General features: G+C 70.9%; 53 protein-coding genes (2 of these 53 cut by a window edge). 30 read left to right on the forward strand and 23 right to left on the reverse strand.

What is annotated here, in order from left to right; all coding sequences use genetic code 11:
* The 3 genes in view from MKK50_RS23990 to MKK50_RS24000 are tightly spaced (at most 4 nt apart) and all read left to right on the forward strand, a layout consistent with a single transcriptional unit that may run on beyond the window.
* Window positions 1-897 carry the 3' portion of a PepSY-associated TM helix domain-containing protein gene (locus MKK50_RS23990; RefSeq protein WP_499025683.1) on the forward strand. The gene continues 696 nt to the left of window position 1, outside the view, so the window shows 897 of its 1593 coding nt (coding positions 697-1593); the start codon falls outside the window, past its left edge; the stop codon is at window positions 895-897.
* The gene (locus MKK50_RS23995; protein WP_499025685.1) at window positions 894-1241 is read left to right on the forward strand and encodes a DUF3325 domain-containing protein; all 348 of its coding nucleotides are present in this window, start codon (window positions 894-896) and stop codon (window positions 1239-1241) included. Before MKK50_RS23990 ends, MKK50_RS23995 begins: the two co-directional genes overlap by 4 nt.
* Window positions 1242-1245: 4 nt before the next feature.
* Window positions 1246-1539 (forward strand): hypothetical protein, encoded by a 294-nt coding sequence (locus MKK50_RS24000; protein WP_499025686.1) that lies wholly within the window; start codon window positions 1246-1248, stop codon window positions 1537-1539.
* A gap of 146 nt (window positions 1540-1685) precedes the next feature.
* Here MKK50_RS24000 and MKK50_RS24005 read toward each other — a convergent pair whose 3' ends face one another.
* On the reverse strand, window positions 1686-2312 hold the full coding sequence (locus MKK50_RS24005; RefSeq protein ID WP_499025688.1) for a thermonuclease family protein: 627 nt from the start codon (window positions 2310-2312) through the stop codon (window positions 1686-1688).
* Window positions 2313-2478: 166 nt separating this feature from the next.
* Here MKK50_RS24005 and MKK50_RS24010 point away from each other — a divergent pair, with 166 nt between their 5' ends.
* The 3 genes from MKK50_RS24010 to MKK50_RS24020 all read left to right on the forward strand — a co-directional run bounded on the left by MKK50_RS24010 (window position 2479) and on the right by MKK50_RS24020 (window position 4975).
* Entirely contained in the window at window positions 2479-2811 is a 333-nt protein-coding gene (locus MKK50_RS24010; RefSeq protein WP_499025689.1) for a PepSY domain-containing protein, read from the forward strand.
* A 24-nt stretch (window positions 2812-2835) separates the two neighbouring features.
* Window positions 2836-3519 carry a response regulator transcription factor gene (locus MKK50_RS24015; protein ID WP_499025691.1) on the forward strand — a complete coding sequence of 228 codons (684 nt, stop codon included), beginning with the start codon at window positions 2836-2838 and terminating at the stop codon, window positions 3517-3519.
* Window positions 3520-3604: 85 nt separating this feature from the next.
* Window positions 3605-4975 (forward strand): ATP-binding protein, encoded by a 1371-nt coding sequence (locus MKK50_RS24020; RefSeq protein WP_499025776.1) that lies wholly within the window; start codon window positions 3605-3607, stop codon window positions 4973-4975.
* Between the two features lie 24 nt (window positions 4976-4999).
* On the opposite strand, the gene MKK50_RS24025 is transcribed toward MKK50_RS24020, so the two are convergent.
* The gene (locus MKK50_RS24025) at window positions 5000-5386 is read right to left on the reverse strand and encodes a response regulator (RefSeq protein ID WP_499025692.1); all 387 of its coding nucleotides are present in this window, start codon (window positions 5384-5386) and stop codon (window positions 5000-5002) included.
* 194 nt (window positions 5387-5580) lie between these two features.
* Here MKK50_RS24025 and MKK50_RS24030 point away from each other — a divergent pair, with 194 nt between their 5' ends.
* The 5 genes from MKK50_RS24030 to MKK50_RS24050 are packed head-to-tail and all read left to right on the forward strand — an operon-like array spanning window position 5581 to window position 9990.
* Window positions 5581-5811: a hypothetical protein gene (locus tag MKK50_RS24030; RefSeq protein ID WP_499025694.1), complete on the forward strand. Its 231-nt coding sequence runs from the start codon at window positions 5581-5583 to the stop codon at window positions 5809-5811.
* On the forward strand, window positions 5801-7528 hold the full coding sequence (gene kaiC / locus MKK50_RS24035) for a circadian clock protein KaiC (protein WP_499025695.1): 1728 nt from the start codon (window positions 5801-5803) through the stop codon (window positions 7526-7528). The genes MKK50_RS24030 and kaiC overlap by 11 nt, the downstream gene beginning before the upstream one ends.
* Window positions 7525-7902, forward strand: a complete 378-nt coding sequence (locus MKK50_RS24040) for a circadian clock KaiB family protein (RefSeq protein ID WP_499025697.1) — start codon at window positions 7525-7527, stop codon at window positions 7900-7902. Before kaiC ends, MKK50_RS24040 begins: the two co-directional genes overlap by 4 nt.
* Window positions 7899-8237 carry a circadian clock KaiB family protein gene (locus tag MKK50_RS24045; protein ID WP_253369807.1) on the forward strand — a complete coding sequence of 113 codons (339 nt, stop codon included), beginning with the start codon at window positions 7899-7901 and terminating at the stop codon, window positions 8235-8237. Before MKK50_RS24040 ends, MKK50_RS24045 begins: the two co-directional genes overlap by 4 nt.
* Complete coding sequence (locus tag MKK50_RS24050) at window positions 8227-9990, forward strand: ATP-binding protein (protein ID WP_499025698.1); 1764 nt, start codon at window positions 8227-8229, stop codon at window positions 9988-9990. The genes MKK50_RS24045 and MKK50_RS24050 overlap by 11 nt, the downstream gene beginning before the upstream one ends.
* 181 nt (window positions 9991-10171) lie before the next feature.
* Here MKK50_RS24050 and MKK50_RS24055 read toward each other — a convergent pair whose 3' ends face one another.
* On the reverse strand, window positions 10172-11161 hold the full coding sequence (locus tag MKK50_RS24055) for an L-threonylcarbamoyladenylate synthase (protein ID WP_499025778.1): 990 nt from the start codon (window positions 11159-11161) through the stop codon (window positions 10172-10174).
* A 109-nt stretch (window positions 11162-11270) separates the two neighbouring features.
* Here MKK50_RS24055 and MKK50_RS24060 point away from each other — a divergent pair, with 109 nt between their 5' ends.
* The gene (locus MKK50_RS24060; RefSeq protein ID WP_499025699.1) at window positions 11271-13034 is read left to right on the forward strand and encodes an acyl-CoA dehydrogenase family protein; all 1764 of its coding nucleotides are present in this window, start codon (window positions 11271-11273) and stop codon (window positions 13032-13034) included.
* Window positions 13035-13038: 4 nt separating this feature from the next.
* Here MKK50_RS24060 and MKK50_RS24065 read toward each other — a convergent pair whose 3' ends face one another.
* On the reverse strand, window positions 13039-13701 hold the full coding sequence (locus MKK50_RS24065) for a TetR/AcrR family transcriptional regulator (protein ID WP_499025700.1): 663 nt from the start codon (window positions 13699-13701) through the stop codon (window positions 13039-13041).
* Window positions 13702-13842: 141 nt separating this feature from the next.
* On the opposite strand from MKK50_RS24065, the gene MKK50_RS24070 reads away from it, so the two are divergent.
* Both MKK50_RS24070 and MKK50_RS24075 read left to right on the forward strand, forming a co-directional pair.
* A complete protein-coding gene (locus MKK50_RS24070; protein WP_499025702.1) occupies window positions 13843-15048 on the forward strand; it encodes an HlyD family secretion protein in 1206 nt (401 codons plus the stop codon).
* 145 nt (window positions 15049-15193) lie between these two features.
* Window positions 15194-16771: a DHA2 family efflux MFS transporter permease subunit gene (locus MKK50_RS24075; protein WP_499025704.1), complete on the forward strand. Its 1578-nt coding sequence runs from the start codon at window positions 15194-15196 to the stop codon at window positions 16769-16771.
* A 40-nt stretch (window positions 16772-16811) separates the two neighbouring features.
* Here MKK50_RS24075 and MKK50_RS24080 read toward each other — a convergent pair whose 3' ends face one another.
* The 4 genes from MKK50_RS24080 to mnmA form a co-directional block, all read right to left on the reverse strand.
* Window positions 16812-18320 (reverse strand): sensor histidine kinase, encoded by a 1509-nt coding sequence (locus MKK50_RS24080; protein ID WP_499025706.1) that lies wholly within the window; start codon window positions 18318-18320, stop codon window positions 16812-16814.
* A 169-nt stretch (window positions 18321-18489) separates the two neighbouring features.
* Window positions 18490-19320: a TVP38/TMEM64 family protein gene (locus MKK50_RS24085; RefSeq protein ID WP_499025707.1), complete on the reverse strand. Its 831-nt coding sequence runs from the start codon at window positions 19318-19320 to the stop codon at window positions 18490-18492.
* A 38-nt stretch (window positions 19321-19358) separates the two neighbouring features.
* Window positions 19359-20015: a class I SAM-dependent methyltransferase gene (locus MKK50_RS24090; RefSeq protein ID WP_253369821.1), complete on the reverse strand. Its 657-nt coding sequence runs from the start codon at window positions 20013-20015 to the stop codon at window positions 19359-19361.
* A 133-nt stretch (window positions 20016-20148) separates the two neighbouring features.
* Window positions 20149-21306 carry a tRNA 2-thiouridine(34) synthase MnmA gene (mnmA, locus tag MKK50_RS24095; protein WP_499025779.1) on the reverse strand — a complete coding sequence of 386 codons (1158 nt, stop codon included), beginning with the start codon at window positions 21304-21306 and terminating at the stop codon, window positions 20149-20151.
* Window positions 21307-21640: 334 nt separating this feature from the next.
* Between mnmA and MKK50_RS24100 the strand changes: the two genes are divergently transcribed.
* The 8 genes from MKK50_RS24100 (at window position 21641) to flbD (ending at window position 29614) form a co-directional block, all read left to right on the forward strand.
* Complete coding sequence (locus tag MKK50_RS24100) at window positions 21641-23026, forward strand: flagellar hook-length control protein FliK (protein ID WP_499025708.1); 1386 nt, start codon at window positions 21641-21643, stop codon at window positions 23024-23026.
* A gap of 9 nt (window positions 23027-23035) precedes the next feature.
* Complete coding sequence (locus MKK50_RS24105) at window positions 23036-23716, forward strand: flagellar hook assembly protein FlgD (RefSeq protein WP_253369824.1); 681 nt, start codon at window positions 23036-23038, stop codon at window positions 23714-23716.
* A 141-nt stretch (window positions 23717-23857) separates the two neighbouring features.
* Window positions 23858-24133: a CtrA inhibitor SciP gene (gene sciP, locus MKK50_RS24110; protein WP_056238806.1), complete on the forward strand. Its 276-nt coding sequence runs from the start codon at window positions 23858-23860 to the stop codon at window positions 24131-24133.
* A 256-nt stretch (window positions 24134-24389) separates the two neighbouring features.
* Window positions 24390-26012: a flagellar basal-body MS-ring/collar protein FliF gene (gene fliF / locus MKK50_RS24115; RefSeq protein ID WP_499025710.1), complete on the forward strand. Its 1623-nt coding sequence runs from the start codon at window positions 24390-24392 to the stop codon at window positions 26010-26012.
* 73 nt (window positions 26013-26085) lie between these two features.
* On the forward strand, window positions 26086-27111 hold the full coding sequence (fliG, locus tag MKK50_RS24120) for a flagellar motor switch protein FliG (protein WP_301288758.1): 1026 nt from the start codon (window positions 26086-26088) through the stop codon (window positions 27109-27111).
* Complete coding sequence (locus MKK50_RS24125; protein WP_499025711.1) at window positions 27108-27734, forward strand: FliH/SctL family protein; 627 nt, start codon at window positions 27108-27110, stop codon at window positions 27732-27734. The genes fliG and MKK50_RS24125 overlap by 4 nt, the downstream gene beginning before the upstream one ends.
* Window positions 27735-27739: 5 nt before the next feature.
* On the forward strand, window positions 27740-28087 hold the full coding sequence (fliN, locus tag MKK50_RS24130) for a flagellar motor switch protein FliN (RefSeq protein WP_253369830.1): 348 nt from the start codon (window positions 27740-27742) through the stop codon (window positions 28085-28087).
* A 153-nt stretch (window positions 28088-28240) separates the two neighbouring features.
* Window positions 28241-29614 (forward strand): sigma-54-dependent transcriptional regulator FlbD, encoded by a 1374-nt coding sequence (flbD, locus tag MKK50_RS24135; protein WP_499025712.1) that lies wholly within the window; start codon window positions 28241-28243, stop codon window positions 29612-29614.
* A gap of 46 nt (window positions 29615-29660) precedes the next feature.
* Here flbD and MKK50_RS24140 read toward each other — a convergent pair whose 3' ends face one another.
* The 3 genes from MKK50_RS24140 to MKK50_RS24150 all read right to left on the reverse strand — a co-directional run bounded on the left by MKK50_RS24140 (window position 29661) and on the right by MKK50_RS24150 (window position 32497).
* Window positions 29661-30638 (reverse strand): phosphatase PAP2 family protein, encoded by a 978-nt coding sequence (locus MKK50_RS24140; RefSeq protein ID WP_499025714.1) that lies wholly within the window; start codon window positions 30636-30638, stop codon window positions 29661-29663.
* 130 nt (window positions 30639-30768) lie between these two features.
* Window positions 30769-31053: a hypothetical protein gene (locus MKK50_RS24145; protein ID WP_499025715.1), complete on the reverse strand. Its 285-nt coding sequence runs from the start codon at window positions 31051-31053 to the stop codon at window positions 30769-30771.
* A gap of 97 nt (window positions 31054-31150) precedes the next feature.
* Window positions 31151-32497: a KpsE/RkpR family capsule polysaccharide export protein gene (locus MKK50_RS24150; protein ID WP_253369836.1), complete on the reverse strand. Its 1347-nt coding sequence runs from the start codon at window positions 32495-32497 to the stop codon at window positions 31151-31153.
* A gap of 255 nt (window positions 32498-32752) precedes the next feature.
* Here MKK50_RS24150 and MKK50_RS24155 point away from each other — a divergent pair, with 255 nt between their 5' ends.
* Together MKK50_RS24155 and MKK50_RS24160 are read left to right on the forward strand one after the other, a co-directional pair.
* The gene (locus MKK50_RS24155; RefSeq protein WP_499025717.1) at window positions 32753-33205 is read left to right on the forward strand and encodes a hypothetical protein; all 453 of its coding nucleotides are present in this window, start codon (window positions 32753-32755) and stop codon (window positions 33203-33205) included.
* The gene (locus MKK50_RS24160) at window positions 33198-34358 is read left to right on the forward strand and encodes a lysylphosphatidylglycerol synthase domain-containing protein (RefSeq protein ID WP_499025718.1); all 1161 of its coding nucleotides are present in this window, start codon (window positions 33198-33200) and stop codon (window positions 34356-34358) included. Before MKK50_RS24155 ends, MKK50_RS24160 begins: the two co-directional genes overlap by 8 nt.
* A 67-nt stretch (window positions 34359-34425) precedes the next feature.
* On the opposite strand, the gene MKK50_RS24165 is transcribed toward MKK50_RS24160, so the two are convergent.
* The 4 genes from MKK50_RS24165 to MKK50_RS24180 form a co-directional block, all read right to left on the reverse strand.
* Window positions 34426-34983: a biliverdin-producing heme oxygenase gene (locus MKK50_RS24165; protein ID WP_499025720.1), complete on the reverse strand. Its 558-nt coding sequence runs from the start codon at window positions 34981-34983 to the stop codon at window positions 34426-34428.
* Between the two features lie 8 nt (window positions 34984-34991).
* On the reverse strand, window positions 34992-37619 hold the full coding sequence (locus tag MKK50_RS24170) for a histidine kinase dimerization/phosphoacceptor domain -containing protein (RefSeq protein ID WP_253369844.1): 2628 nt from the start codon (window positions 37617-37619) through the stop codon (window positions 34992-34994).
* Between the two features lie 228 nt (window positions 37620-37847).
* Window positions 37848-39224 (reverse strand): dihydrolipoyl dehydrogenase, encoded by a 1377-nt coding sequence (locus MKK50_RS24175; RefSeq protein WP_499025721.1) that lies wholly within the window; start codon window positions 39222-39224, stop codon window positions 37848-37850.
* A gap of 3 nt (window positions 39225-39227) precedes the next feature.
* A complete protein-coding gene (locus MKK50_RS24180) occupies window positions 39228-40034 on the reverse strand; it encodes an SDR family NAD(P)-dependent oxidoreductase (protein ID WP_499025723.1) in 807 nt (268 codons plus the stop codon).
* A 366-nt stretch (window positions 40035-40400) separates the two neighbouring features.
* On the opposite strand from MKK50_RS24180, the gene MKK50_RS24185 reads away from it, so the two are divergent.
* Window positions 40401-40823, forward strand: coding sequence for a VOC family protein (locus tag MKK50_RS24185; RefSeq protein WP_499025724.1), 423 nt, complete (start codon window positions 40401-40403; stop codon window positions 40821-40823).
* A 17-nt stretch (window positions 40824-40840) separates the two neighbouring features.
* Entirely contained in the window at window positions 40841-41311 is a 471-nt protein-coding gene (locus tag MKK50_RS24190) for an SRPBCC family protein (RefSeq protein ID WP_499025725.1), read from the forward strand.
* A 55-nt stretch (window positions 41312-41366) separates the two neighbouring features.
* Here the strand turns inward: MKK50_RS24190 and argF are convergent, their stop codons facing one another.
* The 4 genes from argF to MKK50_RS24210 all read right to left on the reverse strand — a co-directional run bounded on the left by argF (window position 41367) and on the right by MKK50_RS24210 (window position 45166).
* Window positions 41367-42317, reverse strand: a complete 951-nt coding sequence (gene argF, locus MKK50_RS24195) for an ornithine carbamoyltransferase (RefSeq protein ID WP_499025727.1) — start codon at window positions 42315-42317, stop codon at window positions 41367-41369.
* 28 nt (window positions 42318-42345) lie between these two features.
* The gene (locus tag MKK50_RS24200) at window positions 42346-43536 is read right to left on the reverse strand and encodes an aspartate aminotransferase family protein (RefSeq protein ID WP_499025728.1); all 1191 of its coding nucleotides are present in this window, start codon (window positions 43534-43536) and stop codon (window positions 42346-42348) included.
* Window positions 43537-43735: 199 nt separating this feature from the next.
* The gene (locus MKK50_RS24205; protein WP_499025730.1) at window positions 43736-44641 is read right to left on the reverse strand and encodes a helix-turn-helix domain-containing protein; all 906 of its coding nucleotides are present in this window, start codon (window positions 44639-44641) and stop codon (window positions 43736-43738) included.
* A gap of 312 nt (window positions 44642-44953) precedes the next feature.
* A complete protein-coding gene (locus tag MKK50_RS24210; RefSeq protein WP_253369859.1) occupies window positions 44954-45166 on the reverse strand; it encodes a hypothetical protein in 213 nt (70 codons plus the stop codon).
* 499 nt (window positions 45167-45665) lie between these two features.
* Here MKK50_RS24210 and MKK50_RS24215 point away from each other — a divergent pair, with 499 nt between their 5' ends.
* From MKK50_RS24215 to MKK50_RS24230, 4 genes are all read left to right on the forward strand, one after another.
* The gene (locus MKK50_RS24215; protein WP_499025731.1) at window positions 45666-46955 is read left to right on the forward strand and encodes an HlyD family secretion protein; all 1290 of its coding nucleotides are present in this window, start codon (window positions 45666-45668) and stop codon (window positions 46953-46955) included.
* Entirely contained in the window at window positions 46952-49108 is a 2157-nt protein-coding gene (locus MKK50_RS24220; RefSeq protein WP_499025732.1) for a peptidase domain-containing ABC transporter, read from the forward strand. Before MKK50_RS24215 ends, MKK50_RS24220 begins: the two co-directional genes overlap by 4 nt.
* Before the next feature lie 79 nt (window positions 49109-49187).
* Entirely contained in the window at window positions 49188-49661 is a 474-nt protein-coding gene (locus MKK50_RS24225) for a RidA family protein (RefSeq protein ID WP_253369864.1), read from the forward strand.
* Window positions 49658-50419, forward strand: coding sequence for a glycerophosphodiester phosphodiesterase family protein (locus MKK50_RS24230; protein WP_499025734.1), 762 nt, complete (start codon window positions 49658-49660; stop codon window positions 50417-50419). The genes MKK50_RS24225 and MKK50_RS24230 overlap by 4 nt, the downstream gene beginning before the upstream one ends.
* Window positions 50420-50472: 53 nt before the next feature.
* On the opposite strand, the gene MKK50_RS24235 is transcribed toward MKK50_RS24230, so the two are convergent.
* From MKK50_RS24235 to MKK50_RS24250, 4 genes are all read right to left on the reverse strand, one after another.
* On the reverse strand, window positions 50473-52158 hold the full coding sequence (locus MKK50_RS24235) for a methyl-accepting chemotaxis protein (RefSeq protein ID WP_499025735.1): 1686 nt from the start codon (window positions 52156-52158) through the stop codon (window positions 50473-50475).
* A 401-nt stretch (window positions 52159-52559) separates the two neighbouring features.
* Window positions 52560-53723: an alpha/beta fold hydrolase gene (locus tag MKK50_RS24240; protein WP_499025736.1), complete on the reverse strand. Its 1164-nt coding sequence runs from the start codon at window positions 53721-53723 to the stop codon at window positions 52560-52562.
* Window positions 53723-55228, reverse strand: coding sequence for a glycerol kinase GlpK (glpK, locus tag MKK50_RS24245; protein ID WP_499025737.1), 1506 nt, complete (start codon window positions 55226-55228; stop codon window positions 53723-53725). The genes MKK50_RS24240 and glpK overlap by 1 nt, the downstream gene beginning before the upstream one ends.
* Before the next feature lie 88 nt (window positions 55229-55316).
* Window positions 55317-55841: the 3' portion of an ankyrin repeat domain-containing protein gene (locus tag MKK50_RS24250; protein ID WP_499025738.1), read on the reverse strand. Its footprint extends 6 nt past the window's final position; 525 of the gene's 531 nt are visible here — the last part of the coding sequence; its start codon lies beyond the right edge, outside the window; the stop codon is at window positions 55317-55319.

Consider the following 55841-nt stretch of genomic DNA (forward strand, 5'->3'; position numbering starts at 1 on the left):
GAGGCCAACTGGACCACCACCCCGCGCCCGCCGGCGAAGCAGGCCGCCGCGCTAGCGCCGCTCGGGCCGATCGTGGAGCGGGCGCTCGCGTCCCGGGCGGAGCCGCTGGAGCGGCTGATGATCGTCAATCCGGGCGACGCCAACGCCACCGTGGTCGCGGTGTTCGAGGAGCCGCACGGCCTCTCGCACGAGCATCCGCAGATCGCCTTCGACGGGGTGAGCGGCGAAATCCTCGAAGTCCGCGACGGTGGCCTCAAGCCCGCGGCCAAGACCTTCACGGTGATGACCGGCCTGCACGAGGCGCACTTCGCCGGCACCCTGCTGCGGCTGGTGTTCTTCCTGTGCGGGGTCATGGGCTGCGCCATGGTCGCCACCGGCGTCGTGCTCTGGTCGCTGGCGCGCCTGCCGAAGGCGGGGGAGCGGCCCTTCTTCGGCCTGCGGCTGGTCCAGGCGCTGAACGTCGGCAGCATCGCCGGCCTGCCGGCGGCCATCGCCTGCTTCTTCCTCGCCAACCGGCTCCTGCCCGTCGGTCTCGCCGGGCGCGAGGAGTGGGAGATCCGCGTCTTCTTCGGCGCCTGGATCGTCGCGGCCCTGGTGCCGCTCGTCCGTCCGCAGCGCCGGGCGTGGTGCGAGGGTCTGGCCGCCGTGTCGGTTCTGGGCCTCGCCGTGGTCGCGGCCGACATCGCGACGATCCCCGACCATCCCTTGCGGCTGGGGGGCGGCGATCCGCTCTTCGCGTGGTTCGACGGGGCGATGCTGCTGCTGGCGGGCCTGTTCGCGCTCGCCGCCCGCAAGATCCTGCGCTACGAGGCGCCGAAGCGGGCCGCAAGGCCTGCCCCGGTTCCCGCCTCCCCCGCCCGCCAGACCGCGCGGCGCTCGGAGCCGACCCACGCATGACGCCCCTCGTCCTCGCCGTGAACCTTGGCTTGAGCTTCGCCGCGCTCGCCGCCCTCTGCCTCAGCCTGAACCGGCACCACACCGAGGTGTTCGACCGCAAGGCGGAGCGGGCGGCGGTGCTACGCCTGCGCCTCTTCGGCTGGGGCGCCATCGCGCTCTCCTTCGTCGTCGCCGGGCTGTGGGAGGGCTGGGCGTTCGGTCCCGTCCAGTGGATCGGCGCGCTGACCGGCGCGGCGCTCGGGCTGGTGCTGCTCCTGTCCTACCGGCCGCGCTACGTCGCCCCCGCCGCGCTCGCCGCCCTCGTCGCGACCGCGCTGCCGCTCGCGATTCTCGCCGTCGCCTGAATCTGTGGCCCCGCTCCCGCCCCGCGAGGCGCTCGCCCTCGCAAGCCGCCTGCTCGCCGCGCACGGCTTTCGCGAGACCGCCCGCAACGAGCGCGGTGACAGCCTTTATCTCGCCCACGGCGAGGGGCCGGAGCGGCTGCGCCTGTCGAACCATGCCCGCACGCCGAAGCAGCGGCGGGTCCACCCGGAGGTGATGGCAAGCCTCGTGATCCGCGCGCCGAAGACGGACGCGCAGGTCGCCGCCCTGGTCGAGGCAGCCCTACGCGACTTTGCGGGCGGGCTCGCCCGGCGAGGGTGACACCTCATACCCAATCCGGTTGATCCCTTCGGGATGGCGGATTTGGGCTTCGGCGGGATCCCATCGCGCTCGCGCGATGGGATCCCGCCTTAGGCGCCGCGCGGGCTGGCCGATACGGTCCCCGCTTGGATCAAGCGGAAACCGGATCAGAGCGAGGCGCTGGCGCGGCGCATCCGGCGCCGGTCGGCGGGGATCTCGAACACACCCGACCACAGCCCGACACGGCGGCCCCAGGCGCGCCGGTCCTGGGCCTCGTAGGCGGCCGGCGTGCTCCGGTCGGCAATGGCGTAGCCGTTGGCCACCATCCAGGCGGCGAGGTCCTCGCCGTCGCGCCGGCACAGCGCGGTGCCGTCCGACCCGCGCGGCTCGCAGGTCACGCTCTCCCTGCCGATCCGCGCCGTCAGGGCCTCGGCGGCGGCGTGGCCGCAGGCGTAGTCGCGCTCATGCCCGTCGGAACAGGTCTGGTCGAGGTCGGGCGCGTCGATGCCGTAGAGCCGCAGGCGCCGCCCGCCGAGGTCGAGGGTCGCGCCGTCGACGACTGTGGCGGGGCCGCTCACGGTCCGGGGCGCCGCCTCGCCCGCGCGGGCCGGCGGGGCCTGGAGGCCGGCGAACAGCGCCAGCGCGGGAACGGCGAGCGCGGCGAGCAGGCGCCGGGCACTTGGCTCTGCACTTGGGGCCCCCGAGGGGCGATCGTTGTGGGATCGGGCCGGACTGGCGATGGTGCCGACGAGGCAGGCGGCGTAGATCAGCAGGATGGCGGCGGTGAGCGACATCGGAATGGGGCTTTCGGGAAGAGGGCATTCGGCGCGCCGCTCAGAGGCGCTGCGCCGTCGATGCCGCCTTCTCGCAGACGGGCTGTCGCGCGAGCCTGACGCCGCCTGTCAGCCTCGCGTCAGCCGGACTCGGGCATCTCCGCGCCGCGCCATGGTTCGTGCCCCAATGTCCCCTTTCCCGCTCCGCCTCCTTCTCCTCGCACTCGTCGCGCTGATCCCGGCTCTGAGTGCCGTGCCTTTCGGCGCCTCCCCTGCGCGAGCCGACGACGATGGCGAGCGGGCGCGGCGGGCCCTGGAGCGGGGCGAGATCCGCCCCCTGGACGCGGTGCTCGCCGCCGCCCGCGCCGCCGTACCGGGGGACGTGGTGGCGCTCGACCTCAAGCGCGACGACGGGCGCTGGCTCTACAAGCTGCGCATCCTCGGTACCGACGGGCGCCGCCGCGACGTGAAGATCGACGCCAGCTCCCTCAAGCTCCTCGACGTGGACGACGATGATTGAGGCCCGCGCGCTTCCGGGGACGACATGCGCATCCTCGTCGTAGAGGACGAGCCGCGCATCGCGGCCGACATCCGCGAGGGTCTGGAGCGGGCCGGCTACATCGCCGAGATCGTCGGCGACGGCGAGGCGGCGTGGTTCCGGGCTGACACCGAGACCTACGACGCCATGGTGCTCGACCTCGGCCTGCCACGCCTCGACGGGCTCGGCGTGCTGCGCCGCCTGCGCGGGACCGGCGTCGCCCTTCCGGTGCTGATCCTCACCGCCCGCGACGGCTGGCGCGAGCGGGTCGAGGGGATCGACGCGGGCGCCGACGACTACCTCGTCAAGCCGTTCCGGATGGAGGAGCTGGTGGCACGGCTGCGCGCCATCCTGCGCCGCACCGCCGGCCACGCCTCTCCCGTCCTGCGGGCGGGCGCGGTCGAACTCGACACCCGCACCCGCGCGGTCTCGGTGGCGGGCCGCGAGACCGACCTCACCGCGCTCGAATACCGCCTCCTCGCCTTCCTGCTCCACCGCCAGGGGCAGGTCGTGGCCGCGGGCGAGCTGCTCGACCATCTCCACGGCAGCGACAGCGACCGCGAGGCCAACGCGCTGGAGGCTCTGCTGACCCGGCTGCGGCGCAAGCTCGGCCCCGGCATCATCGAGACCCGCCGCGGCCACGGCTACCTCGTGCCGTCCGATTCCCCCGGCAGCACGGACGCGCGATGAGCTTGGGTGCAAGGGATCAGGGAAACGTACCCCTCTGCCCGCGCGCGGGGAGAGGGGATCACGGCGCCGGTCCATGATGCCGTTCCTGAAGCGGGGCTCGCTGCGCCTGCGGCTCGGGCTCGCCGCCGCCGGGCTGATCGCCCTGGCGCTGGTGCTGGCCGGGATCGGGCTGACGCTGATCTTCGACCGGGTGCTCGACGCCCGCACCGCCGACGGCCTCGACCGCACCGCCAAGCTCATCGCCGGGCAGGTGGCCCTGGCGCCGGACGGAGCCCCGACCCTGCCGCGCGAGCCGCCGGATTCGCGCTTCTCGACGCCCTATGGCGGCCTCTACTGGCAGGTTGAGCGGCAAGTTGGGCACCAAGTCGAGCACGCGGACGGCACCGCCCTGCGCTCGCGCTCGCTCTGGGACCGCAGCCTTGGTACGGTTCCGGACACCTCCGAGGAGCCGGCGGTCGGCGACCTTGCCGGGCCGGATGGCGGCCGGCTCATCGCCGTGACCCGGCGGGTCTCGATTCCGGGCAACGGCGGCGCGGTGGCGCTCACCGTCACGGTGGCCGAGGACCGGCGCGATCTCGCCCAAAGCCGCGCCACCTTCCTGCGCCTGCTGGTGCCCTCGCTCGGCGCGCTGTTCGCGGCGCTGACGCTCGCCATGTCGCTGTTCGTGCGCCGGGCGCTGGCGCCCTTCCGGACCCTGCGGGCGGATCTCGCCGCGATCCATGCCGGGACGCAGGCGCGGCTGCCCGACACCTTTCCCGAGGAGGTGCGCCCGCTGGTGGCGGACCTCAACCGCCTGCTCGACGCGCAGGAGCGCGACCTGGAGCGGGCACGCACGGGCGCCGGCGACATGGCCCACGGCCTCAAGACCCCGCTCGCGGTGCTCGACGCGCTGGCCCGCCGCACGGAAGCCGCCGCCCCTGCCCTGGCGGCCGAGATCGCCGAGCAGGCGCACGCCATGGGCCGGCAGGTCGAGCGCACGCTCGCCCGTGCGCGGGCCGCCTCGGGGGGCTTGCGGCGGCGCGCTTGCCCTATCGGACCGGCCATGGCGCGGATCGTCGGCGCCCTCAAGCGCCTGCCCGAGGGCGAGGCCCTGCGCTGGGAGATCGCAGTCCCGGAAAACCTCGCCTTCCCCGGCGACGAGGGCGATCTCACCGAGATCCTGGGCAACCTCCTCGACAACGCCCGCAAATGGGCCCACCGCCGCATCCGCGTCTCGGGACGCGCGGAGGGCGGCGAACACCGTCTGGTGCTGGAGGATGACGGCCCCGGCATGAGCGAGGCGGCCATCGCCGGCATCGCCCGCGGCCGGCGATGGGACGAGACCCGGCCCGGCACCGGCTTCGGCATCGCCATCGCCCGCGACCTCGCGGAGGGCGTCGGCGCGCGGATGCATCTCAGCCGCTCCGAACTCGGTGGCCTGCGGGTGGAGATGATCTGGCCGGTCCCGGCGGCTTGAGGCCGATGCCGGATCGACAAAGCTTCAGGCGACTTGGGCGAGCGCGCCGAGCAGGTCGGAGCGGCAATAGGGCTTCGGCAGGAAGCCGGCATCGGGCAGGTCGTCGGCGTGTGGCCGGACCCGGCCTGAGGTGACGATGAGGCGGATATGCGGCCAGCGCGCCCGCACCCGTGCGGCCAGCGTCAGCCCGTCCATCGAGCCCGGCATGTCGATGTCGGTGAACAGCGTGTCGAAAGCCTGCGCCCTCCCCTCCAGCAGCCTCAGGGCCGCGTCGGCATCGGAAGCCTCGGCCACCGGCAGGCCGGCATCCTCCAGCATGTCCACGGCCACCATGCGCACGAAACACTCGTCCTCGACGACGAGGATGTGCGGCGCGGAGGACGGATCGGTCGGCTCGGACAGACAGGACATTGGGGTAAAGCGAGCTGCAGAATTTTGAAGGGAGGCGGCTTTCCTCAAAGTGCCCGCGCGGCGATTGGTTTCAGCGGAGCCGCAGAAGATTCGAAGAAGTATCGACATGAATCACGGCCCGACGAGCCTGCCGGGCGCTCGCCGGGCCGTGTATTGCCACCCCCTGGCCTTTGCATTACGGGAGCCAGAATCGGGTGCTCGAGGCCCGCCATGACACCTTCATGACGACGCCCTTGCCTCACGACGCCTCCGTCCCCTCCCGTCGGCGCCTGCGACCGGCGCCGCTGCCGGCGCCCGCCCCCTTCTTCGTATCCCGGCCGCAGCGCTCCTCCATGACGATCCTGTGCCTGGACAGCGGACCGGACGGGTTGCCCCCGATGACGGCCGGGGAAGAAACCGCGCTGGAGACCTGCCTTGGCGTCTGAATCCGCAAGCTCGCCCCAAGGTACGCCCAAAAACGCATCCAAGGGCGTTCCCGCGCTCGCGAAAGTCGCCACCGGCATCGACGGCTTCGATACCATCACCTTCGGCGGCCTGCCGAAGGGGCGCCCCTCGCTGGTCTGCGGCGCAGCCGGCTGCGGCAAGACGCTGTTCGCCACCACCTTCCTCGTTAACGGCGCGACCCGCTTCGGCGAGCCCGGCGTGTTCATGAGCTTCGAGGAGCGCGCCGATGATCTCGTCGCCAACGTGGCCTCCCTCGGCTACGACCTCGACGGGCTGGTGGCCCAGGGCAAGCTCGCCATCGACCACATCCGCGTGGAGCGAAGCGAGATCGAGGAGACCGGCGAGTACGACCTCGAAGGGCTGTTCATCCGCCTCGGCTTCGCGGTGGATTCGATCGGCGCCAAGCGCGTCGTGCTCGACACCATCGAAACCCTGTTCGCGGGCTTCTCCGACGAGACGGTGCTGCGTGCCGAACTCCGTCGCCTGTTCGGCTGGATCAAGGATCGGGGGCTGACCGCGATCATCACCGGCGAGCGCGGCGACGGCCAGCTTACCCGCCAGGGGATGGAGGAATACGTCTCCGACTGCGTGGTGCTGCTCGACAACCGCGTCGAGGACCAGATCACGACGCGCCGCCTGCGGGTGGTGAAGTATCGCGGCTCGGCCCACGGCACCAACGAGTACCCGTTCCTGATCGACGCCGAGGGCATCAGCGTCCTGCCCGTCACCGCGGCCGACCTCGACTACAGGCTTCCCGAGGGCGTGGCCTCCACCGGCATCCCCGGCCTCGACGCGATGCTCGAACCCGGCGGCTTCCACCGCGGCACCAGTATCCTCGTCTCGGGCGAGTCCGGCACCGGCAAGACCATGATCACCTCGAGCATGGTCGACGCGGCCTGTGCCCGCGGCGAGCGCTGCATGTCCTTCGTGTTCGAGGAGAGCGGCGACCAGATCATCCGCAACGCGCGCTCGATCGGCCTCGACCTCGCGCGCCATGTCGAGGCGGGCCTGCTGCGGTTCGAAGCGGCGCGCCCGAGCCTCTACGGCCTGGAGATGCACTTGGCGCGCATGCACCGCGATATCGACCGCTTCGCGCCTTCCGTGGTGGTGGTCGATCCGCTCTCGGCGCTGCGGGGCCCGCCGGCCGAGCTTCAGGCGACGATGCTGCGCATGGTCGACATGCTGAAGAGCCGCGGCATCACCTCGGTGTTCACCAGCCTGCGCGAGGACGGCAGCCTCGACCACGACAGCAACATCGGCGTCTCCTCGCTGATGGATGCCTGGATCAAGCTCCTCAACGTCGAGGCCAACGGGGAGCGCTCGCGCACGCTCTACGTCATCAAGGCCCGCGGCATGCGTCACTCGAACCAAGTGCGCGAGTTCAGCATGTCGGGCGACGGCATCGCCCTCGTCGACGCCTATATCGGCCCGGCGGGCGTGCTGACAGGCACCGCCCGCATCGTGCAGGAGGCGGAGGAAGCCGCCGCCGGTCTGCGCCGCGAACAGGAGAGCCGCCGCCGCCGGCGCGAGGCGGAGCGGCGGCGCCAGTCGCTGGAGCGCCAGATCGATGAACTGCGCGCCACCCTGGAAGTCGCGGCGGAGGAAGAGGCGGTGCTGTTGAGCGAGGACGAGATGCGCGAAGCGATGCTGACGAGCGAACGGCGCATTCTCTCGACCCGCCGGGGAGGCACCCAATGAGCGGCTCCGAACCAACCGAGGACGGGATCGACGCCGACGCCGCCGGCATGGTGGAGGAGGGCCATTACCATCTGCGCCTCTACGTCGCCGGACAGACCGCTAAGTCGCTGACGGCGATGGCCAACCTCAAGCGCTTCTGCGAGGAGCACCTTGCCGGCCATTACGACATCGAGGTCATCGACCTGATGAAGAACCCGCAGCTCGCGGCCGGCGACCAGATCCTGGCGATCCCGACCCTTGTGCGCCGCCTGCCCGCACCGCTCAAGCGCATCATCGGCGACCTGTCCAACACCGAGAAAGTGCTGGTCGGCCTCGATATCCGGCCCCAGAACCTCGCCGAGACAAATCCCGCAGCGAAGGCGGACGGCGTTTGAGCGGCGGGGACATCACGGGCCACGGGGAAGCTGGGCGCACCCGGCTGCGCCTCTATGTCGCCGGCACCTCGCCGCGCTCGACCCGCAGCATCGAGAGCGTGCGCCGCCTGTGCGAACATCGGCTCGGGGGCGCATGCGACCTCGAAGTGGTCGACATCTACCAGCAATCGGCGCTCGCGGGCGCGGACGGCGTGGTCGCGGCGCCGACCCTGGTGCGGCTCTCCCCCCTCCCCGCCCGGCGCATCACCGGCGATCTGAGCGACGAGCGGCGCGTCCTCGACGGGCTTGGGCTCGAAGACCTCGCGCGCGAGATCGAGATCGCCGATGAGCGCTGAGCCCGCTTCCACGGCGCTGGACGAGGCGCAGGCGCGCATCCGTGAGCTGGAGACGCGGCTGGAGGAGGTCGAGGACACCCTCGCGGCGATCCGCCGGGGCGATTTCGACGCCATCGTAGTCGAGGGTCCGGGCGGCGAGCGGCTCGTCTATACCCTGGAGAATGCCGACCGGCCCTACCGGGTGCTGATCGAGCAGATCCAGGAGGGCGCCTTCACCCTCGGCCCGGACGGGACGCTGCTCTACTGCAACCGCCGGCTCGCCGAGACCCTGGGCACCCCGCAGGAGCGCCTGATCGGCCAGCCCTTCGCGCGCTTCGCCGCTGAGGGCCAGGGGACGACCCTCGCCGCCCTGATCGCTCAGGCCGCGCGGATGCCGGCGCGCGGCGAGATCGCCCTGTGCGACGAGGCGGGGGTCGAGCGCCCGGCCTACCTGTCGCTGAGCCGCCTCGACGGCGACGGCGACACCCTCCTCCTGTGCGGGGTGATCACCGACCTCACGGCGGAGCGGCTGCGCCTGCACGAACTCGCCGAGGCCAACGCGCGCCTGCGCGCCGAGGTGGCCGAGCGCGAGCGGATCGAGGAGGCCCTGCGCCAGAGCCAGAAGATGGAGGCGGTGGGCCAGCTCACGGGGGGCGTGGCGCACGACTTCAACAACCTGCTCACCGTCATCAAGTCCTCGACCGACCTGCTCAAGCGCCCCGATCTCGCCGAGGAGCGCCGCCGCCGCTACGTCGACGCCATCTCCGACACGGTGGCCCGCGCGGCCAAGCTGACCGGCCAGCTCCTCGCCTTCGCCCGGCGCCAAGCCTTGAAACCCGAAGTGTTCGATGCGGGCCGCGGCGTCGCGTCGGTGGCCGACATGGTCGGCACGCTCACCGGCGCGCGCATCCAGGTGAAGACCCTGATCGAGCCCTGTTTCGACGCGGCGGGCGAGCCCTTCGCCTGCCTTGTCGAAGCCGATCCGAGCCAGTTCGACACCGCGCTCGTCAACATGGTGGTCAACGCCCGCGATGCCATGGACGGCGAGGGTACATTGAGCATCCGCGTCGGCCATGCCAGGCAGATCCCGGCGCTGCGCACCCATCCGGCCGTGCCCGGCGATTTCGTGGCGGTGTCGATCGGCGACACCGGCTCCGGCATCGCCCCGTCCGACCTGACGCGGATCTTCGAACCGTTCTTCACGACGAAGGGTGTCGGCCAGGGCACCGGACTCGGGCTGTCCCAGGTCTTCGGCTTCGCCAAGCAGTCGGGCGGCGACATCGCGGTGGAGAGCGCGCTGGGACAGGGCACGACCTTCACCCTGTTCCTGCCGCGGGCCAAGGTCGCGCCGACGATGGTCGAGTCCGCCGACGAGCCCGAGCCGCTGGCCCCCGGCCACGGCACCTGCGTGCTTCTGGTCGAGGACAACCGCGAGGTCGGCGCCTTCGCGACGCAGGCGCTCGCCGAACTCGGCTACGGCACCGTCTGGGCGATGGATGCGGAGCAGGCGCTGGCAGAACTCGATCGGACGCCGGAGCGCTTCGACGTGGTGTTCTCCGACGTGGTTATGCCCGGCATGAACGGCGTCGAACTCGCGCGCACGATCCTGGGGCGGACGCCCGGCATGCCGATCGTGCTCTCCTCCGGCTACAGCCACGTGCTGGCCGAGGATGGGCGCCACGGTTTCCCGCTGCTGCACAAGCCCTACTCGGTGGAAGACCTCTCGCGCATCCTGCGCCGGGCGATCCAGCGGCGCAGCGCAAGGGCGAAGTGATTTTCCGATGATTTTCCCTTGGCCTGCAGCAGCTTGCGCTGCTGGCAAGAAAAAAGGCTCGGATTGCTCCGAGCCTTGAAGGGAAAAGGCCATTGGGGGCTGAACTGGCCTTCGTGATCGGACAATGCACGGAGGGCGGTTTGGTTCCGCAAAAAAGTTCAACGAAAAATCGTGCCGGTTTTTAGCGCGGCGCCGCAGCCCGGCGCAGGCGGTCGTTGATCGCCTCGCAAAGCCCTTCCTCCGGCACCGGGGCAACGGCGATGGTCGGGGCGCCCGAGGCGTCGAGCCGGCGCAGGGCCCCGAACAGCCGGGTGGCGGCCTCGGCCGGATCGCCGCGCTCGCTCAGGGATTCGACCGCCGCCGCATGCTCCAGCCCAGGGGGGCGGAAGGCACCGAACAGCAGAACCGCTTCGCCGGGCTCAACACTCTGTGCGCCGAGCCGCACCCCGGCCCGCGGCGCATAGTGGGAGGCGAGAAGGCCGGGGCCCACGGGTCGCGAGCCCGGATCACCGGCCGCCTCGGGGGCAAAGCCCAGAACGGCCGCGAGGGCCTCCCCCGTCACCCCGCCGGGGCGCAGCAGCCGGGGCGGCCCGCCGAGGCAGGCGACCACGGTCGACTCGACCCCGACCGGGCACTCGCCCCCGTCGAGCACGGCTGCGATGCGCCCGTCGAGATCGGTCAGCACATGGTCGGCGCTTGTCGGGCTCACCCGCCCCGAGCGGTTGGCCGAGGGCGCCGCCACCGGCCGGGCGGCCCGTTCCAGCAGCGCGCGGGCGATGGTGTGGGCCGGCACGCGCAAGGCGACGCTGTCGAGCCCGGCCCGGGCGAGATCGCAGACCGAGCCGCCGGGGGCCGCCGGCACCACCAGGGTCAGCGGCCCCGGCCAGAAGGCTTCTGCGAGCCGCAGGGCAGCCTCGTCGAACACCCCCTCGGCCCGTGCGGCCGCAGGCGTCGCGACATGGGCGATCAGCGGGTTGAAGCGCGGGCGGCCCTTGGCGGCATAGATCGCGGCGACCGCCTCCGGATCGGTGGCGTCGGCCCCGAGCCCGTAGACCGTCTCCGTCGGCAGGGCGACGAGGCGCCCGGCCCGGATCAGGGCAGCCGCCCGCGCGAGGCCGCTGATGTCGGCGGCCAAGCGTAGCGTGGGGGCGGTTGACGATGCGGCGTCCATGTCGGAGGGGATGCGAGGAAGAACGGCCGGCCGTAGACCCTTCAGCCGCAAGCCGTCAAACGGGATCGCCGCCCCCTCGACGCGCGGCGGGAGGAGCGGTGAACGGATCATGAGCTATCGCGCGCCCGTCGAGGAGATAGTCTTCACGCTCCGCCACGTCGCAGACCTCGACGCCGTGCTGGCGCAGAGCGGGGCCGAGATCGGCCCTGACGATGCGGGGGCCATCCTCGAAGAGGCGGGCCGGTTCGCCGGCAACGTCATCGCCCCGCTCAACCGCGTCGGCGACCGCCACGGCACGCCGTTCTCGGACGGCCGCGTCACCACCCCTCCGGGCTGGCGCGAGGCCTACCGCGCCTTCGTCGAGGGCGGATGGAACGGCGTGCTCGCCGCCCCCGACCATGGCGGCCAAGGCCTGCCGCACCTGATCGCCGCCGCCTGCACCGAGATGTGGAACGGGGCCAACCTCGCCTTCGGCCTGTGCCCGATCCTCACCGTCGGCGGCATCGAGGCGCTGGCCGCCCACGGCTCCGATGATCTCAAGGGCCGCTACCTCGAAAAGCTCGTCTCGGGCGAGTGGACCGCGACCATGAACCTGACCGAGCCGCAGGCGGGCTCGGACCTCTCAGGCTTGCGCACCCGCGCCGAGCCCAACGGCGACGGCAGCTACCGGATCACGGGTGCCAAGATCTACATCACCTACGGCGAGCACGACCTTGCCGACAACATCTGCCACCTCGTGCTCGCCCGGCTGAAGGACGCGCCGGCCGGCACCCGCGGCATCTCGCTGTTCCTCGTGCCGAAGGTGCTGCCGGACGGGCGCCTCAACGACCTGCGGTGTTCGGGCATCGAGCACAAGCTCGGCATCCACGCCTCGCCCACCTGCTCCATGGCCTTCGGTGACGCGGGCGGTGCCACCGGCTGGCTGATCGGCGAGGAGAACCGGGGGCTGGCCTGCATGTTCACGATGATGAACTCGGCCCGGCTCAATGTCGGGCTGCAGGGCGTGGGCGTGGCGGAGGCCGCGTATCAGAAGGCCCTCGACTATGCCCGCGAGCGCCGCCAGGGCCGGGCACCGGGCTCCCCTGAGCCGGTCAGCGCCATCGTGGCGCATGCCGACATCCAGCGCACGCTGCTGACCATGAAGGCCTACACGGCGGCCTCCCGCGGCATCTGCTACCTCACCGCGCAAGCGCTCGACGCCGCGCACGGCCCCGAGGGGAAGGCGGCGCATGACCGCGCCTCGCTTCTGACGCCGGTGGCCAAAGCCTTCTCGACCGACATCGCCAACGAGGTGACCTCGCTCGGCGTGCAGGTCCATGGCGGCATGGGCTTCGTCGAGGAGACGGGCGCGGCCCAGCTCATGCGCGATGCACGCATCCTCGGCATCTACGAGGGCACCAACGGCATCCAGGCGATCGACCTCGTCACCCGCAAGCTGCCGCTCAACGGCGGCGTCACCGTCGGCGCGCAGATCGCCACGATGCGGCGGGTGGCGGAGGGGCTCCTGAAGGACGGCGCGCCCGGCTTCGGCCACGCGGCACCGCGCCTGCGCGAGGGCATCGGCAGCCTCGACCGGGCGACGAGCTTCCTGCTCAAGGCGCTCGCCTCGAACCGGCCGCAGGAGGCGCTCCCCGGCGCGACGCCGTATCTGCGCCTGTTCGGCCTCGTTCAGGGCGCGGCCTGCCTCGCGACGGCGGGGCTGGCTTCGAGCGCGGCCGTGAAGGCGGGCGAGACCGACCCGGCCCACGCCGCGCGCATCGCGCTCGCCCGCTTCTTCGCCGAGAACCTGTTGCCGGCGGCGACCGGCCTGGAGCAGTCGATTCTCTCGGGCGGGGACTTCGCCGACGATCCCGCCTTCGCGCTTGCGGGGTGAGCAGTCACCCCACCGTGGACGGTCCGTAGCCCGCGTAGAAGACGCGAACGGCTTCCGCGACCCGGTGGCCAATCTCGGCTTCGTCGGGCGCTTCACCGGCGTTGAACAGCAGCCGCGTCAGCATCCCCGCTTGGCAGAGCTGGAGGAAGTGCTTGGCAGCAAGATCCGTGTCGTCGGCGCGCAGGCGCCCGGCGGCGACCTGGGCGTCGATATAGGCCTTCAGCCGCCCGACCCCGCAGGCCGGTCCGGCCTCGTAGAAGGCCTGCCCGAACCGGGGAAACTTCTCGCAGGCGCCCATCACCATGCGGATGATCGAGACGTGCTCCGGCCGCGCCATCATCGTAAGGTAGCTGGTCCCGAGCCGCGTCAGCACGGCGCGGACATCCGGGTCGTCCTCGTCGAGCCGGAACAGGTTCTCCGCCAAACCCGCCTTCGCTTCGGTGGTCAAGGCCTCGAATAGGGCTTCCTTGCTGTCGAAGTAGACGTAGAGCGTGCCCTTCGAGACGTTGGCCGTCTTGGCGATCTCGCCCATGCTGGCCCCGTCGAAGCCCGACGCCATGAACACCTGACGCGCGCCCTCCAGGATCTGCCGGCGCTTTTCGCTCTCGCCCGTGGGCGTTCCCTGGGGGGCCGCCTGCCCCCGCTCCTGTATCGCCGCACTCGCCATCGCCTGAACCCGCTGACCCCGACTTGTCCGCATTGACCGAACCGTTCAGTCAGTGCTAGCTAGCCTCCGAATGAGTGCGGCGTCAACTCGACCCGCCGAGTGACCGAACGGTTCGGTCAATGCATGTCCGGGATGTCAGCCATGTCGCTGCGTGAGGATTCCCGCCGGTCCGAGGCCACCCTTGAGACGGCCGATGAGGAGTGGGCCGAGGCCGGCCGCGCACCGGCCGTGCGCCTCGCCCCTGTCGCCGAGCCGGTGCCGCCCTCCGCCGCCAAGCCACGCCGGCCGGTTCGGCGCGCGGTGCTGGGCCTCGTGCTCTGCGCAGGCCTAGGCGGCGGCGCTTATGCCGGCTGGGACTGGTGGACGGTCGGGCGCTTCTTCGTCAGCACCGACGACGCCTACGTGCAGGCGGACATCTCGGTTCTGGCCGCCAAGGTGTCGGGCTATCTGGCGGCGGTGCCGGTAGTGAACGGGCAAGCGGTGAAGCGGGGCGACGTGATCGCCCGGCTCGACGACGGCGATTACCGCCTCGCGGTGACGGCGGCGCAGGACAAGCTCGCCACCCAGGAGAGCACCATCGCCCGCGTCGGCCGGCAGGCGGAAGCCGCGCAGGCGCAGGTGCTGCAGAGCGCAGCGCAGATCGATGCCGCGCGGGCCGACGCCGTGCGGGCCGGCGCCGACTACGCCCGCGCCACGGGGATGCAGGCCGATTTCGTCGCGAAATCCCGTCTCGATCAGGCCAAGGCCGATCGCGATCGCACCGAAGCGGCGGTGAAGTCGGCCGAGGCCGCCCTCGTCGCTGCGCGAGCCAATGTCGAAGTGCTGAAGGCGCAGACGCGCGAGGCCCAGAACCTCGCCGCGGAACTGCGCACCGCCGCCGACCGCGCGCGGCGCGACCTCGATTTCGCGGTGATCCGCGCGCCCTTCGACGGCGTCGTCGGCAACAAGGCGGTGGAAGCCGGTGCCTACGTCTCCCCCGGCTCGCGCATCGCCGCCCTGGTGCCGCTGCAGAGCGTACGGGTCGATGCGAACTTCAAGGAGACGCAGCTTGGCCGCGTCCGGCCCGGCCAGGAGGTCCACATCCACGTGGACGCCTATCCCGACCGCGACATCGTCGGCACGGTCGAGTCGCTCTCGCCCGCCTCCGGCTCGGTCTTCAGCCTGCTGCCGCCGGACAACGCCACCGGCAACTTCACCAAGATCGTCCAGCGCCTACCGGTGCGCGTCCACGTGCCCGAGGATGTCGCCCGCGAGGGCCTGCTGCGGCCCGGCCTGTCCGTGGTGGTGAAGGTCGATACCCGCGAGGGCGCCGACGCGCCGGTGCAGCGGCTCGCCGCCCGACACTGAGACTTTATCGCCAGCCTGCGAGAGCCGGCCGGCGCCACCGCTCATCCCACCCGCAACCCCCTCCTGAGGTCGCGCTGCGAAGCGCAGGCCTCGAAGGATGAAGCCGCGGGTGGGACGGATCCTCGAACCGTCACCGAGGCGCCCCATGGCCGCCACCGCGACCCTCGCCGCAAGCCCCGCCGCCGACCCGCCCCTCGACCGCCGCCGCATGGTGGCGTTCCTGTGCATGGTGTTCGGGATGTTCATGGCGATCCTCGACATCCAGATCGTCTCGGCCTCGCTCAACGAGATCCAGGCCGGCCTCTCGGCGTCGGGCGACGAGATCCCCTGGGTGCAGACGAGCTACCTCATCGCCGAGGTGATCTCGATCCCGCTCTCCGGCACCCTGTCGCGGGTGCTCTCGACGCGCTGGATGTTCTCGATCTCGGCCGCCGGCTTCACGCTGATGAGCCTGATGTGCGCCACCTCCTCGTCGATCGGCGAGATGATCGTGTGGCGCGCCGCTCAAGGTTTCATCGGCGGCGGCATGATCCCGACCGTGTTCGCGGCGGCCTTCACGATCTTTCCGCCCTCCAAGCGCTCGATCGTCTCGCCGATGATCGGCCTCGTCGCGACGCTCGCCCCCACCATCGGACCGACCATCGGCGGCTACCTCACCGACCTGTTCTCCTGGCACTGGCTGTTCCTCATCAACATCGTGCCGGGCATCTTCGTCACGATCTCGACCTTCCTCCTGATCGATTTCGACCGGCCGAACTTCGACCTGCTCAAGTCCTTCGACTGGGCCGGGCTCGCCTTCATGGCAGGCTTCCTCGGCTGCCTCGAATACGTGCTGGAGGAGGGCCCGAACCACGACTGGCTGCAGGACGAGGCGGTGTTCGTCTGCGCCATCGTCTGCATGGTGTCGGCGGTCCTGTTCTTCGCCCGCGTCTTCACCGCGCGCCAGCCGATCGTCGACCTGCGCGCCTTCTCGGACCGCAACTTCGCCGCCGGCTGCGTCTTCAGCTTCGTGATGGGCATCGGCCTCTACGGCCTGACCTACCTCTACCCGGTCTATCTCGCCCGCGTGCGCGGCTACTCGGCGCTGCAGATCGGCGAGACGATGTTCGTCTCGGGGCTGTGCATGTTCGCCACCGCCCCGATCGCCGGAAAGCTGTCGGCCAAGCTCGATCCGCGCATCATGATGGCGATGGGATTCTCCGGCTTTGCCGTCGGCACCTGGATCGTCACCGGGCTGACCAAGGACTGGGATTTCGACGAGCTGCTTTGGCCCCAGGTGCTGCGCGGCTGCTCCTTGATGCTGTGCATGATCCCGATCAACAACATCGCGCTCGGCACTCTGCCGCCGGAGCGGATGAAGAACGCGTCCGGTCTGTTCAACCTCACGCGCAACCTCGGCGGCGCGGTCGGCCTCGCCCTCATCAACACGGTGCTCAACGCCCGCTGGGATCTGCATCTCGCGCGCCTGCACGAGCGCTTCACCTGGGCCAACGGCGCCGCGCTGGAGCGCCTCGACGCCATGCGGCGCCAGTTCGAGGTGTTCGGGGGCGACGCCAACGGCATGGCGCTGAAGGCGCTCAACAACACCGTGCGGATTCAAGGCTTGGTGATGAGCTTCGAGGACGTGTTCCTCGTCCTTACCGTGCTGTTTCTGGCGATGGCCTGCGGCACGCCGCTGATCCGGCGTCCGCGCGGAGCGGCCCCGGCCGGTGCGGGGCATTGAGGGCGAGCAGTGACTTCCGGCTTCACGCGGACGACCCGCCTTACGCCGCCTTCACACCCGCGGCGCGGTCCGGGATGACGATGCGGAACCGCGCGCCGTCCGCGGTCTCGTCGAGGCAGAGGGTGCCGCCGTTGAGGCGCACCAGTTCCGAAGCGATGGCGAGGCCGAGACCGGTGCCGCCGGCCCGGGTCGAGCCCTGGAAGGCGGAAAACAGGTTCGCCTTGGCCCGCTCCGGCACGCCGGGGCCGTTATCGGTCACGAAGATCGTGACCGAACCGGTGCCGGGCGCACCGCTCCGGACGCCCTCGATCAGCACGCTGCCCTCGGCGGTCTTGGCCGCGGCATGGGCCTGGACCGCGTTGCGCACGAGGTTGGTCAGCGCACGCAGGAGCTGTTCGGGATCGACGTCGATCTCGAGATCGGACACCGTGCGCACCTCCACGCGGATGCGGGCGGCCGGCATCAGGTCGGCGAGGTCGGTCAGCTCCTCGAGCAGGGGCGCCAGCGCCACCATGCGCCGCTGCGGGTTCGGCTCCGTGGCGCGGCCATAGGCGAGGGTCGCCTCGCAGAAGCGGATCGCCCGGTCCAGGGTTTCCACGAGCCGCGGCGCGACGCGCTGCACCAGCGGATCGGAGACGCTTTCCAGGCGGTCGCCGAGAAGCTGGGCGGTGGTGAGCAGGTTGCGCAGTTCGTGGTTGATCTTGCTCACTGAGAGGCCGAGCTCGGCCAGCCGACGCCGCTGGCGCAGCTCGCCGCCGAGCGCCACCTGCATCCGGGCGAGCGCGTTCTCCGCCTCGCCGATCTCGTCGGTGCGCGCCGAGCGCCGGGCGACCCGGTCGGGCCGCTCGGGGTCGTCGGCGAAGGCGGCGATGTCGCGGGCGAGCCGGACGACCGGCCGCACGATCGCCCGCTGCAGCACGAAGAACACGAGCCCGGCCGCCAGGGCCGCGATGATGAGGCAGGCGACAAGCAGCCGGAGCGAGAAATCGGCCAGGGCCGCCCGCAAGGGGCCCTCGTCGAGCAGAACCTCGACGGCGTCGAAGCCGTCCTGCCCCGGCCCGATCGCCCGGATCGGCGCCTCGGTGGGGAGGAACAGCGTCCGGAAGGCGCCGCCGACCGAACCCGTCAGGCCGCGCTCGCGCAGATCCACCGTTTCGGCGACGGCGGACGGCGCCGGTCCGTCGGTGAGGTAGCGCCACGTGTCGCCGACCCGCACGGCGATGGCGCGGGCGCCGACCCCCATGAGCAGGCGCCGGGCGGTCTCGTCGGGGACCTGCCCCTCGGGGGCGGCGTTCAGCACGAGGGCGGCGACCCGCGCCGCGGCGACGCGGTCGGAGAGCCGCGACATCCGGTAGGTCGCCACCGCCGGGACGTAGATCAGGATCTCGGCCAGGACGACGAAGGCCACCGTCAGCAGGAACAGCCGGCCGGAGAGGCCGAGCCGCCCGTGCCAGGGGAAGGCGCGCGCGCGCGACGGCGACCGAGGGCCGGCCGGTGTCTCGATGTGCCAGGGCAGGGCGGCGGTCGCCGCCGGATCATTCTGCGCCACGTTCGCCGGCTCGGATCGCCGGCCAGGAAACGGAAGGCGGGGCCGTTTCAAGCGTCACCCGTCGTTGTGTCATCCAAATTCGGATGGCGCACGCCGTTTACCGGCTTCTCCCTGTCGCACAGGTTGTGCGACCGTCCGGCGACGCGCGCCATTCGTTTGTGCGCAAGTCTTATGCGCGAAGCGTCCGCCGCTCAAGCCATCGGCGCAGATAAACTGTCAAAAGAGCAAATCCTGCCAAGGCCGCCAGCGCCGCCACCATGCCGGGCGTCACCAGCGCGCGCAGATCGATGCCCGTCGAGCAATCCGTTCCCCCGGCCGCGAGGCAGGCCGCCTTCGCTGCGTCGCGCGTGGCCAGCAGGTCTTCGAGGCCGGCACCGAGCCCGGCATAGATGAAGGCGCCCGGCGTCAGGCCGAGCAGGGTGGCGAGCGCGAAGGTGGCAAGCGGCACGCCGAAGGCCGCCGGAGCGAGGTTGGTGATCCAGTAGGGAAAGATCGGCAGGAGCCGCAGGATCAGGATGTAGCCGAAGCCGTCGCGGCGGAAGCCGTCGGCGAAGCGGCCGACCCGCGGCCCGGCCCTGCGCCGGATCAGGTCGCCGGCGGCGTAGCGCCCGACCGAGAACACGATCGCCGCCCCCGTCGTTGACGAGGCGATGGCGATCAGGGCCCCCGTCACGGGGCCGAACAGCAGCCCGGCCAGCACCGTGAGCACCAGCGTCGCCGGCAGCGAGACCACCACCGAGCCGACATAGGCGAGGCAAGCCAGCGCGATCGCCCGCCCCCGGTCCTCGGCGATGAGCGCCTGAAGCCAGACCCGCGACTCGGAGAGCCGGTCGAGATCGAGGAAGCGGGCGCCGCCCGAGGCGAGGACGCCGAAGGAGATGAGGGCCAGCACCAGGAGCGGGAGCCAGCGCAGCCAGGGCCGGCGCGAGCCCGGCGGCTCGGCCGCACGGTCGTCATTCCGGTCCGTCGGCCGAATGCCCTCCCCGCCCCCTGGCGTCATCGGCCTGCCTCCCCCGGGCGGATTTCGCTTGCCCGTCCTCAGCCCGGCTTGCGCATGCGCAGGATCTTGAAGAAGCCACCGGGGAAGGTCGGCGCGAGGCCGACGACCTCGACGCCGTTGCGCCGGGCCCAGGCCTCGATCCGGGTCGCCTTGAAGTCGGAGGACCATCCGATCTTGGTGCAGAGCGGCGCGACGATCTCCTCGACCCGCGCCACCGGCCCGTTCGACTGGCCGAAATGGTTGGCGAGCACGATGCCGCCGCCGGGGCGCACCACGCGCAGGAACTCCGAGAGCGCGGCTTCCGGGTTCGGCACCAGGGTGATGAGGAACTGCGCCACCACCGCGTCGAAGCTCGCATCGGCGTAGCCGAGGCGGCACACGTCCATGACCTGCAGGCCCTTCACGTGGGTCAGCCCCTTGCGGTGGACCTTGCCGCGGGCGCGCTTGAGCATGTCCTCGGAGAGATCGACGCCGCAGACGAAGCTGTCGCGGGGATAGTAGCCGAGCGAGAGGCCGGTGCCGACGCCGGCCTCCAGCACCCGCGGCCCATGGGCAACGGCGGCCTCGACGGCGGCGCGGGCGGCCGGCTCGGTGAGCTTGTCGTAGACGACATCGTAGACCGGCGCCCAGCGGGCATAGGCCTTGCGCATCAGCTCGGTGGTGGGCCCGGCCTCGGGCGCCCGCTCGCTCAGCATCTAACCGTCACCTTCTCCGACTCGCGGCTCACGATGCTTCCCGGCTCGGGCGCAGGCCCGCGCGCAGCCTGGAGCGCGTGAACGTCGATGAACCTTTGGAAAACCGAAATCAGCCCGGCGCGAAGCAACCCCATCAGGCGGCCTCGGCAGCGCCTGCCTGCAACGCACCGATGCGCCGGATGGTGCCGCCGCCGAGAACCTGCGCGCGCGGACCGTCGTCGGCGTAGATCACGCAGGCCTGGCCCGGCGAGACCCCATCCTCGGGGACGAGCAGCTCGACCTCGGCGCAGGCCTCGGCGGCGTTCCACGACAGGCGCGCGGGCCGCGGCTCGCGGGTCGAGCGCACGCGCACGGCCACGGGCAGATCCACGAGCGCCTCGGGCGAGCCGCTCCCGAGCCAGTTGAGGTCGGTGAGCCGAATGCGGCGGGTGGCGAGCGCCGCGCGGGGGCCGACCACGACGCGGGCGGTCTCGGGCTCCAGCCGCACCACGTAGAGCGGCTCGCCGGCCGAGAGCTTGAGGCCGCGGCGCTGGCCCACCGTGTAATGGATGATGCCCTCGTGCTCGCCGAGGCGCCGGCCGTCGAGATCGACGATCTCGCCGGGGCGGGTCGCCTCCGGCCGGAGCTTGGCGATCACGTCGGCATAGCCGCCCTGGGGCACGAAGCAAATGTCCTGGCTGTCGGCCTTGTCGGCGACGGCGAGGCCCAGCTCCCGAGCGAGCGCGCGGGTCTCGTCCTTGGGACGCTCGCCCAGGGGAAAGCGCAGGTAGGCGAGTTGCTCAGGCGTCGTGGCGTAGAGGAAGTAGCTCTGGTCGCGGGCCGGATCGAGGGCGCGGTAGAGCGCGCGTCCACCCTCCGGCCGCGCCCGGCTCGCCACGTAATGGCCGGTCGCCAAAGCCTCGGCGCCGAGGTCGCGAGCCATCCCGAGCAGGTCGCGGAACTTGACCGAGCGGTTGCACTCGACGCAGGGGATCGGCGTCTCGCCCGAGAGGTAGCTCTCGGCGAAGCGGTCGATCACCGATTCCCGGAAGCGGTCCTCATAGTCGAGGACGTAGTGCGGGATGCCGAGCGTCTCGGCCACCGCCCGCGCATCGTGGATGTCGCGTCCGGCACAGCAGGCCCCCTTGCGATGGGTCGCCGCGCCGTGATCGTAGAGCTGGAGCGTGACGCCGACGACGTCGTAGCCCTCGCGCTTCAGCAGGCCGGCCACGACCGACGAATCGACGCCGCCCGACATGGCGACGACGACGCGCGTCTCGTGCGGAGACTTCGGGAGATCCAGCGAGTTCATGGCCGGTGATGGGGCCGGGTGCCGGCCGTTGGCGGAGCCTTCGGGCGCGCGCCGGACCGGGGAGTCCGGGCGCATGTCCGGTGTCTATAGCGATCCCGATCCCGACTTTCCAGGGATGGGGACGCGGAGAGCCGGTTCAAAGTCCGGATCATGGCCCCGAGCGGCCGGCAAATCCTGCCGGGAGGCCGGCAGATCCCGCCGGGCCGGCGCGAGGCGCGCCTTCACCGATAAAATATTTCTTTCTTCTTATCAGCGGCTTGGCCTCCATCGGCAGATGGTGCGCGGCTTGCTCCGGCCTCTTCCGGCTTCGGCGACGAAGGAGAGGGACGGCATCGTGGTTTCGCGCGCAGATCTGGCGGAAGCGTTTTTCAGGCAGACCCTGCGGCCGGCCGCGTCCGCGGCGCGGGGGGGCGAGGGCACGGCGCGGTTCAGCCTGGAGGCTGCGGAGCGGAGGCCGGCGGCACCGGCCCGGCCCGCATCCCGCCGCGACGAAACCGCCTCCGCCCGCAGCGATGGCGGCAGGGCCGACGCAGCGAAAACCGAGAGCGCCAAGACCGGAACTGCCAGAACCGGAGCGGCCAAGAGCGACAGAGCCGAGAACGGCAGGGCCGAGCGCGGGCCGTCCGGGGCTTTGCAGGAGAGCCGCGCCCAGGCTGCCTCCGCCCGCAGCAAGCCCCTCGCGGCAAGGACGGCGCAGGACGGCGCGCAGGCCGCCTCCGCCCGAGGTCCGGGCGCCGCCGCGAACTCCGCCCCGCAGCGGCCGGAACGCCCGGCTGCCGATGGCGCGGAACCGGCCCAGGAAGCGGCTGCGGAAGAGGCCGCCGCCAAGGAAGCCGGTGCCGCGGTGGTGTCCGAGGACGAGGCACGGGAACGGGACGAGCCCGATCCCGCATCGCCGGAATCCGCCAATCCCGCCGCCCTCCTCGCGCCGCCCCCCGCTCCGGCGCCAGCGCCGACGAGCGCGGCGGCGGGTGCGTCCGTGGGCGATGGCGGGGTGGAGGCGGATCAGCCCGTCACGGGCCTGCCCGGCGAGGCGACGGCAACCGGTCACGCCGCGAAGGCCGGCACGGGGGAGGCCCCCGCCTCCGCCGCCGCGGGCACGGCCGGCTTCGAAGCGGCGCTCACCGAGGCGCAGACACCGACCGCCTCAACCATTCCGGCCCCCACCGCCGGAACCGCTCTCACCCCGCCCGGCGGCGTCGCCGCCGCGCAGGGCCCGCAGGCCGCCCAAGCGCCGGATGCCGCAACGGCGGCGCCCCAGCCGGCGACGCCGCCGATCCCCTTGGGCGCCGTGCCGATGACGATCGGGCTGCGCTCGCTCTCAGGGGTGAACCGCTTCGCGATCCGGCTCGACCCGGTCGAACTCGGCCGCATCGACGTGTCGCTCGACCTCGACAAGGCGGGAGGCAAGGCGCGGGCGCATCTCATCGTGGACCGTCCCGAGACCCTCGCCCTGCTCCAGCGCGATGCGGGTTCCCTGCAGCAGGCCCTCGCGCAGGCCGGCTTCGACGTCGGCGCCGAGGCGGGCGGGGGCGGGATCGACCTGTCCCTGCGCGGCGAGACCGCATCCCAGGGCGGCCGGGACGGCGAATCCGCCTCCCGCGACCGCTCCGACGGCGGCCCCGGCGGGCCGGGCGGACGGGACGCCCGCCCCTCCCCGCTCGACGCCCTTCCCCTGCGGCAGCTCCGTGCCGTCGGCAATCTCGACATCCGGATTTAGGACGACGCCATGGCCGCCGGCATCACGAGCAATACGAGCAGCACCAGCATCACCGCCGCGAGTGCCGCCTCGACCACCGATACGAAGTCGATCGCGGGCAACTTCACGCAGTTCCTGACGCTGCTCACCACGCAGCTCAAGAACCAGAACCCGCTCGACCCGCTCGATACCAACCAGTTCACCCAGCAACTCGTGCAGTTCGCGGGCGTCGAGCAGCAGCTCAAGACCAATTCCTCGCTCGACACGATCCTGACCAACTCCAAGGCCGCATCGGCCTCGTCCGCCTCCGGCCTGATCGGCCGCACGATCACGGCGGACGGCGCCACCACCGACCTCACGAACGGCAAGGCGACCTGGACGCTGACCCCGGACCGGGCCGCCGCTAGGGCCGTCATCACCCTCAAGGCCAGCGACGGCACCGTGGTGGCCACCAAGACCACGACGCTCAAGGCCGGCGCGCAACCCTTCGAATGGGACGGCACCGGGACTTCTGGCCTCTCGGCCAAGGACGGGCGCTACACGATCACCGTGGATGCCCTCGACACGACGGGCACGAGGGTCACCGTCGACACCAAGGTTTCGGGCAAAGTGGACGGCGTCGACCTCAGCGGCTCCGAGCCCGTGCTGACGATCGGCAACGCCCGGGTGCCGGCCTCGAGCGTGAAAACGCTTTCTGCACCAAGCTCTTGATGCGTTGCAGCATCGATGGATCCGGATTTGTCCACATCTGCTCACAACAATCGAGTCGCATTCGATCGGCCGACTTCAAGAACTTTTAAGCGGGTGCAAGTAGCTTCCCTCTCGACAGGTCAGTCGAGTGTAGAGCGTATCATGACCGAAACACCCCGGCCCCGCGTGAAGTATGTGATTGGGCCCGACGGCAGCCCCCTGACGATCGCCGATCTTCCCCCCGTCTCCACCCGTCGCTGGGTCATCCGCCGAAAGGCCGAGGTCGTCGCCGCCGTACGCGGCGGCCTGCTCAGCCTGGAGGAGGCCTGCCAACGCTACACCCTGACCACGGAAGAATTTTTGAGCTGGCAGTACTCCATCGACCAGCACGGACTCGCCGGCCTGCGCACCACGCGCATCCAGCACTACCGTCACTGAACTTCGCCAGTTCGACCCGTACGTTGCGCACGACCTGTTCGCGCAACGCATGAGGAGCCGCCTCCGGCGCACCGGGGCGGCTCTCGTCGTCTTTGGCCCCCGCGGCCTGTCCGATCCCCTCGCCTCGGCGCCATCCGCGGCACCATTCGTGACGGTGACAGGCCCCGCGTTAACGCCTCGCTAACCACGCACCGGGCAATTCTTGCCGGGCGACCGCACACCCTGGCGGCCGCACCGCTGTGCGCAGGCGTCGTCCGTGAAACCCATCCTCGATCTGGTGACGAAGCTCGGGCCCGCGCGCATCGCCGCGATGGCGGCCGTGACGCTGACGCTGGTCGGCTTCTTCGCCTTCGTGATCCTGCGGGTTTCGCGGCCCGACATGGGCGTGCTGTTCTCCGACCTGTCGATGCAGGATTCCTCGGCCGTGATCCGCGAACTCGACGCGCGCGGCATCACCTACGAGACCAAGGGCGAGCTGGGCCAGACCGTGCTGGCGCCCCGCGCCGACCTCGCCAAGCTGCGCATGGACTTCGCCGGAAAGGGCCTGCCGTCCCAAGGCGGCATCGGCTACGAGATTTTCGACAAGGGCGACGCCTTCTCCTCCACGAGCTTCGTCCAGAACGTGAACCACCTGCGGGCGATGGAGGGCGAGCTCGCCCGCTCGATCCGCGCCATCGGCCGGGTCCAGGCGGCGCGCGTCCACCTCGTCATCCCCGAGCGCCGCCTGTTCGAGCGCGACCGCGAGGCGCCGTCGGCCGCCATCGTCGTCAAGCTGATGGGCGACCTCGATGCGAGCCAGGTGCGCGCGATCCGGCATCTGGCCGCCTCCGCGGTCGAGGGCCTGAAGCCCGAGCGGGTCTCGATCGTCGACGAGCGCGGCCGGCTGCTGGCCGACGGCGCCCGCGGCGCGGAAGCCGACGGGGCGGGCGCCCTGGAGGAGCGGCAGGCCGGCATCGAGCGGCGGATGCGCTCGCAGATCGAGGAGATCGTGGCCGGCATCGTCGGCCAGGGCCGCGCCCGGGTGCAGGTCACCGCCGAACTCGACCTCAACCGGGTCGAGAGCCGTTCCGAGAGCTTCGATCCCGAGAGCCGCGTCGTCCGCTCCACCCAGACGCGCTCCGAGAATTCCCTGACCGGCGGGGCGGAGGGGCAGGTCAGCGTCGGCAACGAGCTGCCGGGCGCCAGCCAGACCCAGGCCCAGCCGCAGCAGAAGGATTCGTCGCAGAAGAACGAGGAGACGACGAACTACGAGATTTCCCGCGTCACCAAGGTCGAGACCCTGGAGGGCGGCCGCCTCAGGCGTCTGTCGGTGGCGGTGCTCGTCGACGGCGTCTACGCCCCCGGCGCCGACGGCCGACCCGCCTACCAGCCGCGCTCCGACGCCGAGATCGCGCGCATCACCGCGCTGGTGCGCACCGCGGTCGGCTACGACAAGGCCCGCGGCGATCAGGTCGAGGTGGTCAACCTGCGCTTTGCCGAGACCCCCACCGCGCCCGAATTCTCCGAGCCCGGCCTGATCCAGTCGTTCCTGAACCCGACCAAGGAAGAGGTGATGCGCCTCGTCGAGCTCACGGTGCTGAGCCTGCTCACCCTGGTCGTGCTGATGGCGGTGGTGCGTCCGCTCCTGCGCCGCGTGCTCGAATCCGATGCGCCGGTGGCGCTCGCCGGACCGGCCGGAGCGCTTGCACTGGCCGGGGCGGCGGGCGGCGAGGGACCGGTTGAGATCGCGGTCCGCGAGAACACCACCAACAAGTTCCTCGAGTCGGCCAAGATCAACGGCCAGATCCAGGCCGAGACGGTCGAGCGCGTGGTCGACATGGTGCGGGCGAGTCCGACCGAGACGGTCGAGGTGCTGCGCAACTGGATCCACGATTCCTGATGGACGCTGACACCACGCAGAACCGGAAGAGAGGAGGGGATTCGTGTCCGCGGGCGTAAACTTCAACGCTGCCATGGAGAGCGTCGATGCCTCGAGGGCGTTCGCCGAGATGCCGGGCCCGCAGCGCGCCGCCGCCCTGCTGCTGCTGCTCGGCGAGGAGGAGGGTGCGCCGATCTGGCAGCGCCTCGACGAGGACGAGATCAAGCTCGTCAGCCACGCCATGGTGCAGCTCGGCTCACTGGAAGCCGGCACCGTCGAGCGGCTGATCGTCGATTTCGTCTCGCGGCTGTCCTCGGGCGGGGGCATCACCTCGAACTTCGAGCGCACCGAGTCGCTCCTGCTCAAGATCTTTCCCCCTGAGCAGGTCTCCTCGATCATGGCGGAGATCAAGGGTGCCTCCGGCAAGCGCGTCTGGGCGAGCCTGACCCAGATCGACCCCGAGATCCTCGCGAACTTCCTGCGCAACGAGTACCCGCAGACGGTCGCCGTCGTGCTGTCGAAGGTGCGGGCCGACTACGCCGCCAAGGTGCTGACCATCCTGCCGGAGGAGTTCGCCATCGACGTGCTGAACCGGATGCTGCGCATGGAGACCGTCCAGAAGGAGGCCCTGCGTCACATCGAGGAGACGCTGCGCACCGAGTTCGTCTCGACCATCGCCCAGACCACGCGGCGCGACGCGCACGAACTCATGGCCGAGGTGTTCAACGCCTTCGACCGGCAGACCGAGACCCGGTTCCTCGCCGCGATCGACCAGGCCAACCGCGGCTCGGCCAAGAAGATCCGCCAGCTCATGTTCACCTTCGAGGATCTCCTGAAGCTCGATCCGGGCTCGGTCCAGACCCTGATGCGCAAGGTCGACAACGACACCCTGTGCCGCGCGCTGAAAGGGGCCGACGAGCGGGTGCGCGCCTTCTTCATGCGCCAGATGTCGACCCGCGCGGCCAAGAACCTCACCGACGAGATGGGCTCGATGGGGCCGATCCGCCTCAAGGAGGTCGATGAGGCGCAGGCCAAGATGACGGAACTCGCGAAAGAGCTGGCCGAGAAGGGCGAGATCATGATCGCCAAGAACGGCGGCGAGGAGGAGTTGGTCTATTGAGCCCGAGAGCCTCCCGCCCCTTCCTGTTCGACACCGATTTCGGCCGCCCGCGCGGGCCTTCCGCCGCCGACGCGGAGGCCTCGGCCCGGGCGGAGGCCGAACGGGCCGCCATCGAGGCGGCGGCTTACGCCCGCGGCCTTCAGGACGGCCGGGCGGAGGCCGCACTCCAGGAGCAGGCCCGGCTCGCCGACGCTCTGACCCGGGTCGGGCTCGCCGCCGCCGGCCTCCTCAACCAGTCCGACGCCCGCGACGGCGAGCGCGAGACGCAGGCGCTGGCCTTCGCGGCCGCACTCGCCCGCCGGATCGCGGGGGACGCCCTCGACGCACGCCCGCTGGCGACGGTGGAGGAGGCGGCCCGCTCCGCGCTCCGGCATCTGCGCGGCGTGCCCCACCTCGTGCTGCGGGTGAGCGAGGGGCTCGTCGATGACGCGGAGGCGCTGATGCGGCGCCTGTCGCGCGAGAACGGCTTCGAGGGGCGCCTCGTGGTGCTCGGCGAACCCGACATGGCGCCGGGCGATGCCCGGCTCGAATGGGCCGACGGCGGCGTCGTGCGCGAGCGCGCCCGCATCGAGGCCGCCGTCGAGGCCGCCCTTTCCCCCAATTTCGCCAGCGCAGAGGCCTGAGCCCGATGTCGAGCGACGATTTCAGCCTGCCCCAGCTCAACGAGGGCGACCTGCCCTACGACGAGGGCGGTGCAGCTTCCGTCCGCGACGCGCCGACGAGCCCGAAGAACGCGGCGGACCTCGAACAGGTCTTCGACGTGCCGGTGGTGGTCTCGGCGGTGCTGGGCTCCTCGCGCATGCCGATCGGCGACCTCCTGCGGCTCGGCCCCGGCGCCGTGCTCGAACTCGACCGCAAGGTCGGCGAGGCCATCGACATCTTCGTCAACAACCGCCTCGTCGCCCGCGGCGAGGTCGTGCTGGTCGAGGAGCGCCTCGGCGTCACCATGACCGAGATCATCAAGAACGATCACTGATCCTCTGTTGTGCCGATCCGGACATCCGGTCCGGATCGGCACGTCCGGCAGGCGACCGCCGCCCCGCAGTCGCGGGGGCGGCCTGCGATGAAGGGTCATCGCAGGCCGGGGCGAGCCACCTGAAACGGATCGAATTTTCGGAGATACCACGCCATGCGGCTGCTCATCGTCGGACGGCTCTCGAGCGAACTCGTCACCGCCTCGAAGATCGCCATGAACCGCGGCGCCTCGGTCACCCACGCCGACGGGATCGACCAGGGGCTCGCGGCCCTGCGCGCCAAGGGCGGCGACCTCGTGATGGTCGATGTCGGCCTCGACATCCGCCGGATGGTGCAGGCTCTGTCAGACGAGCGCATCCGCACACCGGTGGTGGCCTGCGGCATCGCCTCCGACGCCCGCGCCGCGGTGGCGGCGATCCAGGCGGGGGCCAAGGAGTACATCCCCCTCCCCCCCGATCCCGAATTGATCGCGGCGGTCATCGAGGCCGTCGCGGCGGACGCCCGCAGCTTCATCTGGCGCGATCCGTCCATGGAGCGCGTGGTGCGGCTCGCCGAGCAGGTCGCCCGCTCGGAAGCCTCCGTGCTCATCACCGGCGAGAGCGGCACCGGCAAGGAGGTGCTGGCCCGCCACGTCCACGCCAAGTCGAACCGGGCGAGCCGTCCGTTCGTCTCGGTCAATTGCGCGGCGATCCCCGAGGCCCTGCTCGAATCCGAGCTGTTCGGCCACGAGAAGGGCGCCTTCACCGGCGCGGTCGCCCGCCGCATCGGCCGGTTCGAGGAGGCCAATGGCGGCACGCTGCTCCTCGACGAGATCTCCGAGATGGACGTGCGGCTGCAATCCAAGCTGCTGCGCGCGCTTCAGGAGCGGGTGATCGACCGGGTCGGCGGCGCCGCCCCCGTCAAGGTCGATATCCGCGTGCTCGCCACCTCCAACCGCAACCTCGCCGACGAGGTGAAGAAGGGCACGTTCCGCGAGGATCTGTACTACCGCCTCAACGTCGTACACCTGCGCCTGCCCGCCTTGCGCGAGCGGCTGGCCGACATCCTCGAACTCACCGCCCATTTCGCCCGCAAATACGCGGAGCTGAACGGATTGTCGCTGCGCCCGCTGACCCGCGAGGCGCAGGCCCTGGTCGCCCGCAACCCCTGGCCCGGCAACGTGCGCGAGTTGGAGAACACGATCCACCGCGCGGTGCTCCTGGCGCAAGGCGCCGAGATCGGTCCGGAGGCGATCCTGAGCCCAGAGGGCGAATCGCTCGCGGCGCCGACGGCGGCCTCCGGCCCGGTCGAGCGGGCGGCGAGCGCGGCGGAGGCGGCGACCCGCGGGCTCGTCGGGCGCACCGTGGCGGATGTCGAGCGCGACCTGATCCTCGACACCCTCGACCATTGCCTCGGCAACCGCACGCACGCCGCGCGCATCCTCGGCATCTCGATCCGAACCTTACGCAACAAGCTCAACGAGTATGTCGAGGCGGGCGTGAAGGTGGCCGAGCCCGGCGGCGTGCGGGCCATGGCGGCCTACGGCTGAGACGGCTTTCGGACGCCTCGCGAGGATGGTCGACAGACCGAGCCGATCAGCCGGCGGCGGCATCGGGTCCCGCGAGGCGGGTGCGGCCGGCAGCGCCGCGCATCCGCCCGAGCGCCGCATCGCTCCAGACACCCAGCCGGCCGGCGGCATGGAACGAGACGGCGGCGACGAGCAGGCCCGCGGCGCAATCGCAGGCATAATGGGCCCCGTGCGTCACGGCCGAGACCGTCATCACGGCGTTCAGCGCAAGCACGGCCCAGCGCAAAGCTCTCAGCGGCCAGAGCGCGGCCGTCACGAGGTAGGCGACGGCGCAGTGGAGCGACGGGAAGGAGATCAGCGGGCCGACCGCTTCCAGCGCCACGGCCCGCAGCGAGCCGGCCCGCAACGCGTGCAGATCGCCGAGCGGCGTCGCGCCCTGGAACAGCAGATGCGCCCTGTCCGGGCCGAGCAGGCCGGCCGCGCCCTCGGCCGGCAGCACGGCGCTGACGAGCGTCGTCGCCATCACGCAGAGGATGAAGGCGGCGACGAAACGATCGGCCCGGCGCACCGCGCCCAGAGCCGCGAGGATGAGGGGCGCGAGGGCCAGTTGCATGAAGAACGTCTCGTAGGCGCGGCCCAGGATCTCCATCAGGCCGCTCCGCTCGACCATGGCGGCCTGGAAGCTCGGCCAGTCGAAGCCGAAGGCGCGATCGATCCTGAGGAGCCAGTCGTCGCGCAGCGGCAGGCTGAAGGCCTGAACACCGTAGGCCAGGGCGCTGGTGATGGGCAGTTGCACGATCAGCACCGCGAGAAGGGCGAGCGCGGCGCCGAAGCGGGGGCGGATCGCGCGGGTGTTGAAGTAGACGGCGCCCGCCAGCATCGACAGCGGCGCCAGCCACTGGACGCCGGACGTGCTGAGCCAGACGCCCGTCAGGCTCTGGACGTAGAGGGCGGCGGCGCCCGACAGGACCAGCAGGCTGTAGGTGGCCAGCGACGGGCCGGCGGCATCCGCCACCCTGGACGTGAAGAGGGATGGGACAGGCATGGAGCGCTCGCTGGCCGGAGGCCCAAGCGTCATGCATGAGTTGTTTCCATCGCATGAAAACAACTATCAATTGTATCGTTTTGTTACCGCGGCCTCGTGCCGGCCGCTGCTGCGAGAGGCTGCCGGCCCCTCACCGCTTCGTGGTGAACTGCGCCTCGTACTCGGCGTTCTGCGCCGCGCGCGCCTGCTCGATCTTGCGCAGGGTGAGGAAGCGGACGATGTCGAACTCGACGTCGCGGATCGTTTCCTCGATCAGGTGGCGCTGGAGCAAGATGCGGGGATCGTCGCCGGCGAGGCCCTCGCGGTCCTGGAGCCGCTGCACCGCCTGCCGGACCACGGTGTAGACCTGATCGCGCTCCTCCCGACTCATGGACGGGCTGACGGCGCGCGCGATGAGATCGGTGAAATCCGCCATGGAAGCCGTTCGATGAAAGCCGTTTGCCTGCCGCCGCTTAGAACGCATCCCGACGAACTGGAAGCCAGCTCGTCGGAATGCATGTCACGACAAGGATCTAGAGCCGGTTGTCGTTGACCGCTGCGGTCACGAGCGAGACCGAACTCCACAGGACGGTGAAGCAGAACAGGGCCGCGAACAGGGCGTAGAAGGGGGCCGGATATTCCGAATAGGTCGGCAGCAGGGGCGGCACGAAGGTCGCCAGATAGATCTGCTGCTTGGCGGCCGCGATCCGGGCGCGGTCGAGGATCATCTGCATCGAAGCGTTGAGCTTCTCCGCCACCGTCTGCTCGACCATCAGGCCCTCGTATTCGAGCAGGGCCTGGGTGAGGTTGTGCTCGGAATTCGAGACGATGCCGTCGGTGGTGAGCCGGCCCTGCAGATCCTTGATCTGTCCGTCCAGCGCGCCGACGGTGGCCACGAGCACTTGAATGCCGCGGTTCTTCTCGTCGAGCTTGGAGTCGCGCAGCACGCGCAGGTCGTTCTCCGCCTTGATCTTGTCCTTGCGCAGGAGTTCGATCGTGGTCACGGCCGCCTCGGCCGATTTCACCGGGTCGATGATGCCCCAGCGGTTGCGGAACTCCTGCATCGCGATCCGCGCCTGCTTGAGCCGCTCGAACGACTGCTCGACCTCCTTCTTCGCGTTGGCGATCATGTCGCCCTGGGCGCGGCGCGAGATGCTGTTGATCAAGGTCTCGGAGCGGGCGATCACCTCCTGCGAGATCGCGACCGCGTCCTCGGGCTTGAAGGCGCGCACCTTCAGGTGGATCACGCCGGAAATCGCATCGATGTGCGGGACCACTTGCCGGCGCCAGTACCGCACCAGCTTCTCGATCGGCTGACCCGCGCCGTAGCCGGCCCAGAAATCGATCCCGTCCTGCGAGAACATCCGTTCGAGGCCGAGCTTGGCGTCGACGGCCTCCACCATCGGCCGGCTGCCGATGTAGTCGCGCAGGATGAAGCTGTCCTGGCTGTTGTGCTTCTGGATCAGGTCGCTGTGCAGGCCGAGTTCGGCGCTGGCCATCGGCTCGACGTTGCCGCGCACGGCGAACTGCGACACGACGATGTATTGCGGGCTGGCGATCGCGAAGACGTAGAGGCCGACCACCGCGGTCGGCGCCAGCGCGAACAGGCAGTAGCTGCGGAACAGCCGCTTGGCCATCCGCTCGGGCGGGCGCGCCTCCCGCGGCCGCAGGCCGGGCAGCCGGGTCCATTCGAGGGTGCGGCGCGCCCGCTCGACCAGCGCCCCGCCGAAGCCCCGGCCCTTGCCCGGGGAAACCGGTTCGATCGTCTCGGCGTTGCGCCGCAGATCCGGCACGGAGCGCCGGGCAAGATCCATCAGCGACTGGACGCTCGGGCTCGGCCGGACCCTGGTCGCCTGCTTGACCTCGTCGTCGGAACTCATCGAATGGGGGTCCTCACGGATCCGCGGCCGGAGCCCGCCCGCACGAGGGACCTCGCGCCCGTCCCCTCGCGATACGCTCGGGCCGGACGCTTCGGCAAGCTCGGGGCGGCATCCTGTCTGAAGGCTCAGGTCACGTTCTTTTCGGCCCTTTTTAAGGCGCGGCGATCCGCCGGGATTGCGCCCTGGGCCGGGGGGCTGCGATACCGCCCCCGAAACGGAGTACGGCCCGAATCGAAGGGCCGGACGGGAGGACATGTGGGACGGCGGCAGGATCCGGGTGGGGCGCCCCGAGAAGACCGGGTCGAATCGGCTCGGGCCGAGACGACCAAGGTCAGGACGGCCAAGGCGGGCTTCTCGGACCTCGTGCTGGTGTGCCGCAAATGCGCCAAGCGCCAGGGCGTGGACCGCAAGCAGCTCGGCCGTGCCGTCAAACGGGCGTTCAGGCAAGGCGCGAAAAAGGGCGCCGGCAAGGTCCGGGTGCTGGAAACGGGCTGTCTCGGGCCCTGCCCCAAGCGGATGCTGACGCTGGCCACGCCGGAATCCCTGGCGCGCCGCCGTGTCATCCTCGTCGATCCGGCCCTCGATGCCCTCGGTCCCTTAGCCCTCACCCTCGCCGCCGTGGTGCCGTCGCCGGCCGCATCCGTCGCGGTGTTCACAGCGGCCGAGCCGAGCCCGGCAGTTCCGCCCGATGGAGCCGGCAATGGCTGAGGCACCCGCCGGCCGTGGGGACGGGCGCGACGATCCCTCCTCGGACCGGCCCGCCGAAGGGCCGCTACCGGGGCGTCTCCTCCGCGGGCTGCTGCGCCGGCTGCCGCTCGTCGGCACCCTGGTCGGGCTCGGGCTCGGCGTCTGGCTCGTCGCCACCAACGACCTTGCGGCGATCGGTGCGGCCTTCGGGCGGATCGGTCCGGCGGGACTGGCCGCCATCGTGGGGGTGCGGGCCGTCATCGTGTTGCTGTGCGGGCTCGCCTGGGCGCGGCTGCTGCGCGGCATCCCGCCCTCGGGACGTCACATCCATCCCGCGAAGGCCGCCGAGCCCCCGATCGAGACCGGCGCCTTCGTGATCCTGCGCTTCGTGCGAGAGGGCGTGAACGTGCTCCTGCCGGTCGCCTCGGTGGGCGGCGAGGTGGTGGGCGGGCGCCTGCTGACCTTCTGGGGCGTCGCGGGCAGCCTCGCGGCCGCCTCGCTGCTGGCCGACATGCTGATCCAGGTCGCGACGCAGGTGGCCTTCACCGGGCTCGGCGCCGGGCTGCTCTGGCGGCTGCCGGGGGAGGCCGCTGCCGCGCTCGCATGGTGGACGACGCAGGCCGCGGTGGTCGCGGTCGCGGCGGTCGCGGCCTTCTTCGCCCTGCAGACGCTCGGCGTGGCGCGGGGGCTGGAGCGGCGCCTGGCCGCCCTCGGGCGCCGCTTCCTGCGGTCGGCGGCCCCGGAGGGGGCGAAACCGGAGGCGGGCGCGGCGGGCATCCTCTCCGTGCAGGAGGCCCTCGATGCGGTCTGGGCGCGGGGCCGCCGCGGGCGCATCGCCCAATCCGTCGCCCTGCACGCCGTGGCCTGGGGGCTCGGCGCGGCCGAGATCTGGATCGTGCTCGCCTGCATCGGTGTCGAGGTGAGTCTGACCGAGGTGTTGGTGCTGGAATCGCTCTCGCAGGCGATCAAGTCGGCGGCCTTCGCCGTCCCGAGCGGGCTCGGCGTGCAGGAGGGCGGCTTCGTCGTGGTGGGCGCCCTGTTCGGGCTCGATGCGGGCACCGCCATCGCCCTGTCGCTCGCCAAGCGCGTGCCCGACGTCGCCCTCGGCCTGCCCTCGCTAATCGTCTGGCAGACTCTCGAAGCCAAGCAGACGCAGGTGCTGCCACCGCGCTGAGTTTCGGGTTTCGAAAGGACAGGTCCTTTCGCGGGTCCAGGGCGGAGCCCTGGAGAAACCTAGCCGATCAGCCCTCGCTCGTCGTCAGCCACCCGCGCATCGCCTCGAACGTCGCGATGCCGGCGGCGAAGGCGGTGGCAGCCTCTGCCTCCGGCACACCGTCCAGACGCTCGCGGAACTCCCGCCAAAGCGGTCCGGTCGCACGACCGCGGCCGGCATAATAGGCCAGCGGCACGCCCTCCCCGTGCAGGCGGGCGACGTGGCGGCCGATGACGGCGCCGCCCAGCGTCGAGCCCTCCAGTACGTAGAGCGCGCCCAGCGCCGCGCCCGCCCCGTCGAGGCGGGGCGCGGCGGGCATGGGCTGAGTGCCGGGCGCCGCCCCGTCGAGGGCGTGCAGATCCGCATCGAGACCCGCAAGCCGTCGGCGCGGATCGAAGAAGGCTGCGTCCGCGAGCGCGGCCGCAATCGCCGGCTCGTAGGCGGCGTGGAAGCCGCGCAGGCGGACCAGCAGGTCGCGGTAGCCGGGCAGCGTCGCCACGCGCGCCTCCCAATCGAGGTCGCGCTCCAGCGCCTCGTGCGCCACTTGCGTGGCCTCCCGCAGGCGGGCGTGCAGGCTGTCGCTCACGAAGGGGCTCAGGCGTGAACGGTGAAGCAGGCGCCGTCGGCGTTCTCGACGTCGAGGCGGGCGCCGATCTGGTCGAGCATGGCGCGAATCAGCTTCATGCCGAGCCCGGTGCCCCGCGCCTTGGCGTTCTCCCAGCCCGGCGGCATCCCCTCCCCGTCGTCGCAGACCTTGAGGCGGACGGCCGCCCCCTCGCCGCCCGCCACGGTGACGCTGATCCGCGCGCCCTTGTCGGGCCCGCCGGCGTATTTGAACGCGTTGGTCACGAGTTCGGTGGTGATCAGCGAGAGCGCCACCGCATGCTGGTAGGGCACCATCAGGCCGGGCTCGGCGGTCATCTCAACACTGTGCTCGTCGCCGGCCATGCCGGCCAGATCGCTGCACAGGGCCTGGATGGTCTGGCCGAGATCGACCTGCTCCATGCTCTCGCCCTGGTACAGGCTGTCGTGCACCCGCGCGACGCTCATGACGCGGGCCGAGGTCTCGGAGAAGGCTTGGCGCGCCTCCGGGTCGGCGATATGGCGCCGCTGCATGTGCAGGAAGGCCGTCACGATCTGCAGCGAGTTCTTCACCCGGTGGTCGATCTCACGGGTGAGCAGATCCTTCTGCTCCAGCAGGCGCTCCTTGTCGGCGAGCAGCCCGGTCAGCTCGTCGATCTTGCGGCGCTGGCGCAGCACCACGCCGTCCACGGCGTCGGCGAGCTGTGCGGCGAGCGCCACCTTCCACGTCGCCCACGGGGCGGAATGGCCGCGCCGCTCCTCGATCCAGCGCTCGAACGAGCGCCGCGGCAGCACCGCCACCGGGCCGCTGCCGGGCAGGACGGGTTTGCGCGGGTCGCCGCCCCAGGTCACCGTGCTCGGCACCTCCGGCTTGACCCAGAACAGCAGATGCTGGCGCGAGGTGCCGACGAAGGCCGCGAGCAGGCCGCTGGCGACCTCGGTATAGGCGGAGGCCGGCGCATGGTGCAGCACCAGCGTGTCGGTGACGAAGGTGGTCTCACCGGGGGCCAAGCTCTGCCGCAGCCAGTCGGCGAGCGCGCGCACCGCCGCCTCGGGCGGGGTCGCCCCGACGAGACAGACGGACTCGTCCGAGATGATGCCCGCGCCCGTCGCCTCGAACAGGTCGAGCAGCGTCGGGTTGCCGTTCGTCAGCGAAGCCACGAAGTCGTCGGAGCGGGTGAGCCCGCGCACCAGCCGCCCCTGGACGTCGAGATGGCGCTGCCGCTCGCCCCACAGCGTCTTGCCCTCGATCTCCTGCACCCGCATGGCGAAGGCGTCGGTGAGCACGGTCGCCGCGGCGCGGGTCTCCGGCGCGACGTAGTGCGGCCGGCGGTGATGGCCGATCATCAGGCCCCAGAGCCGGTTCTCGACCATGATCGAGATCGACATCGAGCCGTCGACGCCGAGATTGCGCTGGTATTCGAGGTGGATCGGCGAGAGCGAGCGGTTCTGCGCGAAGGTGAGGTCGATCGGTGCGTTGCCGGCAGAGCGGTCGGCGACCAGCGGCACCGGTACGCAGTCGCGGTCGATCACGAAGCGGCTCTTGGCCTTGGTGTAGAGGGCGCGGGCCTGGGCCGGGATGTCGGAGGCGGGAAAGCGCAGGCCGATCAGCGGGCGCTGCCAATCCGGCACCATGTCCTCGGCGATGGCCTCTCCGTTCCAATCCGCGTCGAAACGGTAGGCCAGCACCGATTCGAAACCGGTCATGGCGCGGATTTCGAGGGCAGCGATCTGTGCTGCCTCGGTCAAGGTCTCAGCGGCGCGCAGCCGCATCATGGCGAGTTCGGCGTCGAGCGGGCTCGCGGCGAGGAAGTCCTCGGGGCGCTCCGGCGCCAGCTCCAATTCGATGATGACTCGGCCGAGATGGGCATGGGCCACGAGGTGGAGGCGCTCGTCGCGCGGTGGAAGCGTAAGCGAGCGGCGCAGGAGCCGCCCGTCGGTCAGGGTGTGGGCGGCGAGCCCGTCGCGGATCGCGGAGACGATCGCACCCGGCAGCACCGCCTCCAGGTTGAGGCCGTTGGGCGGAAAAAGCTCGGGCGCCAGCACGTCCGCGGCGTTGGCGCTGAAGGCCAGGATCTCGAGGCTCGCTGCATCGGCGGCGAGCATCACCGCGTTCGGCTGGATCGAGCCGGGAATGTGGATCGGCTCACGCTCGCACAGGCTCGGATCGACCGGCTCGGCGCGGCTGCGCTGGGCGATCGCCGCGAGGACGGCCTCACGCGAGGGGCCGGCGGCGATCTGCTCCAGCGGGGTGATGGTGAGCCAGACGCGCCCGCCCGCCCCGGACCGCAGGCCGATTCGTGCCCGCAGGGGAGCCGGAATGCGGCCGAACACGAATTCGAAGGCCTGATCGGTCGCGCTCCGGCGCTGGCCGCTGAGAAAGCGTCCGTAGAAGCTCGGCACGTTGGCGCTCGGCACGAGCTCGCGAAAGAAATGGCGCCCGATCATCGTGTCGGGCGACAGGCCGCACAGCGTTCCCGCGGCCCGATTGCAGGCGAGCACGATCCCGACGGCGTTGAGAGCAAGAATGCCCACGCCGAGTTCATCCCGCTGCTCAGCGGTGAGGGCATCGAGATCGACCGGAAGGTCGACCGGACCACCGTTCGGCCCCACGGCGTTCATCTCCGACGGATCGACCATTGTGGCAGTCGGTATGCCTGCCGCGCCCCGGTTAGGCAATGCCGAGTCTGCCCTCGGCACGCGTCTCGGCACTCGTGACGGCCGTACCAAGTGTCTGACAAGACCAAGCTTTGTCTGATTACATACATTCCTCCGCGGCACCGTGCATCGCTGGACGCGGCAGCGGCCGAGCGGCGACCCCGCATCCTCGCGAAGGCAGGGTAGCAGCCCCGGCGCGATCGGCTTCCTTCAGTGATCGCCAAGATCCGAGAGCGCCGTATCGAGACCCTCTTCCAGGGTCGGATGGTAGAAGGGACGGTCGCGCAAACGCCGCACGTCCAGCCCGTCCTGCACCGCATAGGCCAGGAGGTGGCCGAGATGCTCCGCCTCCGGGCCGATCAACTCGGCGGCGGCGAGGCGCCCGTCGGCCTCGGCGTAGAGGCGGACGCCGCCCTGCGCCCGGTCCATCACCCGAGCCCGACCCTGGTCGCAGAAATCGGCGCGACCGACGCGGCGATCCGTCTCGGGGTCGAAGCCGCCGCCGATCACGGCGATCTGCGGATCGCTGAACACCATGGTGAGCGCCACCCAGCGCTCCGGCCGCTCGATCCCTTCACCGCGGGCGAGCCGCACGGCGTTGCGGCCGGCGATGCGGCCCTGGCGGCTGGCCTCGTGCAGTACCGGGCGGTCGGCATTGGCGTCGCCCGCGATCAGGATCGACGCACCCTCGCAGAGCAGCGAACGGGGATCGTGGACCGGGCCGCCCCGGTCGTCGAGGGTCACGCCGGTGTGCTCCAGACCCATTCCCGAAACGTTCGGCGGACGGCCGGCGGCAGAGAGCACCCGATCGAAGGTCTTGTCGCCCTTGCCCGCGTCACCGCTCCAGCCGAGGCGTGCCCCCTCGCCCGCGGCCTCACCGCTCTCGACCTTCGCGCCGAGATGCAGATCGAAGGCATCGGAAAAGATCTCGCGGGCGGCCCGCTTCAGATCGGGATCGCGCAAGCCTCCGAGGCTGTCGCCGGGATCGAACACGCTGGTCGCCACGCCGAGCCGGGCCATGGCCTGGGCGAGTTCGAGGCCGACCGGGCCGGCACCGAGAACGGCGAGCGAGGCCGGCAGGTCCTCGATCTCGAACACGGTATCGGTGGTCAGAACCCGGTGGCCCAGCCCCTTCAGCGGCTCGGGCACGCTCGGGCTGGACCCGGTCGCCAGCACCGCCGCCTTGAAGCGCAGGCGGGTGTGGTCGTCGATCCGCAAACAATCCGGCCCCTCGAACACGGCTCGCCCCGTAAGGCGCGTCTCGTCGGGGAAGGCGTCGAGCCCCTCGAACACCGACCCCACGAAGCGGTCGCGCAGGCGCCGCATCCGGGCCAGCACCGCCGGACCATCGACCCGCACTTCGCCGACGCGGATGCCGAGCCGATGCGCCTCGCGGGCCTCCTGCGCCGCCTCGGCTGCGGTGATCAGCAGCTTCGAGGGCATGCAGCCGACGCGGGCGCAGGTGGTGCCGCCGGGGCCCTGCTCGATCAGCACGGCGCGGACGCCCGCATCGAGAGCGGCGCGGTGGGCGGCGATGCCGGCGGTGCCGGCCCCGATCACCGCGACGTCGCAAGTGAGTTCCCGCATCGCTCAGGACGCCATGGTGAGGACGGCGCCGCCATCGACGCGCAGGTTCTCGCCGGTGATGAAGCTCGCCTGTTCCGAGCACAGGAAGGCCACCGCCGACGCGACCTCCTCGACCCGGCCGCGCCGCTTGACGACGATGCCGGGGCGCTTTTCCTCCAGGAAGCTCTCGACCGCCTCGTCGAAGGAGACGCCGAGCTCCCCGGCGCGCTTCTCCATCATCGCATCGGTCATCGGCGAGGCGACGAAGGCGGGGGCCACCGAGTTCACCAGCACCCCGTCCGGCCCGTAGGCCTTGGAGAGGCCCTTGGTCAGGTTCATCAGGCCGGCCTTGGCGGCGCAGTAGGGCAGTTCCTCGACGTAGGGCTGCACCGCGTCCTCGGAGGTGAAGAACACGATCCGCCCCCATTTCTGGGTCCGCATTCCGGGGATGAAGGCGCGCGCCATTCGCACCGCCGCCATCAGGTCGGCCTGGATCGTCGACATCCAGCCCTCGTCGTCGATCTCCAGGAAGTCGCCGGTGGCGCCGGTGACGCCGGCGGCGTTGACGAGGATGGTGGGTGTCTCGCCGAAGGCTTGTTCGGCGAAGTCGCGCAGCTTGAGCGCGCCCGCATCCGACGAGAGGTCGGCTTGGCAGGACTTGACCGGGCCGAGTGCCGCGAGCCGCGCGGCCGCCTCCCCCAGTTCCTTCTCCTTCAGGTCGGAGAGGACGATCTTGACGCCCTCACGCAGCAGATACTCCGCGCTGGCGTAGCCCATGCCGGAATCGCCGCCGGTGATCACCGCGACGCGACCGCTGATGCCGAGATCCATGAATCGATCCTCTTTGTTGGCGGCGTCCGGTTCGACCGTGCGGCGTCGGCGCGGCGACCATTTGCTCAGTGTCTCACACACAACCCCCGCTGCACCGCCGTGCCCGGAAGCGAGACGATCGGTGATCGGGCGTTGTGTGAGGCACTCCAAAACCGCGTGCCAACGGAGGGCGTGGGGGATCGTTCCAGCCGGGCCCTCGACTGCGGCGATCCGACCGTTCGCGCGAGGGGGAGGAAAACGGGGCGGGTCCGTAAGGGACGACATGGCGGCCTTGGGAGGTGCCTCTCTAAAAAGTCTTTGCGCGAACCGGCGACGCGCGGCACCCTCCGCGCCGCGACGCCTGAGAAGCGAACAGGGAGAGCGACGATGAGCGAGACCGACGCGGCGTCACCGGCCGTGCCCCCGAAGGGCGGCGTGGTCGCCTATCTCACGCTCGATGGCGCCCTGCGGGCGGCCGAGTTCTACCGGACCGCCTTCGGCGCCGAGATCGTCGCCTCCGTGCCCCCGGACGAGAAGGGGCGGACCATGCACGTCCACCTCGTCGTGAACGGGACGTCGGTGATGCTCTCCGATGCCTTTCCCGAATACGGCCACCCGCTCCAGGCGCCGCAGGCCTTCAGCCTGCTCCTGCCGGTCGAGGACATCGCCGTGTGGTGGAACCGGGCGGTCGCAGCCGGCGCCGAGGTGGTGACGCCCTACCAGGAGATGTTCTGGGGCGACGTCTACGGGCAGCTCCGCGACCCGTTCGGCGTGATCTGGGCGATGAACCAAGCCAAGCGCCCGGCCTGAACCATCGGAGAGACAGCATGAGCGACGCCGACGATCCCCGCGACCTCGTCCTCACTCGCCTGATCCCGGCGCCGCGCCGGGCGCTCTGGCGCGCTTGGACCGAGCCGGAGCTGGTGAAGCGCTGGTTCGCCCCGAAACCCTACACGACGCCGGTCGCCGAACTCGACCTGCGGCCGGGCGGGTCGAGTCTCATCGTGATGCGCAGTCCCGACGGGCAGGATCTGCCCAACCGGGGCATCTATCTGGAGGTGGTGCCGGACACGCGCCTCGTCGTCACCGACGCCTACACGTCGGCCTGGGTGCCGTCCGAGAAGCCGTTCCTGACGGTGATCCTCACCTTCGCCGACGAGGCCGGCGGCACCCGCTACACCGCCCGCGCCCGCCACTGGACGCTGGAGGACCGCCAGGCGCACGAGGCGATGGGCTTCGAGCGGGGCTGGGGCATCTGCGCGGATCAGCTCACCGAGGTGGTGACGGGGTTGAGCTGACGGCTCCGAGAAACCCTCCCCCTCTGCGGGGGAGGGTTATGGTCGTAAGCTCGGATCAGGCGGCCTCGCCGAGGCACCACGCCAGGATGCCCTTCTGCGCGTGCAGGCGGTTCTCGGCCTCGTCGAACACCACCGATTGCGGACCGTCGATCACGTCCGCCGTGACCTCCTCGCCGCGATGGGCCGGCAGGCAGTGCATGAACAGCGCGTCCTTGGACGCAGCCTTCATCAGCGCCGCGTCCACCCGGTAGGGCGAGAGCAGGTTGTGGCGGTAATGCTCGTCATCGTCGCCCATGGAGACCCAGCAATCGGTGACGACCAGATCGGCCCCCTCGACCGCCGCATAGGCGTCGGTGGTGGCGTTGACCCGCGCGCCCTCGCGCTTGGCCCAATCGACGAGGGCCGGCGGCATCGCCAGTTCCCGCGGCGCGGCGACGTTGAGGGTGAAGTCGAAGCGGGCGGCGGCGTGGACCCAGCTCGCCAGCACGTTGTTGGCGTCGCCCGACCACGCGATCGTGCGGCCCTGGATCGGCCCGCGATGCTCCTCGAAGGTCAGCAGGTCGGCCATGATCTGGCACGGATGCGAGGCCTTGGTCAGCGCGTTGATGACCGGCACCTCAGCATGCTCGGCCAGCTCCATCACCAGGCCGTGGTCGAGGGTACGGATCACGATCGCATCGACGAAGCGCGACAGCACGCGGGCGGTGTCGGACACCGTCTCGCCGCGGCCGAGCTGCATCTCCTTGCCCGTCAGCATCAGGGTGTCGCCGCCGAGTTCGCGCATCGCCACGTCGAAGGAGACGCGGGTGCGGGTCGAGGGCCGGTCGAACACCATCGCCAGCATCTTGCCGGTGAGCGGTCGCTCCGCCGCGCGCTGGCCCTTCACCCGCGCGCGCTTCATCGCGGCGGAGGTGTCGAGGATACCGCGCAGGGTCTCGGCGGAGAGGTCCTTCAGGTCGAGGAAGTGGCGGACATGCGGGCCGCTGCCGTTCAGAGTCGTGGTCATCTCAATATCTACGCTCGCGGTGCCACCCTCAGGCGGCCCCGCGCATCTGCGCCTCCAGATCGGTCGCCGCGGCCTCAAGCCGGGCCACGGCCTCGTCCACCTCCGTCTCGCCGACGATCAGCGGCGGCAGGAGGCGGACCACGTTGTCGCCGGCCGGGATCACCAGCAGGTGCCGCGCGCGCGCGGCCGCCGTGAACTCGGTGTTCGGCAGGTTGAGCTTCAGGCCCCGCATCAGCCCCTGCCCGCGCAACTCGGCGAAGACGTGGGGGTGCCGGTCGATCAGGCCCGCGAGCTTCTGCGTCAGCAGCAGATCGATGCGCTCGACATGGGCCAGGAAGCCTTCACCGAGCACCACGTCGAGCACGGCGTTGCCCACCGCCATGGCGAGCGGGTTGCCGCCGAAGGTGGTGCCGTGGGTGCCCGCCGTCATGCCGCGGGCGGCCTCGGCCGTGGCGAGGCAGACGCCGAGCGGGAAGCCGCCGCCGATGCCCTTGGCCGCGCTCATGATGTCCGGCGTGACGCCCGACCATTCATGCGCGAAGAACTTGCCGGTGCGGCCGACGCCGGTCTGCACCTCGTCCATGATGAGGAGCAGGCCGTGCGCCTCGCAGAGGGCGCGCAGGCGCCGCAGCGTCTCGCTCGCGATCACCCGCAGGCCGCCCTCGCCCTGGATCGGCTCGATCATCAGGGCGGCGGTCTCCGGGCCGATCACGGCCTCCAGGGCTGCGAAGTCGCCGACCGGCACCTGATCGAAGCCCTCGACCTTCGGGCCGAAGCCCTCGATGTACTTCTGCTGGCCGCCGGCCGCGATGGTCGCGAGCGTGCGGCCGTGGAAGGCACCCTCGAAGGTGACGATGCGGTAGCGCTCGGGATGGCCGCCCGCCGCGTGGTACTTGCGCGCCATCTTGATGGCAGCCTCGTTCGCCTCGGCGCCGGAATTGGCGAAGAAGGCCACGTCCGCGAAGGTCGCGTCCACGAGCCGCCGGCCCAGCCGCTCCCCTTGGGGGATCTGGAACAGGTTCGAGGTGTGCCAGAGCTTTTGCGCCTGCGCCGTCAGCGCCTCGACCAGATGCGGATGGGCGTGGCCGAGGGCGTTGACGGCGATGCCGGCACCGAAATCGAGGTAGCGGTCGCCGTCCTCGGCGACCAGCCATGCGCCCTCGCCTCGCTCGAAAGCGATCGGTGCGCGGGCATAGGTCGGCAGCAGGGCGGAGGTCACGCGGGTCCGTCTCCTCGGGCTCGATCCAGGGGGAAGTCGCCAAAAGAAAGTGCCGCCTCGGGGGACGGGCGGCACGCGCGCGATTACTAAGAAACGAGGCGCTTCTGTCAATCGCAGGACGGCGCCGGGGCGGCCTGCGGCACCGCGATCCGCCCGAAATCCACGCGCCGCGGTGCCGTCCGGCACCCGACCGCCGGGTTCAGGCCCGCTGCAGCCGGGTCGATTCCGTCGGCGAGCGCCCGATCATCTTGCGGAAGGTCCGCCCCATCCGCCGCGCGTCGGGAAAGCCCGCACGCAGGGCGGCCTCGCTCAGGGAGACGGTGCCGGAGCGGATTAGCGACTGGGCCAGCGTCACGCGCTCGCGCAACACATATTGATAGGGCGTCACGCCGAAGGTGCCCTTGAAGGCGCGCACGAAGTAGCCCTCGCTCAGGCCCGCTACCGCCGCCATCTCTCCGAGAGACAGGGGCGCATCGATCCGCTCGGCGACGAGTTGGCGCACCCGCCGCGCCTGCCGGGCGGTGAGTGCCGCGCTTTTGCGGGTGGGCGGGCTCGACAGGGCGCCGGAGGCGCGCAGCACCGCGAGCGCCACGCTGTCGACCAGAAGCGCATCCGCGGCGCTGCCGTGGCCGCTGGCCGCCTGCCCCAGGGCAGCCAGGAGATGGGAGACGGTCATCCGCTCGGTGAGATCGCAGGTGATCGAATCGATCCGGAGATGCGAGAGCGGCGCCTCGATCATCCGCTCCACCGCGGCGGGCATGAAGGCGAGATAGCGCCCGCGGCATTGCCCGCTCCAGAGCGTGCGGCCGGCATAGCCGGGCCCGCGCAGGACGAAGGCCTCGCCGGTGCGCTCGTCGCAGGGCTCACTGCCGGTCGGGCTGTCGCCGCTGAAGGTGAGCGTAGTCCGGCTCAGGCCGTACCAGCCGCCGTGCCACGTGCCGACGAGGAGACCATCGACCCGGTGTGTGCTGGAACCCGCCGTCTCGTAGGCGAAATCGAGGAAGGCGATGCCGTCGAGGCCGCTGGCGGGGATCTGGCCGAAAATCCGGTCGGGCGGGGCGCTGAGATCGCCCTGCACCGAGGCATTGACGAACGGAACGCTCATCGGCCGCGTCGTTCTCCCTCTCGCTGGCGCGCCTCCGGGGCGCGCCTGGAAATCCTTGTTGCCTTGGCTGTCTCGGCCGCTCTCACCCGGAACCGAGGGAACGGCGGCGGACACGGCAACGCTTCGATCCGGACGGATGAAAACGGCCCGCCTTAGCGGTCGTTCCCTCGACCGGTTCCCCGGCCCGCGGAGTCGACCGTGCCAGCGGCGGAGGCGCCCGTCGAGGGCGCACCCGGTCGCCGCGTCCCGCGCGAGGCCCACGGAAGCGGTGGGGTCGGCCGCTTCCGTGGGAAACCGTATCAGGAGGAGAAATTACTTCCCGAGCAGGCCGCCGAGCAGGCCACCCACCGCGCCGAGCACGGTATCGAGCGTGCCGCCGACGAGGCCGCCCACCTGATCGACGACACCGGACACGGCCCCGAGTTCGCTGCTGAGATCGAGATCGAGGCCGAGAGACAGACCGCCGCCGACCTGATCCAGCTCCGCAGCGTTCAGCTCGCGGACGGCATCAATGTTCTGCTGCATGGTTTTCTCCTTTGTCCGAATGATATTGGAAGAACGTTCTGTATTTCTGTCTTCCTGTGGAATAAGAGCGGCGATAGTCCGTCGCTCTGTTGGATAAGGTACGGATATTATTCCGGCAGGCAACCCAGGCTGCGGTATACGGTCCGGGGCGATCGGCTTGAGACTTCTCGGATGGACATATCTTGATCCCTCACAGCACGACCAGCAGTCGCATCCGGTCTCCACGCTCCGCCGTCGGCCGTACGCGTTCGCCGCACACTCCCCCTTGGGGGCCCCCTTGGCCGACCGGCTTGGCCGGCCTTCGCGGAATCCTTTGCGGGGTGAGGTCGGCGGGACGAGCGCCCCCCGTACGGGGGACAAAAATTGACCTGTCCGCCGAGGAACCGGCCGCCCGCGATACGATCGCAGCTAAAAATTTGATTCTGTTGCGGATTATGACCTACATGCGTCAGAACAACGCATCCTATCGTTTGATTGCGACGGGCAAGGAGGCCCCCCGGTGAACGCGCCCTTGTTCCGTCGCGAGGTCGTGGAAGCACGACGAAGCGCCTGGCTCGGCGAGGCTCAGGTGATCCAGCCTCTGGCGATCCGCGTGGTGGTCGGCCTGTGCCTCGCCTTCGCCATCCTCGTCGGCGTCTACGCCTGGCTCGGCAGCTACACCCGCCGGGTCCATGCCGAGGGCCTGCTCGCCCCCGATGTCGGCCTCATCACCGTGGCGAGCCCGCTGGCGGGGCGCGTCAGCGCGTCCGGCGTCAAAGAGGGCGACCGGGTCGAGCGCGGCCAGCTCCTCTTCACCATCGACCTCGACGCGGTCTCGGCGAGCGGCCCGACGCAGGAGCGGGTGATCGCCCAACTCGGCCGGCAGCGCGAGAGCGTGGAGCGCCAGCGCGCCGCCCGCGCCGCCATGGCCACCGCCGAGAAGGAGGGCTTGAGGGAGCAAGTCGCAAACCTCGAGGCGCAGCGGGCCAAGATCGAGGAGCAGCTCGCGCTCCAGGAAAAGCTGGTGCCGCCGCTCAAGGCGCGCGCCGACGAACTCGCCGACCTCGTGACCCGCGGCTTTGCCCGTGCGGCCGACTTCCAGAGCCAGAACTACCTCTATCTCCAGGCCAGCTCGCAGCTCGCGCAGTTCCGCCAGGGCGGGCTTCAGGTCGAGGGCAAGCTCGGCGATCTGCGCGCCAAGCTCGCGACCTTCGACGAGACCCTGGCCCGCGATCTGGCCGAACTCGACCGCACCGCCGCGCAGCTCGAACAGCAGCGGGCCGAGAGCGAGGCACGCCGCGCCATCGAGGTGCGCGCGCCCGAGCGCGGCATCCTCACCTCGATCCGGGCGCAGGCCGGGCAGACCGTGGCGGCGGGGGCAAACCTGCTCACCCTGCTGCCGAGCGAGGGCCGGCTTCAGGCCAACCTGTTCGTGGATTCCTCGGCGATCGGCTTCATCGAGCCCGGGGCTTCCGTGATGCTGCGCTACGCCGCCTTCCCGTTCCAGCGCTTCGGCCTGCACCGGGGCACGGTGACGGAGGTGACCCGCGCCCCGCTCGAAGGCGACGCCCAGCCCGAGGCGGCGAGGGACACGGCCAAAAATGCCGGGAAGGCCGGCGTCTACCGCATCATCGTGCGGCCCGACGCCGACAGCGTGACGGCCTACGGCGAGCCGCGCCGGCTGGAGGCCGGGATGCGGGTCGAGGCCGACATCGCGCTCGAGAAGCGCGCCCTCTACCGCTGGCTCCTCGACCCCCTCTACCACGTCAAGCGCAGCGTCGATCTCGTCACCGAAGGAGGGACACGTTGAGCCTGCTGTCGGATCTTCAGTTCGGCTTTCGGCGGCGCCTGCCGGTCGTGCTCCAGGCGGAGGCCGCCGAGTGCGGCATGGCCTGCCTCGCCATGGTGCTGGGCTACCATGGCCGCCGGGTCGATCTCGGAAGCTTGCGCGCCCGCCACGCCCTCTCGCTCAAGGGCATGACCCTGCGCAACCTGATGGACCTGTCGGGCACGATGGGGCTCTCGACGCGGGCGCTCAGGGTGGAACTGCCCGATCTCGGCCGCCTGCGCCTGCCCTGCATCCTGCACTGGGGGCTCAACCACTTCGTCGTCCTGGCGCGGGTCGGGCGCCGGGAGATCGTGATCCACGATCCCGCCCGCGGGCGCCGACGTTTGAGCCTCGCGGAAGCCTCGCGCGAGTTCACCGGCGTCGCCCTGGAGGTGGCGCCGAACCAGAGCTTCGTGCGGGAGAAGGCGGCGCGCGGCCTCGCGCTCTCCGACCTGTTCCGGGGCATGGCCGGCATCCGCTCGGCGATGACGCAGATCCTGGCGCTTTCGCTCGGGATCGAACTCGTCGCGATCCTGATGCCGATCGCCTCGCAGATCGTCATCGACGAGGTCATCGTGAACGGCGACCTCGACCTGCTCCTCGTCGTCGCCCTCGGCCTCGCTCTGCTGCTCGTGCTGCAACTGGGGCTCGGCGTCGCCCGGAGCTGGGCGATCATGCTCACGGGGACGAAGCTGAACTATCAGTGGTCGGGCTCGCTGTTCGACCACCTCTCCCGGCTGCCGCTCGACTATTTCCAGAAGCGGCATGTCGGCGACGTGATCTCCCGCTTCGGCACGCTCGCCACGATCCAGAAGGGCATCACCACCGATCTCGTCCAGGCACTCCTCGACGGGCTGATGTCGGTCGGCATGCTGATCATGCTGTTCCTCTACGGCGGCTGGCTCGCCCTCGTGGCGCTCGCCGCCACCGCGCTCAACGCGGGGCTTCGGATCGCCGCCTACAAGGCCTACCGCGAGGGCACCGAGGAGGCGATCGTCGCGGAGGCACGCCAGCAGAGCCACTTCATCGAGACCGTGCGCGGCATGGCGAGCGTCAAGCTCCTGAACCTGCGCGAGCGCCGCCGCGGCACGTGGATGAACCAGTTCGTCCAGGCGCTGAACGCCCGGCTGCGGTTGCAGCGGCTCGACCTCGTGTTCGGGCGCGGCAACGAGTTCCTGTTCGGCGCCGACCGGCTGATCCTGCTGGTGCTCGGCGCCCGGGCCGTGATCGACCAGTCGATGACGCTCGGCATGCTGGTGGCGTTTCTGGCCTATCGCGACCAGTTCTCGACCCGCATCGGCAACCTGATCCAATCGGGCTTCCAGCTCCGGATGCTCAACGTGCAGACCGACCGGCTCTCGGACATCGTCATGACCGAGCCGGAGGAGGCCGCTGCCGCGGTGGCCCCGGTCGCGGCCCCTGCCCTCCTCGCCGGAGAGAGTCCGCCGGTGCGCGGCGCGGGTCTGCGCGTGGTCGGCCTGTCCCTGCGCTACGGCGATGACGAGCCCTGGGTGTTCCGCAATCTCGGCCTGGAGGTGCCGCCGGGCGAAAGCCTCGCCATCACCGGCCCCTCGGGCTGCGGCAAGAGCTCGGCGATGAAGATCCTGATGGGCCTGCTGCCCCCCTCCGAGGGCGCGGTGCTGGTCGATGGCCGCGACATCCGCTCCGGGGGGTTGGCGGCCTACCGCGCCCGCATCGCCGGGGTGATGCAGGATGACGGGCTGTTCGCCGGCTCGATCGCCGAGAACATCGCCTGTTTCGACGAGCGGCCCGATCCCGGCTGGATCCGCGAATGCGCCGCCCGCGCCGCGATCCTCGACGACATCGCCCGCACGCCGATGGGCTTCGAGACACTTGTGGGCGACATGGGCTCGACGCTCTCGGGCGGCCAGCGCCAGCGGGTGATCCTGGCGCGTGCCCTCTACCGCCGCCCGGAGATCCTGTTTCTGGATGAGGCGACGAGTGCGCTCGACGAGCCGACCGAGGCGGTGATCGCCGCCGCGCTTCGCGACCTGAAGATGACGCGGGTCATCGTCGCCCACCGCCCGGCGACCGTGGCCCATGCCGATCTGCGCTACGACTTTTCCGCCGACGCGCCGCGGGTTTCGGCGCAGGCGACGGAGACCGCCGGTTGAGGAGCCTTACGCCACACGCCCCCTTGCGGATCGCCCCGCGCCCGTGCTCAGAGCCCCGCAGGATCAAGGAGAGACGGTGATGAACTCGGTCAAGGAACGTCTGGAAGCGCTCGGCCTGAAGCTGCCGAAGGCGGCGGCCCCGGTCGCGAACTACGTGCCCTATATCCGCACCGGCAACCTCGTCGTGATCTCCGGCCAGATCTGCTTCGGCCCGGACGGCACCCTGGACCCTGCCCACAAGGGCAAGCTCGGCGCCGAGGTTTCGGCCGAGCAGGGCATCGCGGCGGCCCGGCTCTGCGCGCTCAACGTGCTGGCCCAGGTCCAGGCGGCGGTGGGCGACCTCGACCACGGCGTCGTGCAATGCGTGCGGCTCGGCGGCTTCATCAACGCGGTGCCGAGTTTTTCGGGTCTTGCCCCGATCATGAACGGCGCCTCGGACCTGATGGTCGAGATTTTGGGCGACCGCGGCCGCCATGCCCGCTCGACGGTGGGTGTGGCCGAGCTTCCCCTCGACGCCGCCGTCGAGGTCGAGGCGATGTTCGAGGTCGCGTGAGCGGGGGGCTGGAGCGAGCGCCGGACTGGCTCATCGCCCGTCCGATCGCCCATCGCGGCCTGCACGACCGCGCCGCCGGCATCCCCGAGAACACCCTGGCCGCAGCCGAGGCGGCGGTGGCGGGCGGCTACGCCATCGAGTGCGACGTGCAGCTCAGCGCCGACGGCGAGGCGATGGTGTTCCACGACGAGGCGCTCGGGCGCCTCACCGGCGTCTCCGAGCCGGTGGAATCCCGCACGGCCGCCGAACTCGGCACGCTGACCGTGGCCGGCTCGGGGGAGCGCATCCCGACCCTGCCGGACTTCCTGGCGCGGGTCGCGGGCCGCGTCCCGGTCATCGTCGAGATCAAGTCGCGCTTCGACGGCGACCGGCGGCTCACCCGCCGCACCGCCGAGATCGTTGCCGGGCTCGACGCGCCGGTGGCGCTGAAATCCTTCGATCCGGGCATCGTCGCGACGCTCGCCGAGATCGCGCCGAACCTGCCCCGCGGCATCGTCGCGGAGGCGAGCCAGGACGATCCGCACTACGCCCTGCTGGCGTCGTCCGTGCGGGCCGAATTGTCGGGCCTGCTCCACCTGCATGTGAGCCGGCCGCACTTCCTGTCCTGGCGCGTCGGCGACCTGCCGGGCCCGGTCCCCTATCTCTGCCGCCGGCTCGGGAACATGCCGGTGATGACCTGGACGGTGCGCACCGAGGCGCAGCGGGTGCTGGCCCGCGAGCACGCCGACCAGATGGTCTTCGAGGGTTTTCGTCCGTAACGGGCTCCCAAAGGGCAAGCCCTTTGGCAGGTGCAGGGCAGAGCCCTGCCTCTTCAGGCGGCGCGCACGGTGTCGAGGAAGCGGGAGACCTCCGCGCCGAGATACTCGGACTGGCGCGACAGCTCGGTCGCGGAGGCGAGCACCTGCGCCGCCGCCGCCCCGGTCTCCTCCGCCGTGCCGGCCACCTCCGCGATGGTGCGCGTGACCGATCCGGTCCCGCTCGCGGCCTGGGCGACGTTGCGCACGATTTCCTGCGTCGCCGCGCCCTGCTCCTCGACCGCCGCGGCGATGCCGGTGGCGACGCCGCTGATCTCGCGGATGCGGCCCGAGATGCCGTCGATGGCCCGAACCGCCTGCCCCGTCGCGCCCTGGATGCGGCCGATCTGCCCGGTGATCTCCTCCGTCGCCCGCGCGGTCTGGTTGGCGAGTTCCTTGACCTCGGCGGCGACCACCGCGAAGCCGCGGCCGGCCTCGCCCGCACGGGCCGCCTCGATGGTGGCGTTGAGCGCCAACAGGTTGGTCTGGCCGGCGATGGTCGCGATCATCGCGACCACGTCGCCGATCCGCGCGGCGGCGTCCGAGAGGTCGCGCACGAGGGCCGCCGTTTCGCCGGCCTCGGCCACGGCGGCCTGCGCCAACGTCGCCGAGCCATCGACCTGCCGGCCGATCTCCTGCACCGAGGCGCCGAGTTCCTCGGCCGCGGCGGCCACCGTGCCGACATTGGCAGCCGCCTCCCCCGCCGCCGCGGCCACCGTGCCGGACTGGTCGGCGGTCCGGGTGGCGTTGGCGGTCATGGCCCCGGCGGTCGCTTGAAGCTCGGTCGCAGCGGCGGTCACGCCCGCGACGATGCCGCCGACCGCGCGCTGGAAGTCGTCGGCCAGGGTACGCGCGGCGGCCCGGCGCTGCGCCTCGGCGCCGGCGCGGGCGGCCTGCGTCTCCTCTTCGAGGACGCGGGTGCGGATCAGGTTGTCCTTGAACACCTGCACCGCCGCGGCCATGGCGCCGATCTCGTCACCGCGCCCCCGCCCCGGCACGGCCACCGCCGCGTCGCCGCCCGCGAGCGCACCCATCGCACCGGTCATCCGCGTGATCGGCCGCGAGATCCCGAACCAGCCGAACAGGGCGGCGGCGAGTGCCGAGAGCAGCGTCACGGCCATGGCGACCCAGGCGGCGGCCGTGGCGGAGGCCGCGCTTCCGACAGCGCCCTCGACGCTCTGCTTGGCGCCCCGCTTGTTGAGGGTGAGGTTCTCCTGAAGCGCCTTGGTCGCGGATTGCGCGAGGCCCAAGGCCTCGGGCCCGGTGAGGAGGGCCAGCGCCTCGGCTTGGCGCCCCTCCCGCATCAGGGCGACGATCGCCTCGACCCGCCCCGTATAGGTCGTCCAGGTCGAGGCGAAGCGCTCGTACAGGGCCCGTTCCTCGGGGGAGGCGATCATCGGCTCGTAGGCGCGGCGCAGAGCTTCGAGGGCCGCCTGGCTCGCCCGAACGCTCTTCTCGTTCTCGGCGAGCACGGCGCCGGTCGGCGAGGCGGCGACGTAGCGGTAGGTCTTCACCCGCTCGTCCCGCGTCGCGGTGCTGATGTCGCCGAGCAGCCCGACCGAGGGCAGCCAATTGTCGGCGATGTCACGGACTTCGTGATCGATGGCCGCCAGTTTGACGACGCTGATCCCCCCCTGAACCGCGGCAACCACGGCCAACAGGCTGAACGAGCCCGCCAGGGCAGTCTTGAGGGACATGCGCATCATGAATCCGGGGGTAGGTTGTACGCTCAGGGCGCCACCTTGCCGCAGATTACTTAAGGTTCTCTCGATTTCTGCAGGAAAGTGCATGCGGCGGCCTGCACCGCAGGCTCGAACATGCAGGGTGCCGGATCACGACTGCGTGTGGAGCAATGCCGTCTCCGGCCAACTCCTCCGGTGTCACCTTCCCTCGTCATCCGGAGGCCGCACGGCGGAACCCGGGATCCATTCGTGATGCGACACCGAAGCATGGCGTCGGGGTCAATCGTGGATTCCGGGTTCGCTTGTCAGCGCCCCGGAATGACGGGGATGGGGGCTGAACCGAACCCATCAACCGGACACCGTACGAGCCGGAGGATGTCACGCGCCGACATGCTCCGGCCTCCTTGCCTTCGCCCGAAGCGTTACCGGCTGCCCTCCGGCCGCTCCGGCGAGCTCTTCTTCTCGGTCGCGGCCTCGGGCTGTTTCACGAATTCCGCGAGGTAGCTCTTCCACAAGCTGGCGAATCGCAGCGACTGGTGGCCGTGCGTGTCCGGCGAGGTCGGGACCAGCACGAAGCGACCGTCCTTCACCCGCGCGATCGCCGCGTTCATCACGTCGAGCTGGGGCGGGTTCAGCTCGTCGTCGGCGAAGTTCACCGCCAGCACCTTCGCCGTGATCTTTTCGAGGTCCGGCGACGGGTCGTAATCGTAGGAGGAATCGAACCAGTACAGCCAGTCGTTGGCGTCGGCCTTGTTCTCGTAGCCGGCGATCATCTTGTCGTAGGCCGTGTCGGCCGCGGCGCGGGTCGGGGCCTGCTTCTGCAGGCCGAGCACGCTCTCGGTCATGATGTTGAAGATCGGCAGGATACGGCCGAAGCTGCGGGGCTGCGCGGTGTACTCGCCGCCCTTCCAGTCGGGATCGGTGCGGATGCCCTCGATCAAGAGGCGCCGCCACAGGGCGTTGCGCCCGCTCACCGGGATCGGCTGGCTCGCCACCGTCATCAGCAGGTCCATGCTGCCGGGATAGCGCTCGCCCCACATCCAGGCCTGCATCCCACCCATGGAGGTGCCGAGCACGAGGCGCAGGTGCTTGACGCCGAGCCCCTCGGTGACGACCCGGTGCTGGCCCTCCACGACGTCGCCATAGCCGTAGCGGGGGAAATGCGCCTTGAGGCCGTCGGACGGTTTCGAGGAGCCGCCGCGGCCGAGCCCGTCGGGCAGGATCACGTACCAGCGCCCGGCATCGAGCGGCGCGCCCTCGCCGAACAGCTCCGGCCCGAGCGTCGGGATCAGGAAGCTCTTTCCGGTGCCGGTGGTGCCGTGCAGGACGAGGACGGCGTTGTCGATCTCGCCGTCCGCGCCGCGATGCGGCGTGCCCAGCGTGGTGTAGTGCAGCTTCACCTTGTCCAGGCTCTCGCCGCTGGCGAACTTGAAGTTTTCGGCGACGAAATCGCCCTCCTGCTGACCCGGATAGGCGGTAGCCGGCGCAGCGAGGACCGGGGCCGGCGGGAGGCTGGCGGCGAGCGGCGTCAGCGCCAAGGACGAGATCAGCAGAGCCGTGCGAAGCGAGCGTATCCGAGCACCCATCAAGCGTCCTCCTCGACCCATCCGAACGAGCGTTCCACCGCCCGCCCCCAGCCGGCGAACAGTGCTCGACGTTCTTCTGCCTCGATACGCGGATGCCAGCGCTTGTCCACGGCCCAGTTGTCGCGAAGATCTTCGAGGGTTTTCCAAAAACCGGTGGCAAGCCCCGCAGCGTAGGCTGCCCCCAGCGCCGTCGTCTCCGAAACCTTCGGGCGCAGGGTCGGCCGGTCGAGGATATCGGCCTGGAACTGCATCAGCAGGTCGTTGACGGTCATGCCGCCGTCGCAGCGTAGTTCGGCGATCGGACAGCCGGAATCGCGCTCCATCGCCTCCAGCACCTCGCGGGTCTGGTAGGCGGTGGCCTCCAGGCAGGCGCGGGCGATGTGACCCTTGTTGGCGTAGCGGGTCAGGCCGATGATGAGGCCGCGGGCGTCGTCGCGCCAGTGCGGGGCGTAGAGGCCGGAAAAGGCCGGCACCACGTAGACGCCGCCATTGTCCTCGACGCTGCGGGCCAGCCCCTCGATCTCGCTCGACGCGCCGATCAGCCCGAGATTGTCGCGCAGCCACTGCACCAGGGCGCCGGTGATGGCGATGGAGCCCTCCAGCGCGTAGGCGGGGGGCTGTCCGTCGAGCCGGTAGGCCACCGTCGTGACGAGCCCGGCCGAAGAGGTGACGGGCTCGGGGCCGGTATTCATCAGCGCGAAGCAGCCGGTGCCGTAGGTGTTCTTGGCCTCGCCCGCGGAAAAGCAGGTCTGCCCGAACAGCGCCGCCTGCTGGTCGCCCAGAATGCCGCCGAGCGGCACGCCGGGAAACGGATCGCGGGCCTCGCCCAGTACGGCGCTGGAGGAGACGATGCGCGGCAGCACCGCCCGCGGGATGCGGAACACGCCGAGCATCGCCTCGTCCCAGTCGAGGGTCGCGAGCGACATGAGCTGCGTGCGGCTGGCATTGGTCACGTCGGTGACGTGAAGCCCGCCATCCGGGCCGCCGGTGAGGTTCCAGACGAGCCAGGAATCGATGGTGCCGAACAAGGCGCGGCCGTCCTCGGCCTTCGCCCGCGCCCCGTCCACGTGGTCGAGCAGCCACGCGAGCTTGGAGGCGGAGAAGTAGCTCGCCAGCGGCAGGCCGGTGCTGGCGCGGAAGCGGTCGCGCCCGCCATCGCGGGCGAGCGCGGCGACGGACCGGTCGGTGCGGGTGTCCTGCCAGACGATGGCATCGTGCAACGGCTCGCCGGTCTGCCGGTCCCAGAGCACGGCGGTCTCGCGCTGGTTGGTGATGCCGATGGCGGCGAGATCCCCCGGCGCCAGCCCGGCCCGGGCCAGCCCTTCGCGCATCACCGCGTGGGTGTTGCGCCAGATTTCCCTCGGGTCGTGCTCGACCCAACCGGGACGGGGAAAGATCTGCTCGTGCTCGCGCTGGGCCTGCGCCAGGATCGTTCCCCGGCGGTCGAACACGATGAAGCGCGTGCTCGTGGTGCCCTGGTCGATCGCCCCGACCGCATCCGGCATGGCCACTCTCCCGGCGTCTTCCGCGTCCGGGATTTTTCGACCCCGGCTCGGCCCCGATCCTACACGAGGCGGCGTGGGCCGGAACCGGTCACCCGGCTTGCGCGCGCTCCAACTGGGCCGGTGTGTTCTGCGCCTCCATCTGCCGGGCCATGTCGGCGGCACTCATCCCCGAAGCGTCGCGCCGGGACGGGTCTGCGCCTTGGGCGAGCAGCAGATCGACGATCTCGGTGCGGTCGAACATCGCCGCCACCATCAGCGCGGTGCGGCTGCCGTCGCCGACCCCATCGACCTGCGCGCCGTGCTCCAGGAGCAGCCGGACGATGTCCGCATCGCCCTTGAAGGCGGCGCCGGCGAGTGGGGTCTGGCCGCGGTCGTTGGCGAGTTCGGGATCGCCCCCGGCCTCCAGGATCACGCGGGCCGTCGCCGCCTGGCCGTTATAGGCGGCCAGCATCAGCAGGCTGTCGCCCTTGTCGTTGCGAAGGTTCGCCGGCAGCCCTTGCCCGAACAGCTCGGCCAGTTCGTCGGCATGGCCCATCCGGGCGTACTGGAAGAGGCGAGCCGCGAAGGCGAGGGTCTCGTCGTCGAGGGCGGGGCGGTCAGCGTTCGGATCGGC

Source organism: Methylobacterium sp. J-043 (genome assembly GCF_022829505.1).
GTDB lineage: Bacteria > Pseudomonadota > Alphaproteobacteria > Rhizobiales > Beijerinckiaceae > Methylobacterium > Methylobacterium extorquens_A.

Bases quoted from the DNA above. Each gene is read 5' to 3' on its own strand.
- MKK50_RS24090 (WP_253369821.1), bottom strand. From the start codon at position 20,015: ATGCTGAGCGAGCGGGCGCCCGAGGCCGGGCCCACCACCGAGCTGATG.
- MKK50_RS24185 (WP_499025724.1), top strand. From the start codon at position 40,401: ATGAGCGAGACCGACGCGGCGTCACCGGCCGTGCCCCCGAAGGGCGGC.
- MKK50_RS24075 (WP_499025704.1), top strand. From the start codon at position 15,194: ATGGCCGCCACCGCGACCCTCGCCGCAAGCCCCGCCGCCGACCCGCCC.
- MKK50_RS24060 (WP_499025699.1), top strand. From the start codon at position 11,271: ATGAGCTATCGCGCGCCCGTCGAGGAGATAGTCTTCACGCTCCGCCAC.
- MKK50_RS24145 (WP_499025715.1), bottom strand. From the start codon at position 31,053: ATGGCGGATTTCACCGATCTCATCGCGCGCGCCGTCAGCCCGTCCATG.
- MKK50_RS24010 (WP_499025689.1), top strand. From the start codon at position 2,479: ATGTCCCCTTTCCCGCTCCGCCTCCTTCTCCTCGCACTCGTCGCGCTG.
- MKK50_RS24160 (WP_499025718.1), top strand. From the start codon at position 33,198: ATGGCTGAGGCACCCGCCGGCCGTGGGGACGGGCGCGACGATCCCTCC.
- flbD (WP_499025712.1), top strand. From the start codon at position 28,241: ATGCGGCTGCTCATCGTCGGACGGCTCTCGAGCGAACTCGTCACCGCC.
- glpK (WP_499025737.1), bottom strand. From the start codon at position 55,228: ATGCCGGATGCGGTCGGGGCGATCGACCAGGGCACCACGAGCACGCGC.
- MKK50_RS24175 (WP_499025721.1), bottom strand. From the start codon at position 39,224: ATGCGGGAACTCACTTGCGACGTCGCGGTGATCGGGGCCGGCACCGCC.
- sciP (WP_056238806.1), top strand. From the start codon at position 23,858: ATGACCGAAACACCCCGGCCCCGCGTGAAGTATGTGATTGGGCCCGAC.
- MKK50_RS24240 (WP_499025736.1), bottom strand. From the start codon at position 53,723: ATGGGTGCTCGGATACGCTCGCTTCGCACGGCTCTGCTGATCTCGTCC.
- MKK50_RS24150 (WP_253369836.1), bottom strand. From the start codon at position 32,497: ATGAGTTCCGACGACGAGGTCAAGCAGGCGACCAGGGTCCGGCCGAGC.
- MKK50_RS24015 (WP_499025691.1), top strand. From the start codon at position 2,836: ATGCGCATCCTCGTCGTAGAGGACGAGCCGCGCATCGCGGCCGACATC.
- MKK50_RS24235 (WP_499025735.1), bottom strand. From the start codon at position 52,158: ATGCGCATGTCCCTCAAGACTGCCCTGGCGGGCTCGTTCAGCCTGTTG.
- MKK50_RS24140 (WP_499025714.1), bottom strand. From the start codon at position 30,638: ATGCCTGTCCCATCCCTCTTCACGTCCAGGGTGGCGGATGCCGCCGGC.
- MKK50_RS24170 (WP_253369844.1), bottom strand. From the start codon at position 37,619: ATGGTCGATCCGTCGGAGATGAACGCCGTGGGGCCGAACGGTGGTCCG.
- fliN (WP_253369830.1), top strand. From the start codon at position 27,740: ATGTCGAGCGACGATTTCAGCCTGCCCCAGCTCAACGAGGGCGACCTG.
- MKK50_RS24085 (WP_499025707.1), bottom strand. From the start codon at position 19,320: ATGACGCCAGGGGGCGGGGAGGGCATTCGGCCGACGGACCGGAATGAC.
- fliG (WP_301288758.1), top strand. From the start codon at position 26,086: ATGGAGAGCGTCGATGCCTCGAGGGCGTTCGCCGAGATGCCGGGCCCG.
- mnmA (WP_499025779.1), bottom strand. From the start codon at position 21,306: ATGAACTCGCTGGATCTCCCGAAGTCTCCGCACGAGACGCGCGTCGTC.
- MKK50_RS24070 (WP_499025702.1), top strand. From the start codon at position 13,843: ATGTCGCTGCGTGAGGATTCCCGCCGGTCCGAGGCCACCCTTGAGACG.
- MKK50_RS24005 (WP_499025688.1), bottom strand. From the start codon at position 2,312: ATGTCGCTCACCGCCGCCATCCTGCTGATCTACGCCGCCTGCCTCGTC.
- MKK50_RS24225 (WP_253369864.1), top strand. From the start codon at position 49,188: ATGAACTCGGTCAAGGAACGTCTGGAAGCGCTCGGCCTGAAGCTGCCG.
- MKK50_RS24190 (WP_499025725.1), top strand. From the start codon at position 40,841: ATGAGCGACGCCGACGATCCCCGCGACCTCGTCCTCACTCGCCTGATC.
- MKK50_RS24180 (WP_499025723.1), bottom strand. From the start codon at position 40,034: ATGGATCTCGGCATCAGCGGTCGCGTCGCGGTGATCACCGGCGGCGAT.
- MKK50_RS24210 (WP_253369859.1), bottom strand. From the start codon at position 45,166: ATGCAGCAGAACATTGATGCCGTCCGCGAGCTGAACGCTGCGGAGCTG.
- argF (WP_499025727.1), bottom strand. From the start codon at position 42,317: ATGACCACGACTCTGAACGGCAGCGGCCCGCATGTCCGCCACTTCCTC.
- MKK50_RS24205 (WP_499025730.1), bottom strand. From the start codon at position 44,641: ATGAGCGTTCCGTTCGTCAATGCCTCGGTGCAGGGCGATCTCAGCGCC.
- MKK50_RS24055 (WP_499025778.1), bottom strand. From the start codon at position 11,161: ATGGACGCCGCATCGTCAACCGCCCCCACGCTACGCTTGGCCGCCGAC.
- MKK50_RS23995 (WP_499025685.1), top strand. From the start codon at position 894: ATGACGCCCCTCGTCCTCGCCGTGAACCTTGGCTTGAGCTTCGCCGCG.
- MKK50_RS24040 (WP_499025697.1), top strand. From the start codon at position 7,525: ATGAGCGGCTCCGAACCAACCGAGGACGGGATCGACGCCGACGCCGCC.
- MKK50_RS24050 (WP_499025698.1), top strand. From the start codon at position 8,227: ATGAGCGCTGAGCCCGCTTCCACGGCGCTGGACGAGGCGCAGGCGCGC.
- MKK50_RS24105 (WP_253369824.1), top strand. From the start codon at position 23,036: ATGGCCGCCGGCATCACGAGCAATACGAGCAGCACCAGCATCACCGCC.
- MKK50_RS24025 (WP_499025692.1), bottom strand. From the start codon at position 5,386: ATGTCCTGTCTGTCCGAGCCGACCGATCCGTCCTCCGCGCCGCACATC.
- MKK50_RS24065 (WP_499025700.1), bottom strand. From the start codon at position 13,701: ATGGCGAGTGCGGCGATACAGGAGCGGGGGCAGGCGGCCCCCCAGGGA.